Annotated in this window: 48 protein-coding genes and 2 pseudogenes (2 of these 50 cut by a window edge); 21 read left to right on the top strand and 29 right to left on the bottom strand. The window is 74.1% G+C overall.

Annotated elements, in window-relative coordinates; genetic code table 11:
• Positions 1-225 carry the 3' end of a polyprenol monophosphomannose synthase gene (locus DXZ73_RS09735; RefSeq protein ID WP_116210607.1) on the top strand. 537 nt of this gene lie to the left of the window's left edge, so 225 of the gene's 762 nt are visible here — the last part of the coding sequence; its start codon lies beyond the left edge, outside the window; it ends in the stop codon at positions 223-225.
• 44 nt (positions 226-269) lie between these two features.
• Positions 270-830: an FxsA family membrane protein gene (fxsA, locus tag DXZ73_RS09730; RefSeq protein ID WP_116210606.1), complete on the top strand. Its 561-nt coding sequence runs from the start codon at positions 270-272 to the stop codon at positions 828-830.
• A 115-nt stretch (positions 831-945) separates the two neighbouring features.
• Here fxsA and DXZ73_RS09725 read toward each other — a convergent pair whose 3' ends face one another.
• Together DXZ73_RS09725 and DXZ73_RS09720 are read right to left on the bottom strand one after the other, a co-directional pair.
• The gene (locus tag DXZ73_RS09725) at positions 946-1,320 is read right to left on the bottom strand and encodes an RNA polymerase-binding protein RbpA (RefSeq protein WP_087929069.1); all 375 of its coding nucleotides are present in this window, start codon (positions 1,318-1,320) and stop codon (positions 946-948) included.
• 256 nt (positions 1,321-1,576) lie between these two features.
• Complete coding sequence (locus DXZ73_RS09720) at positions 1,577-2,236, bottom strand: YczE/YyaS/YitT family protein (RefSeq protein WP_240351713.1); 660 nt, start codon at positions 2,234-2,236, stop codon at positions 1,577-1,579.
• A gap of 171 nt (positions 2,237-2,407) precedes the next feature.
• Between DXZ73_RS09720 and DXZ73_RS09715 the strand changes: the two genes are divergently transcribed.
• Complete coding sequence (locus DXZ73_RS09715) at positions 2,408-3,922, top strand: PLP-dependent aminotransferase family protein (RefSeq protein WP_116210605.1); 1,515 nt, start codon at positions 2,408-2,410, stop codon at positions 3,920-3,922.
• On the opposite strand, the gene DXZ73_RS09710 is transcribed toward DXZ73_RS09715, so the two are convergent.
• Positions 3,910-5,595, bottom strand: coding sequence for a hypothetical protein (locus DXZ73_RS09710; RefSeq protein WP_116210604.1), 1,686 nt, complete (start codon positions 5,593-5,595; stop codon positions 3,910-3,912). The genes DXZ73_RS09715 and DXZ73_RS09710 overlap by 13 nt on opposite strands.
• Before the next feature lie 26 nt (positions 5,596-5,621).
• A complete protein-coding gene (locus DXZ73_RS09705; RefSeq protein ID WP_116215519.1) occupies positions 5,622-5,816 on the bottom strand; it encodes a hypothetical protein in 195 nt (64 codons plus the stop codon).
• 415 nt (positions 5,817-6,231) lie between these two features.
• Here DXZ73_RS09705 and DXZ73_RS09700 point away from each other — a divergent pair, with 415 nt between their 5' ends.
• Both DXZ73_RS09700 and DXZ73_RS09695 read left to right on the top strand, forming a co-directional pair.
• Positions 6,232-6,645, top strand: coding sequence for an ankyrin repeat domain-containing protein (locus DXZ73_RS09700; protein WP_116210603.1), 414 nt, complete (start codon positions 6,232-6,234; stop codon positions 6,643-6,645).
• 216 nt (positions 6,646-6,861) lie between these two features.
• Positions 6,862-7,908 carry an NAD-dependent epimerase/dehydratase family protein gene (locus DXZ73_RS09695; RefSeq protein WP_205519144.1) on the top strand — a complete coding sequence of 349 codons (1,047 nt, stop codon included), beginning with the start codon at positions 6,862-6,864 and terminating at the stop codon, positions 7,906-7,908.
• A 22-nt stretch (positions 7,909-7,930) separates the two neighbouring features.
• Here DXZ73_RS09695 and DXZ73_RS09690 read toward each other — a convergent pair whose 3' ends face one another.
• Positions 7,931-8,776, bottom strand: coding sequence for a hypothetical protein (locus DXZ73_RS09690; protein WP_116210602.1), 846 nt, complete (start codon positions 8,774-8,776; stop codon positions 7,931-7,933).
• A gap of 273 nt (positions 8,777-9,049) precedes the next feature.
• Here DXZ73_RS09690 and DXZ73_RS09685 point away from each other — a divergent pair, with 273 nt between their 5' ends.
• Entirely contained in the window at positions 9,050-11,053 is a 2,004-nt protein-coding gene (locus tag DXZ73_RS09685) for a glycoside hydrolase (protein ID WP_116210601.1), read from the top strand.
• Between the two features lie 39 nt (positions 11,054-11,092).
• Here DXZ73_RS09685 and panD read toward each other — a convergent pair whose 3' ends face one another.
• The 8 genes from panD to DXZ73_RS09645 form a co-directional block, all read right to left on the bottom strand.
• On the bottom strand, positions 11,093-11,515 hold the full coding sequence (panD, locus tag DXZ73_RS09680) for an aspartate 1-decarboxylase (protein WP_116210600.1): 423 nt from the start codon (positions 11,513-11,515) through the stop codon (positions 11,093-11,095).
• A gap of 101 nt (positions 11,516-11,616) precedes the next feature.
• Positions 11,617-13,164: an ATP-dependent DNA ligase gene (locus tag DXZ73_RS09675; protein ID WP_116210599.1), complete on the bottom strand. Its 1,548-nt coding sequence runs from the start codon at positions 13,162-13,164 to the stop codon at positions 11,617-11,619.
• A gap of 45 nt (positions 13,165-13,209) precedes the next feature.
• Positions 13,210-14,799, bottom strand: a complete 1,590-nt coding sequence (locus DXZ73_RS09670; RefSeq protein WP_240351284.1) for a carboxylesterase/lipase family protein — start codon at positions 14,797-14,799, stop codon at positions 13,210-13,212.
• Between the two features lie 177 nt (positions 14,800-14,976).
• A complete protein-coding gene (locus DXZ73_RS09665) occupies positions 14,977-15,192 on the bottom strand; it encodes a ferredoxin (protein WP_116210598.1) in 216 nt (71 codons plus the stop codon).
• Positions 15,193-15,195: 3 nt separating this feature from the next.
• Positions 15,196-16,386: a cytochrome P450 gene (locus tag DXZ73_RS09660; RefSeq protein WP_116210597.1), complete on the bottom strand. Its 1,191-nt coding sequence runs from the start codon at positions 16,384-16,386 to the stop codon at positions 15,196-15,198.
• Positions 16,387-16,513: 127 nt separating this feature from the next.
• The gene (locus DXZ73_RS09655) at positions 16,514-17,830 is read right to left on the bottom strand and encodes an FtsW/RodA/SpoVE family cell cycle protein (protein ID WP_116215516.1); all 1,317 of its coding nucleotides are present in this window, start codon (positions 17,828-17,830) and stop codon (positions 16,514-16,516) included.
• A gap of 165 nt (positions 17,831-17,995) precedes the next feature.
• Entirely contained in the window at positions 17,996-19,399 is a 1,404-nt protein-coding gene (locus DXZ73_RS09650; RefSeq protein ID WP_240351283.1) for a sensor histidine kinase, read from the bottom strand.
• Positions 19,392-20,069, bottom strand: a complete 678-nt coding sequence (locus tag DXZ73_RS09645; RefSeq protein WP_116210596.1) for a response regulator transcription factor — start codon at positions 20,067-20,069, stop codon at positions 19,392-19,394. The genes DXZ73_RS09650 and DXZ73_RS09645 overlap by 8 nt, the downstream gene beginning before the upstream one ends.
• 161 nt (positions 20,070-20,230) lie before the next feature.
• Between DXZ73_RS09645 and DXZ73_RS09640 the strand changes: the two genes are divergently transcribed.
• Positions 20,231-20,518, top strand: coding sequence for a hypothetical protein (locus tag DXZ73_RS09640; RefSeq protein WP_116210595.1), 288 nt, complete (start codon positions 20,231-20,233; stop codon positions 20,516-20,518).
• A gap of 62 nt (positions 20,519-20,580) precedes the next feature.
• Here the strand turns inward: DXZ73_RS09640 and DXZ73_RS09635 are convergent, their stop codons facing one another.
• The 5 genes from DXZ73_RS09635 to DXZ73_RS09615 form a co-directional block, all read right to left on the bottom strand.
• The gene (locus DXZ73_RS09635; protein WP_116210594.1) at positions 20,581-20,868 is read right to left on the bottom strand and encodes a hypothetical protein; all 288 of its coding nucleotides are present in this window, start codon (positions 20,866-20,868) and stop codon (positions 20,581-20,583) included.
• On the bottom strand, positions 20,868-22,646 hold the full coding sequence (locus DXZ73_RS09630; protein WP_116210593.1) for a peroxidase family protein: 1,779 nt from the start codon (positions 22,644-22,646) through the stop codon (positions 20,868-20,870). The genes DXZ73_RS09635 and DXZ73_RS09630 overlap by 1 nt, the downstream gene beginning before the upstream one ends.
• Positions 22,647-22,700: 54 nt before the next feature.
• Positions 22,701-24,137 (bottom strand): hypothetical protein, encoded by a 1,437-nt coding sequence (locus DXZ73_RS09625; RefSeq protein WP_205519142.1) that lies wholly within the window; start codon positions 24,135-24,137, stop codon positions 22,701-22,703.
• Positions 24,134-25,558 (bottom strand): cytochrome P450, encoded by a 1,425-nt coding sequence (locus tag DXZ73_RS09620; RefSeq protein WP_116210592.1) that lies wholly within the window; start codon positions 25,556-25,558, stop codon positions 24,134-24,136. Before DXZ73_RS09620 ends, DXZ73_RS09625 begins: the two co-directional genes overlap by 4 nt.
• Positions 25,559-26,015: 457 nt before the next feature.
• Positions 26,016-26,471 (bottom strand): SPW repeat protein, encoded by a 456-nt coding sequence (locus DXZ73_RS09615; RefSeq protein WP_116210591.1) that lies wholly within the window; start codon positions 26,469-26,471, stop codon positions 26,016-26,018.
• A 225-nt stretch (positions 26,472-26,696) separates the two neighbouring features.
• Here DXZ73_RS09615 and DXZ73_RS38030 point away from each other — a divergent pair, with 225 nt between their 5' ends.
• Positions 26,697-26,852 (top strand): hypothetical protein, encoded by a 156-nt coding sequence (locus DXZ73_RS38030; RefSeq protein WP_162890128.1) that lies wholly within the window; start codon positions 26,697-26,699, stop codon positions 26,850-26,852.
• A gap of 51 nt (positions 26,853-26,903) precedes the next feature.
• Here DXZ73_RS38030 and DXZ73_RS09610 read toward each other — a convergent pair whose 3' ends face one another.
• The 4 genes from DXZ73_RS09610 to DXZ73_RS09595 are packed head-to-tail and all read right to left on the bottom strand — an operon-like array spanning position 26,904 to position 29,828.
• Positions 26,904-27,770 carry a biotin-dependent carboxyltransferase family protein gene (locus DXZ73_RS09610; protein ID WP_116210590.1) on the bottom strand — a complete coding sequence of 289 codons (867 nt, stop codon included), beginning with the start codon at positions 27,768-27,770 and terminating at the stop codon, positions 26,904-26,906.
• The gene (gene pxpB, locus DXZ73_RS09605) at positions 27,767-28,402 is read right to left on the bottom strand and encodes a 5-oxoprolinase subunit PxpB (RefSeq protein ID WP_240351282.1); all 636 of its coding nucleotides are present in this window, start codon (positions 28,400-28,402) and stop codon (positions 27,767-27,769) included. Before pxpB ends, DXZ73_RS09610 begins: the two co-directional genes overlap by 4 nt.
• Positions 28,399-29,187: a LamB/YcsF family protein gene (locus DXZ73_RS09600; RefSeq protein ID WP_116210589.1), complete on the bottom strand. Its 789-nt coding sequence runs from the start codon at positions 29,185-29,187 to the stop codon at positions 28,399-28,401. Before DXZ73_RS09600 ends, pxpB begins: the two co-directional genes overlap by 4 nt.
• Positions 29,184-29,828: a GntR family transcriptional regulator gene (locus DXZ73_RS09595; RefSeq protein WP_116210588.1), complete on the bottom strand. Its 645-nt coding sequence runs from the start codon at positions 29,826-29,828 to the stop codon at positions 29,184-29,186. The genes DXZ73_RS09600 and DXZ73_RS09595 overlap by 4 nt, the downstream gene beginning before the upstream one ends.
• 172 nt (positions 29,829-30,000) lie before the next feature.
• Here DXZ73_RS09595 and DXZ73_RS09590 point away from each other — a divergent pair, with 172 nt between their 5' ends.
• The 6 genes from DXZ73_RS09590 (at position 30,001) to DXZ73_RS09565 (ending at position 39,730) form a co-directional block, all read left to right on the top strand.
• Complete coding sequence (locus DXZ73_RS09590; protein ID WP_116210587.1) at positions 30,001-30,702, top strand: DUF969 domain-containing protein; 702 nt, start codon at positions 30,001-30,003, stop codon at positions 30,700-30,702.
• Positions 30,699-31,667, top strand: a complete 969-nt coding sequence (locus tag DXZ73_RS09585) for a DUF979 domain-containing protein (protein ID WP_116210586.1) — start codon at positions 30,699-30,701, stop codon at positions 31,665-31,667. The genes DXZ73_RS09590 and DXZ73_RS09585 overlap by 4 nt, the downstream gene beginning before the upstream one ends.
• 47 nt (positions 31,668-31,714) lie before the next feature.
• On the top strand, positions 31,715-32,359 hold the full coding sequence (gene pcp, locus DXZ73_RS09580) for a pyroglutamyl-peptidase I (RefSeq protein WP_116210585.1): 645 nt from the start codon (positions 31,715-31,717) through the stop codon (positions 32,357-32,359).
• A 66-nt stretch (positions 32,360-32,425) separates the two neighbouring features.
• Positions 32,426-33,949, top strand: coding sequence for a hypothetical protein (locus DXZ73_RS09575; RefSeq protein WP_116210584.1), 1,524 nt, complete (start codon positions 32,426-32,428; stop codon positions 33,947-33,949).
• 53 nt (positions 33,950-34,002) lie between these two features.
• Positions 34,003-34,914, top strand: coding sequence for a hypothetical protein (locus tag DXZ73_RS09570; protein WP_116210583.1), 912 nt, complete (start codon positions 34,003-34,005; stop codon positions 34,912-34,914).
• Between the two features lie 49 nt (positions 34,915-34,963).
• Positions 34,964-39,730 carry a hypothetical protein gene (locus DXZ73_RS09565; protein ID WP_116210582.1) on the top strand — a complete coding sequence of 1,589 codons (4,767 nt, stop codon included), beginning with the start codon at positions 34,964-34,966 and terminating at the stop codon, positions 39,728-39,730.
• 159 nt (positions 39,731-39,889) lie between these two features.
• Here the strand turns inward: DXZ73_RS09565 and DXZ73_RS09560 are convergent.
• Positions 39,890-40,189: pseudogene (locus DXZ73_RS09560) on the bottom strand (hypothetical protein); the annotation flags it as partial.
• 397 nt (positions 40,190-40,586) lie between these two features.
• Between DXZ73_RS09560 and DXZ73_RS09555 the strand changes: the two are divergent.
• From DXZ73_RS09555 to DXZ73_RS09540, 4 genes are all read left to right on the top strand, one after another.
• Positions 40,587-43,013, top strand: coding sequence for a sensor histidine kinase (locus DXZ73_RS09555; RefSeq protein ID WP_116210580.1), 2,427 nt, complete (start codon positions 40,587-40,589; stop codon positions 43,011-43,013).
• Positions 43,010-43,486 (top strand): roadblock/LC7 domain-containing protein, encoded by a 477-nt coding sequence (locus tag DXZ73_RS09550; RefSeq protein WP_116210579.1) that lies wholly within the window; start codon positions 43,010-43,012, stop codon positions 43,484-43,486. Before DXZ73_RS09555 ends, DXZ73_RS09550 begins: the two co-directional genes overlap by 4 nt.
• 8 nt (positions 43,487-43,494) lie before the next feature.
• On the top strand, positions 43,495-43,926 hold the full coding sequence (locus tag DXZ73_RS09545; protein WP_116215513.1) for a DUF742 domain-containing protein: 432 nt from the start codon (positions 43,495-43,497) through the stop codon (positions 43,924-43,926).
• 106 nt (positions 43,927-44,032) lie between these two features.
• On the top strand, positions 44,033-44,632 hold the full coding sequence (locus DXZ73_RS09540) for a GTP-binding protein (RefSeq protein ID WP_116210578.1): 600 nt from the start codon (positions 44,033-44,035) through the stop codon (positions 44,630-44,632).
• Here DXZ73_RS09540 and glpK read toward each other — a convergent pair.
• The 3 genes from glpK to DXZ73_RS09525 all read right to left on the bottom strand — a co-directional run bounded on the left by glpK (position 44,629) and on the right by DXZ73_RS09525 (position 49,529).
• Positions 44,629-46,140: a glycerol kinase GlpK gene (gene glpK / locus DXZ73_RS09535; RefSeq protein ID WP_116210577.1), complete on the bottom strand. Its 1,512-nt coding sequence runs from the start codon at positions 46,138-46,140 to the stop codon at positions 44,629-44,631. The two genes, DXZ73_RS09540 and glpK, sit on opposite strands and share 4 nt — an antisense overlap.
• 84 nt (positions 46,141-46,224) lie before the next feature.
• Positions 46,225-47,010, bottom strand: a complete 786-nt coding sequence (locus DXZ73_RS09530; RefSeq protein WP_116210576.1) for a M15 family metallopeptidase — start codon at positions 47,008-47,010, stop codon at positions 46,225-46,227.
• 128 nt (positions 47,011-47,138) lie between these two features.
• A complete protein-coding gene (locus tag DXZ73_RS09525) occupies positions 47,139-49,529 on the bottom strand; it encodes a glycoside hydrolase family 31 protein (RefSeq protein WP_116210575.1) in 2,391 nt (796 codons plus the stop codon).
• 219 nt (positions 49,530-49,748) lie between these two features.
• Between DXZ73_RS09525 and DXZ73_RS09520 the strand changes: the two genes are divergently transcribed.
• Entirely contained in the window at positions 49,749-51,755 is a 2,007-nt protein-coding gene (locus DXZ73_RS09520) for an acetoacetate--CoA ligase (protein WP_116210574.1), read from the top strand.
• A 39-nt stretch (positions 51,756-51,794) separates the two neighbouring features.
• Here DXZ73_RS09520 and DXZ73_RS09515 read toward each other — a convergent pair whose 3' ends face one another.
• Complete coding sequence (locus DXZ73_RS09515) at positions 51,795-52,064, bottom strand: hypothetical protein (RefSeq protein WP_338059115.1); 270 nt, start codon at positions 52,062-52,064, stop codon at positions 51,795-51,797.
• Between the two features lie 170 nt (positions 52,065-52,234).
• Between DXZ73_RS09515 and DXZ73_RS09510 the strand changes: the two genes are divergently transcribed.
• Positions 52,235-53,515, top strand: a complete 1,281-nt coding sequence (locus DXZ73_RS09510) for an RNA-guided endonuclease InsQ/TnpB family protein (protein WP_240351712.1) — start codon at positions 52,235-52,237, stop codon at positions 53,513-53,515.
• A 420-nt stretch (positions 53,516-53,935) separates the two neighbouring features.
• On the opposite strand, the pseudogene DXZ73_RS40560 reads toward DXZ73_RS09510, so the two are convergent.
• Positions 53,936-54,058, bottom strand: a pseudogene (locus DXZ73_RS40560) (TetR/AcrR family transcriptional regulator); the annotation flags it as partial.
• A gap of 395 nt (positions 54,059-54,453) precedes the next feature.
• Here DXZ73_RS40560 and DXZ73_RS09500 point away from each other — a divergent pair.
• Positions 54,454-55,368 (top strand): hypothetical protein, encoded by a 915-nt coding sequence (locus tag DXZ73_RS09500; protein ID WP_205519141.1) that lies wholly within the window; start codon positions 54,454-54,456, stop codon positions 55,366-55,368.
• Between the two features lie 71 nt (positions 55,369-55,439).
• Here the strand turns inward: DXZ73_RS09500 and ptsP are convergent, their stop codons facing one another.
• Positions 55,440-56,940, bottom strand: the 3' portion of a protein-coding gene (gene ptsP, locus DXZ73_RS09495; protein WP_116210571.1) for a phosphoenolpyruvate--protein phosphotransferase. Its footprint extends 170 nt past the window's final position; 1,501 of the gene's 1,671 nt are visible here — the last part of the coding sequence; the start codon falls outside the window, past its right edge; its stop codon occupies positions 55,440-55,442.

The following is a 56,940-nucleotide window of genomic DNA, read 5'->3' as shown; positions in this document are numbered from 1 at the left end:
GGCCTGGGCATGGAGGAGGTCGCCTCGCAGGGCTACTGCTTCCAGGTCGACCTGGCCTGGCGCGCGGTCAAGGCCGGGTTCCATGTGGTGGAGGTCCCCATCACCTTCGTCGAGCGGGAGCTCGGGGACAGCAAGATGAGCCGCGACATCGTCGCGGAGGCCCTGTGGCGGGTCACCTCGTGGGGCGTCGGCTCCCGGGTCGGCAAGGTCCTCGGCCGGGGCTGACCCCGGGCCGCGGCGTACGGCGGGCGTCCAGGCACACTTGAGGCATGACGTTCGGAGCACAGCAGACCCCTGAAGGCCGACCGCCGAAGAAGAGCCGCGCCCGCAAGCTCGTCCCCCTGGGGGTGGCGGTGTGGGTGGTGCTGGAGATCTGGCTGCTGACACTGGTGGCCGGGGCCGCCGGGGGCCTCACGGTCTTCGCCCTGCTGGCCGGTGGCGTGGTCGTCGGCTCATATGTGATCAAGCGGGCCGGGCGCCGGGCCTGGCAGCGGCTGACGGTGACGCTCCAGCCCGGGGGAGCGGTGGCCGGGCCGGCGCCGGAGGGCGGGGGCAACGGCCTCACGATGCTCGGCGGGCTGCTGATCATCCTGCCCGGCCTGCTGTCCGACGTGGCGGGCCTGCTGTGCCTCTTCCCGCCCACCCGCAGCCTGCTCCGCAAGGGGTTCGAGCGGCGGCTGGGGCGGCCCGCGGCCTCCGGGACGTTCGGGGACGCCTTCCAGCAGGCGCGCATGCGGATGCCCGACGGCAAGGTCGTCCAGGGCGAGGTCATCCGGGAGGACGAGCCGGCGCGCGCTCCGCGCGAGGACGGGCCCCAGCTGCCGCGTTGAGCGGTACGGGGCTCCGGCCGGGGGCCGGAGCCCCGTACAAGCGCACACCTAAGGGCCGGGCCACTGCCTGAATGCAGTGGCCCGGCCCTTGGGTGTGTCGCCCGCCGCTACGCGGTCAGGCGGACTTGCGGTTGTCCCGCGGATGCACGGCGATGTTCATGGCACCCGAGCGAAGGACGGCCAGCCGCTCGGCCAGCACCTCCTCCAGCTCCTCACGGGTCCGGCGCTCCATGAGCATGTCCCAGTGCGTACGCGCAGGCTTGCCCTTCTTCTCCTCAGGACCGTCGCCGTCCACCAGGAGTGCAACGGCGCCGCACGCCTTGCACTCCCACTCCGGCGGAATCTCCGCCTCTACCGAAAACGGCATCTCAAATCGATGCCCGTTCGGGCATGCGTACTCCACCGCCTGGCGCGGGGCCAGATCGATGCCGCGGTCGGTCTCGTAGCTGGTAACCACAAGTCGCGTGCCGCGGAGAGCTCGCTCACTCATGAATCGTGCCTCCCGGGCTTGGTCGCCCACAGGACAGGTGTCGCTGTCGTCGTCATCCGGTCAACGTCCGGTCGGCGGTGAAGATTCCCGTTGAGGGACATGCGTCGCCCGTCGTGCCGCCCCTTGTTGTACCCACCAGCGCCCGTTTTGTCACATCTGGCAACGGATGTCACCCTGCGTTTCTGTCGCTTTAGCGCGCAGTAACGGTCCGTCCGGTGGGTCGAAGGCGTACACTACCGGCCCACCTCCCCCCGGCCTAAACCAGGTCCGGAAGTTCGCGCGCCGCCGCCGGCTCCGGCGCCGTTCCGGGGGCCGGGGTGCCGTGCGCGGCCCCGCTCGCGACCACCGCCGAGGGCGCCGCCTGGGGCAGGGCGAAGAAGCGCAGGAAGAACTGCGACAGCGGCCCGATGGCCAGCGCGTAGAGCACCGTGCCCGCGCCCACCGACCCGCCGAGCAGGAAGCCCGTCGCCAGCACGACGATCTCGATGCAGGTCCGTACGAGCCGCACCGAGCGTCCCGTGCGCCGGTGCAGACCGGTCATCAGCCCGTCGCGCGGGCCGGGGCCGAACCGCGCGGAGATGTAGAGCCCGGTCGCCACCGAGCAGAGCACCACGGAGAAGGCCAGCAGCGGGATCCGTGCCCACAGCGACGCGGGCGCGGGGGCGAGGGTCAGCGTCGCGTCCAGCGCGAGGCCGATCACCAGCACGTTGGAGATCGTGCCGAGCCCCGGCCGCTGCCGGAGCGGGATCCACAGCAGCAGCACCAGCGCGCCGATGGCTATCGAGGCGGCGCCGATCGAGATGCCCGCGTGCCGGGCGACCCCCTGGTTCAGCACGTCCCACGGGGCGAGCCCGAGCCCCGCCCGCAGCTGCAGTCCCGCGCTCACGCCGTACAGCACGAGCCCGCCGTAGAGCATGAGCAGCCGGCGGGCCAGAAGCAGTCCCCCTGATGCGGACAAAGGATCCTCCCAAGTGTTCGGCGCGACGAATCGGCAGGGATGGTGGTGCAAGTGGCCTGCCGCATGACAGTCTGTGGACTGGACAGGGCAATGATCCATGGCCAATCCCGGAAAGGTGGACCGGTCGGTATGAGTCAGTGGACCTCTTCGGTGGGGGCGCAGAAGCTCGCGCACCTCCTCGGCTCGCAGCACGAGCGCGACGGGCAGGGCGTCGTGACCCTGATCGGCGGCCGCCGCGCACCCGCCTACCGCTCCCTCGCGGACGGCATCCGGCTGCTCGTCCTGGAGGGGCGGGTCCCGGTGGCCGCACGGCTGCCCGCCGAGCGCGAGCTCGCGGCGGCCCTCTCCGTCAGCCGCACCACCGTCGCCGCCGCCTACGAGGCGCTGCGCGGCGAGGGGTTCCTGGAGTCCCGGCGCGGCGCCGGGAGCTGGACGTCCGTGCCCGCCGGGAACCCGCTGCCCACCCGCGGCCTCGACCCGCTGCCGCCGGAGGCCGCGGGCTCCGTCATCGACCTCGGCTGCGCGGCCCTGCCCGCCCCCGAGCCCTGGCTGACCCGCGCCTTCCAGGGCGCGCTCGAGGAACTGCCGCCCTACGCGCACACCCACGGCGACTACCCCGCGGGCCTGCCCGCGCTGCGGCAGGCCATCGCCGACCGCTACACCGCGCGGGGCATTCCCACCATGCCCGAGCAGATCATGGTCACCACCGGTGCCATGGGCGCCGTCGCCGCGATCTGCCGGCTCATGGCCGGGCGCGGCGAGCGGGTCGCCGTCGAATCGCCCTCCTACGCCAACGTCCTGCAGCTGATGCGCGAGGCCGGGGCCCGGCTGGTGCCCGTGGCCATGGCCGACGGGCTCGCGGGCTGGGACCTCCCCGCCTGGCGCCAGGTGCTGCGCGACGCCGCGCCCCGCATGGCCTACGTCATCGCCGACTTCCACAACCCCACCGGCGCCCTGGCCCCAGACGAGCAGCGCCGGGAGCTCGTCGAGGCGGCCCGCGCCGCGGGCACCGTGCTCATCGCGGACGAGACCATGTCCGACCTCGCCCTGGAGCCGGACCTCGAACTGCCCCGGCCCGTCTGCGCCTTCGATCCGGCGGGCAGCGCCGTGATCACCGTCGGCTCGGCCAGCAAGTCGTTCTGGGCGGGCCTGCGGATCGGCTGGGTCAGGGCCGCCCCGGACGTGATCCGCAGCCTCGTCGCCGCCCGCGCCTACGCCGACCTCGGCACGCCCGTGCTGGAACAGCTCGCCGTCGCGTGGCTGTTGAACACCGACGGCTGGGACGCCGCCGTCGCCATACGGCGGGCCACCACGCGGGAGAACCGCGACTCCGTCGTCGCCGCGCTCGGACGGCACCTGCCGGACTGGGAGTTCACCGTCCCGCGCGGCGGGCTCACGCTGTGGGTGCGCACCGGCGGGCTGTCCGGCTCGCGGATCGCGGAGGCGGGGGAGCGGCTGGGCGTGCGGGTGCCGTCGGGGCCGCGGTTCGGCATCGACGGGGCCTTCGAGGGGTTCGTACGGGTGCCGTTCACGGTCACCGGCGCGGTCGCCGAGGAGGCCGCGAGCCGGCTGGCGGAGGCCGCCCGCCTGGTGGCGAGCGGCGCGACGGCGGCCGTCGAGGCCCCGCGTACCTACGTGGCCTGAACCGGCAGCGGCTCCCCGCCGCCGAGGTGGTGCCCGAAGCCCTCGACGGGCGCGGCCTCTTCGGGCGCGTGCCGCCCAGTGCCGTACGGGTCCCGCGCCGGTGTCGTTCCCGCGTCGTCCGGCACCGCCACGTCCGGCTCCGGTGCCGCCTCCACCCCCGCGCCGTACAGCGGGCCGGCCGCCCGGGGCAGCAGCTTGAGCACCGCCTGCCGCTCGGCCTCGGCCGCCTCGTCGTCGAGCGGATCCGGGGTGGCCGGCACCTGCACCCGGTGGACGGGCCCCGAGCCCAGCCGCGCGTAACCACGGCCGGGCGGCACGTCCGGCGTGGGGGTGGTGTGCGGCGGGGCGCCGAGCGCGGCCCGCACCTGCTCGGGGGTGGCGGGGCCGAGGATCACCCGGGCGCCGGTGTGGGCGCGCACCGCCTCGCCGAGCAGGTGGGCGTTCTCCAGGTGGTCGGCCACGGCGACCGTGACATTGGCGGCCCGGCCGTGCCGCAGCGGCACCTCCAGCAGCTCCTGGGGGTCGGGCCGCCCCTCGCCCGCCGCGAGGTGGCTCAGCGCCGTGGGCCGGTCGACGACGATCCACAGGGGGCGGCGGATGTCCTCGGGGAGCGGCCGCCCCTGCTGCCGGGCGTGGTTGGCGGCCGTCAGCCGCCGCTCGGTCTCGTGGGAGGCCCACTCCAGCGAGGCGAGCGCGCCCGCGGGGGAGCACTCCAGGGCCAGCACCCCCTCCCGGCCGGGGAAGCAGGTGTAACCCCCGGCGCCGCCGCCGTCGATCAGCAGCACGTCGCCGTGGTCGAGGGCCTGGAGCACGATCGAGCGCAAGAGGGTGGTCGTCCCGCCGGAGGGCCTGCCGAGGGCCAGCAGGTGGGGCTCGGTGGAGCGGCGGCCCGTGCGCCAGACGACGGGCGGCTCGTCGCGGATCCCCTCGTCGTCGAGCACCGGCAGCGTCCGCTGCACGGAGGACGCGTCGGTGAAGCCGAGCACGGTCTCCCCGGGCGTGGTGACGAACCGCTGGGCGAGGATGTCGGTCGGCAGCGCGGGCAGGACGGTCAGGGTGAGCCGGTTGGCCTCCTCGTCCCAGTCGAACCGGTACTCGCGGCCGCGTCCGGCCTTGATCTGCAGCAGCTGCTCGACCCTGGCCCGGGCCGTGGCCTCGCCGTCGGCGAAGTAGGCGGGGTAGCGCAGCTGGAGGGAGACCAGCCGCCCGTCCTCGAAGGCGTGGGTGAGGAACGCCTCCTCCGGGTCGCCGCCGTGGGCGTAGAGCGGGTCGGGGTCCTCCGGCATCGAGAGGTAGGGCACCAAGGACTCGTACAGCAGCTGGAGCCGCTCGTTCTCCTCGCTGTCGGGATCCGCGTCCCCGGCCGCGCGCTCGCGCCCCGCCCAGCCCGCCGCCACCATCACGGCGATCACGGTGACCGCCGGCCCGTACGGCACGAGCGCCACGATGACGGTGCACGAGCACGCCAGCAGCAGCGCGGGCGCGCGCCGGTCCGCGGGCATCCCCGCCAAGCGGCGCAGCCCGCCCCGGGCCAGCACGCCCAGTCCCCGTGCGACGCTGATCAGCGGGTGGAGGACGTCGGCGGCGTGGTAGGCGGCCGACCGCGCGAACTCCCGCCCGCGGGCGAGGCCGATGCCGCCGGTCAGGCTGCCGGAGAGCGGTCGCCGGGCCATGTCGTCATCCCCGTACGGGGGGCCGGTCAGAATCTGAGGCCGCCCAGCAGCCCGGCGAGGCTCGCGCTGCCCGCCTTGATGCTCGGGGCGATGGCCGTGCCGGCGAGGTAGAAGCCGAACAGGGCGCAGACGATGCCGTGGGAGGGCTTGAGGCCGTCCTTGCGGAAGAACAGGAAGACGACGACGCCGAACAGCACGACGCCGGAGATGGACAGGATCATGGCGTTCTCCTGGTTGATGGGGACGGTCACCACGAGTTCCTCAAGACTCACAGAAAGTGCTAACAAGGCAAAAGCGGATGAATCGCAATTCGATCTTCGGTGGCCCCGTCCGGAGCAAGGGGCGCACGGCCCGGTGGGTGGGGCGAACCGCTTGAACACGGCTCGGAACCCGGCCGGTGGCGATCAGCGCCGACTTGTGGGCCGGTCCGGACGGGGTTTCCCGGGATTCACCCGTTCGGACGCGTCCGAACCCGGTCCGGACCGGGTTCGGACCCCGGCGGCGTCCTGATGGCGATTCAGGGGCCGCCGCGACGCGCGACGGCCGGAGCCCATGGTTCCGCGGCCCGGCCGTACATAGGGTGGGCAGCACCGACCTCACCAGGCCGCCAGCAGCCCAACCCGGAGGACCGCAGACATGACCGAGCAGACCCCCGAGACCGAGCCCGCGCACGACCCCGAGGTGCTCCAGCTCGCGTCCAAGGTCTTCGACCTGGCGCGACACGGTGACACCGACACCCTCGCCGCCTATGTGGACGCGGGCGTGCCGGTCAACCTCACCAACGACCGGGGCGACTCGCTCATCATGCTGGCCGCCTACCACGGCCACCTCGACGCCGTCACCGCCCTGCTCCGGCGCGAGGCCGACCCGAACCGGCCCAACGACCGCGGCCAGACCCCGCTCGCCGGAGCCGTGTTCAAGGGCGAGGACGAGATCGTCCGCACGCTGCTCGCCCACGGCGCCGACCCGTCCGCCGGATCGCCCTCCGCGGTCGAGGCGGCGGCGGTCTTCGGCCGCCAGGACCTGGTGGAGCTCTTCCGCAGCGCGTGACCCGGGCGGCGCCCTCGATCGCCGGACCGGCTGAATTCGCGCACTCGCATCGGCCACATCGAGCCTGTCCGGCGATCGAGGGCACCGCCGCGCAGCGGTGGTGCGGAACGGGACGGCCGCAGGACAGCGCGGAAGACCGGCCGGACACGGCCGAGTGGCTCGAACGGCACCTCCCGTTCGCGCGGGGTCTTCCCTTCCCGGCGCGGCCCTGAGCGAATGAGGGCCGGACCGCCCGTGCCCGCGGTCCGCCACCGCCTCGCCCCGGAGGTCATCAGCCATGCGCATCGCCTGTCACCGCTCGGGAAGCGCACCGTCGGCGCCCGCCGCCGGGAGGCCGTGATGCGGGCCGTCGTGACCGGCGCGGCCGGTTTCATAGGCTCCCATTTGTGCGCGCACCTGCTGGCGGCCGGTGACACTGTCGTCGCGATCGACGCGCTGACCGACAGCTACGACGTGGCGCTCAAGAGACGCAACCTGCGGGACCTGACCCGCCGCCCGGCCTTCTCCTTCCACCACGCGGACCTGCTGGACACCGGCCTCGGCCCGCTGCTCGACGGCGCCCACGCCGTCTACCACCTCGCGGGGGAGCCCGGGGCGCGGTCCTCCTGGGGGCCCGATTTCGAGCTCTGCGCCCGCCGCAACATCCTCGCCACCCAGGCGCTGCTCGAAGCCGTGCGCGACCGCGCGTCCGGCGCCTTCGTCCACGCCTCCAGCTCGTCCGTCTACGGCGACGCGCGGACGTCCTCCACCGCGGAGACCGCCTGCCCCCGCCCGGTCTCCCCCTACGGCGTCACCAAACTGGCCGCCGAGCACCTCTGCGAGCTCTACCGCACGGCCTACGGGGTGCCCACGCTGTCCCTGCGGCTGTTCTCCGTCTACGGACCCCGCCAGCGGCCCGACATGGCCTTCGCCCGCCTGTTCGCCGCCGCCGCGGGCGGCCGGCCGTTCCCGCTGTACGGCGACGGCGAGCAGACCCGCGACTTCCTGTACGTACGGGACGCCGTCACCGCCATGCGGGACGCGGCCTGCTCCGGCTTCACGGGGGTGGCCGACCTCGGCAGCGGCTCCCCGGTGTCCATGAAGCAGGCGATCGCCGCCGTGGAGAGCCTGGCGGGCCCGGTGGAGGTCCTCCCGAGCCCCGCGGGGCTCGGGGACGCGCGGCACACGGCCGCGGACGTCACCGTCGCTTCCCGGGCGTTCGGCTTCCGCCCGCGCACGGCGCTGCACGAAGGGCTGGCGGCGATGGCCGCGGAGGGTGCCTGACCCGGGAACCCCCGGCGGACGGCTACGCCGTCAAGCGGTCGATCCGGGCCAGCAGCCGGCCGCCGCCCGCCGCCGTGCCCAGCTCGGCGCGCAGCCGTCCGTACCGCTCCTCCATCGCCGGTTCGGCCGCCGGTCCGGCCCCCAGCAGCCGCTCGTACAGCAGCACGCAGCGGGCCAGCCCCACCGCCCGGTGGCACGCGCCGTCCTCCTCGGCCGCCGGGAACGGCTCACGCGCCGCCACCGCGGCGGCACAGCGGCTGCGCGTGCCCTCGTACACCAGCGTCTCGGCCAGCCTGACCGAGGCGGGCAGCCCGGCCGGCGTCGGGGAGAGGACACGACGGCCGATCAGGACGGCGCCCCGCACCGCGGCGTCGATGTGGCCGTCGACCGCCGCGCCGTCGAGCAGGGCCACCTGGGCGACCGTCGCCCGCAGTTCACCGAGCATGCGCGGCCACACCGCGTCCAGCAGCCGGACCGCCGACGCGAAGACGGCCCGGTCGGCGGGCCGCCAGCGGCCGAGTGCGGCGGTCGGCGGGAGTTCGGCCGAGCGGGCCACCGCGCGCCGCAGATGGGGCAGTCCGTCCGGGTCCGCCTGTTCCACCGGCCACTCCACCGGGCCGGTGGCGGCCTCCGGCGGGAGCGCGGCGGACGCCTCGCCCAACTGCCGGGCCAGCTCCGCCGCGCGCTCCGGGGCGAGCGGGTGCTCGCGGCCCGCCAGTCGGGCGGCCTCGACCGCGGCGGGGTGGAGCGGCAGGGACAGCTCGGGCGGCGGGCCGGGCAGCCCCGCCTTCTCCACCGCGCTCAGCAGCAGGCGCCGCAGGGCCTCCTGGTCGCCGCGCGCCGAGGAGTGGTCGGGGTCCAGGTCCAATTCCGTTCCTTCGCTCAGGTCTTCCCGCGCGGCGGCACCGGTCGCGCGGCCGCCCGCCGCGGGCGCGATCGCCGCGTTCCGCCGTGAACGATATGACGAGGCCCGAGGCTTCGGAAAATCCGCCGGCCGGAAGTCGCCGACCGGCGAACAGCGCCGATCAGCGGGGTGCGACGGGCAGGTGTCGGCCAACTTCCGCGCCATGACGGCCACTCCCGCACCGCCGCCGACGGCGGTTGTCAGAAACCTCTTAGATCCGGTCACTATCAACTCTTCATGCGCACCTTCACTTCCTGCCGCACCGTCCGAGCCGCCGCAGTGGCTCTGGCGGTCACCCTCCCGTGTGTCACCCTCGCCACCGACGCCCAGGCCGCCCAGTGGCCGTCCGCCGCGTCCGGCGTCCGGGCGCACGGCCACCTCGTGGACCTCGCCGTCCGGGGCGGCACCGCCATCCTCGACACCACCTCGCTCCGCGTGACCGCCCGCACGGACCAGGGCGCGGCCGTGGAGCTGTCCGCCGCCGCGGCCGAGGCGCCCGGCACGCCCGGCCCCGTGACCGTCAGTGGCGACGGCGCCCGCTGGACGTACCCCGGCACCGGGCTGACCGTCACCGCCCGCTCCGACCAGGGCCGGCTCGTCGTCACCGCCACCTGCTCCGGCAGCGGAGACCGCACCCTCGCCTGGCCCGTCACCGGCACCGACGCCAAGGCGTCCGCCCTGCAACTCCCGCGGGGCGAAGGGCTGTCCATCCCCGTCGCCGACCCCTTCTGGAACTCCTCCGACGCCCGGCTCACCGACAGCGACATCGCCATGGACTCCGGGCTCTCCATGCCGCTGTGGGGCTACACCCTCGGCGCCCGGGGCGTCAGCTACCTCGTGCCCACCGACATCGGCACCTCGCTGCGCACGACCTCCGACCACGGACGGCTGCGCGCCACCGCCACCCACCGCTTCTCCCGCGCCGAGGGCACCACGGACTACACCGTCACCTTCGCCCTCACCGACGGCTCGCCCGTCGCCCCCGCCGTCGACTACCGCGCCTGGCTCCAGCAGCACGGGCAACTCGGCAGTCTGCGCCGCAAGATCGACGCCAACCCGGCCACCAAGAAGCTCCTCGGCGCCTTCCACGCCTACCTGTGGGGCGACGCCCGCACCGCCGACGGCGTGCGCGAGTTGCGCGGCCTCGGCGTGGACCGGATGTGGCTCGGCTACGACGCCGACGACAAGCCCATGGACGCCGCCGCCGTCACCGCCGCCAAGCAGGCGGGCTACCTCGTCGGCCCGTACGACTCCTTCGCCAACGGCCAGGACCCCAGGACCTCCGACGCGCCCACCTCCGCCTGGCCCGACAAGGTCTACCCCGACTTCTGCGTCCAGGACGCCGACGGCAAGCCCGTGCCCGGCTTCCACGACCGGGGCTGCTACCTCAGCTCCGAGGCGTTCGAGAAGGCCGAGCCGAGCCGCCACTACCTCGCCGACCGCACCCGCGAGATGACCGCCAACGGCGCCGACAGCTACTTCCTCGACGTCGACGCGGCCGGGGAGCTCTTCGACGACCACGCCGCCGCCCACCCCATGGACAAGGCCCGCGACCGTGCCAACCGCCTCGCCCGGATGAAGCGCCTCACCGACGCCGAGCTCGTCCTCGGCTCCGAGTCCGCCGGCTCCTGGTCCAACCAGGTGCTCGCCTTCGACCACGGCTCGGGCACGCCGGTCGCCGACGGGCTCTGGGACGCGCAGAAGGACAAGGCGAAGTGGGGCGGTTACGCGCCCGCCGGAGCCCCCGGCATCTTCTTCAAGCCCGCCGAGCTGCCCGCCCCCGTGGCCAAGGCGATGTACGACCCCACGTACCGCGTCCCCCTCTTCGAGACCGCGCTGCACGACTCCCTTGTCAACACCGAGCGCTGGGAGCTCTCCTACGACAAGCTGCCGCAGCAGAAGACGGCGCGGGCACTGCTGGCGATGCTCTACAACACCCCGCTCAACTTCGTCCTCGACGGGGCCTCGCTCAAGCAGCGCGGCGGTGAACTCGCCGCGCTGCAGAAGTACTTCGCGCCGCTCCACGAGGCGGCGGGCACGCAGCCGATGACGGACTTCCGGACGCTGACCGCCGACCGGAACGTGCAGCGGACGGTCTTCGGGGACGGCACGCTCACGGTGACGGCGAACTTCGGCACGTCGGCGTACGAGGGGCTGCCGGGCGGGTGCGTCGACGCGAAGGTGAAGGGCGACAAGGCGCCGCGGCGGCTGTGCCCCGGGGAGGTGAACGTCAACCGCTGAGACGGGGGTCCGGGGCCTTTCGCCCCGGACCCGAATCCCTCAGCTGCCGGACGGGCCGACCGCGTGCGGGCTGCGCAGGGTGCCCGGGGTCGGGGCCGAGGGGTCCGTGCCCAGGGTCGCGATGCGGTTGTCCGCGTCGACGTGCACGACGCGGGGGACGAGGGCGCGGGCCTCCGCGTCCTCGACCTGGGCGTAGCTGATGAGGATGACGAGGTCACCGGGGTGCACGAGGTGCGCGGCGGCGCCGTTCACCCCGATCACGCCCGAGCCGCGCTCGCCCTCGATGACATAGGTCTCCAGGCGGGCGCCGTTGTCGATGTCGACGATGTGCACGAGCTCGCCGGGCAGCAGGTCGGCGGCGTCCATCAGATCGGCGTCGATGGTCACCGACCCCACGTAGTGCAGGTCGGCGTGGGTGACCGTGGCCCGGTGGATCTTGGACTTGAACATGGTGCGCAGCACGCGGATTCTCCTGGCGAATAGGGTCGCGCCCCCGTGGGGTACGCGCCGTCGCAAGCCAGGGTAGCGGCAGCGCGGCGGGCGCCCCGTGCCAGGTGCGGGGGCTACGCCTGCGGGCCCGCAGGTGCCGACCGCACCGTTTCCACCGTGTCCGCCTCCGACGCCCGCTTGTCCTCGCGGTACCGCACGACCCGGGCGAACCGCAGCGTCACCCCCGCCGGGTAGCGGGAGGACCGCTGGACGCCGTCGTACGCGATCTCCACCACCAGCTCCGGCCGGACCCGCACGACGAAGCCGTCGTCGCTCACCGCCAGCTCGCGCAGGCGCTCCGTCTGCCAGGACAGCAGTGCGTCCGTCAGCCCCTTGAAGGTCTTGCCGAGCATCGCGAACGAGCCGTCCGCCCGGCGCGCCCCCAGGTGCAGGTTGGAGAGCCTGCCGGTGCGCCGGCCGTGGCCCCACTCGGCCGCCAGCACCACCAGGTCCAGCGTGTGGACGGGCTTCACCTTCAGCCAGGAGGCACCGCGCCGGCCCGCGCTGTACGGGGCGTCGAGCGCCTTGACCACCACGCCCTCGTGGCCGCGCCGCAGGACCGCCTCCGCGAACTCGCGGGCCGCCGCCCGCGCGCCGTCGTCCGCCGGGTCCGCGACCACCAGCCGCCGTACGCGCGAGGGCTCCGGCACCACCTGCGCCAGCTCCGCGTGGCGCTCGGAAGCCGGCAGGGCCAGCAGGTCACGGCCGTCCACCGCCAGCATGTCGAAGAGCACGAGCGACAGCGGGACGGCGACCGCCGCCCCCGCCACGTCCAGCCGGGAACCCACCCGGCCCGCGGTCTCCTGGAAGGGCCGCGGCCGTCCCGACGCGTCCAGGGCGATCACCTCGCCGTCGAGCACGGCCCGCTCGACCGGCAGTCCCCGCGCCACCCGGGCCGGCTCCGGCAGCCGCTCGGTGATCTCCTCCAGGGCGCGGGTCCAGATCCGTACGCGGTCGCCTTCCCGGTGCACCTGCACCCGGATGCCGTCCAGCTTCTCCTCCACCGCGCACGGCCCGAGCCGGTCCAGCGCCTCGTCGACGTCCTTGGCGGTCTGCGCCAGCATCGGCAGCACCGGGCGCCCCACCTCCAGCCGGAAGTCCGCCAGCGCCGCCGGGCCGCGGGCCAGCAGCTCCCGCGCCACCGCCGCCGGTGAACCCCCGAGCATCACCGCCCGCCGCACATTCTCGGGCGGCGCGCCCGCGGCCGCCGCGAGGCCCTCGACGGCGAGCGCGTCCAGCGCGCCCTGACGCAGCTCACCGCCGAGCAGCCCGCGCAGGAACCGCTGCTCCTCCGCCGTGGCGGCCCCCATCAGCGCGTCGACCAGCCGCCTGCGCTCGGCCTGCGCGCCCTTGCCCGCCACGGCGGCGAACGCGTCGACCGCCCGGTCCACGTCCCCCACGGTCAGGGAGGGCGCGGCCGCGGGCGGCGGGACGTCGCGCAGCACGCTCCAGCCGATCCCCACCCTGCCCTGCGGCAGCCGCCCCGCCAGATAGGTGATGGCGACCGGGACCTCGTCGGGCCCGGCCGCCCGGAAGAGACCGGCCAGCAGGCCGGTCTTCTCCGACCGCGAGCCCGTCGCGGCCACGGCCGCGGACACACGGGCGATCTCGGCCAGGAGCATGCCCTCATCGTGCAACGGCGCCGCGCGCCGCGCAGTGCGGGCCTTTCAGACCCGGTGCGCGTCCCAGAACGCGCAGTGGTGCTCGGCGCCCAGGTCCACCAGCCGGATGCCGTCGGTACCCGGAGCGAGGCTCAGCGCCAGCGGCGCGTCGTTCCGGAAGGCCGGCCACCGCGGTGCGCCCGGCAGGTCCGGGCGGGACGTGTGCGCGAACCGGCTCCAGTAGCCGGTCATCCGCTCCGACAGCTCCCGCTGTCCGGCCGTGAAGGCCGGTTCGACCGGGATGTCGAAGAGATAGGGCAGCTCGAAGGCGTGCGCGGCGCCGTACGGGAAGTCCTTCACCCGCGGGAACCCCGGGATCACCGGCGGGTTCGGGTCGCTGAACTCATAGCCGTACGTCGGCACGTGCGCGGCCAGCGCCCGGTCGGCCCGCAGGGTCGTGCACGTCCACGAGCGGTCGGTGAGCGCGGTGGACCAGGCGATCGCGGGCGTCGGGAACTTCGCCACGGGATAGAGCTCCTCGACGGCACCGGCGGCGCCGCCGAAGGAGCCCTTCATCCGGGCCTGGTAGGCGGCGGCGTCCGCGATGGGGTGGTCGGCCAGCGCCAGGCCGACGAAGAGCCGCATCTCGTCGTGGTTGCTGCCCTGGAGCACCGGCACCCGATGGAAGCGGCCGCCCTCCAGCGCCCGTTCGGGCCGCTCGGGCAGCAGCGCGTTGCCGTAGGAGACGAGCGAGAACTTCTGCGTCAGCTCCGGTGTCACCAGTTTCGTCACCGGCAGCTTGCGCAGACAGGGCAGTGCCTCGGTGCCCGGAAGCGCGCAGCCCAGGGCGCGGGCGGCCGCGGCGCCCGCGTCCCGCACCCGGCTCTGCGGTGCCCACGGGCTGTACGCGGGGCCGCCGGGGTCGGTGGCGCCGGCGGGCATCTCGGTCATGCACGAGCCGCTCTGGATCACGGCCTTGTGGAAGAGGCCCGCCGACTTGGGGGAGACCAGGTGCGCGCAGGTGCTCAGCGCGCCCGCCGACTCCCCGAACAGGGTCACGTCGCGCGGGTCGCCGCCGAAGCGGGCCGCGTTGGCGTGCACCCAGCGCAGGGCCGCCTGCTGGTCGGCGAGGCCGAAGTCGGGCGCGCCGCCCAGCCCCGGGTGGCCGAAGAAACCGAACACGCTCAGCCGGTAGTTGACCGTGACCACGACGGCGTCGCCCCGTACCGCGGGCCGCTGCGCGGGGTAGTCGCTGCCGCCGCCCGACGTGAAGCCGCCGCCGTGCACCCAGACCATCACGGGCCGGCCCCGGCCCGTCGCGCGGGCCGTCGGCGCGGTGACGTTCAGATAGAGGCAGTCCTCCGAGCCGAGCACCTTGCCGGGCTCGTCCGGCGAGACCTGCGCACAGCGCGAGCGCGGCGCGCCCGCGTCCCGCACGCCCTTCCACTTCGCCGCGTCGGCGGGCAGCTGCCAACGCAGCGCGCCGGTGGGGGGAGCGGCGAACGGGATGCCGTCGAAGGTGTTGTACGCGCCGTGCGCCATGCCGCGCACCCGGCCGTGGTCGGTGGTGACGACGGGTCTGTCCGGCGCCTTGGCCTCTGTGGGCGCGGTCATGACGAGGGCGGCGAGCAGGGCCAGAAGTACGGTGCCGAGCACGGTGCTTCGGAGTCGGTGGAGGGGGGCTTCCCGCATGAAGGGTGGCCTTTCGCTGGGGCCGGGCGCAGGGGGTTGGCCCGGGCGCCCGGAATGTACCCAGCAGTCCCCATGTACACCTGTTCTGCTTGTCCCCCTGCCCCGCCCCCGCCGCCGAAGGCCCCCGGCCGCCCGCTCCCCCTAAGGGCGCGGGCCCAGGATCCGCGTCCCGTCCGTCACCGAAATCGCCTGCGCGGGGCAGGAGTCCGCCGCGTCCAGGAGCGTCTCGTCGGGCGCGGCCTCATCGCCGCGCACCCGTGACCGCTCCTCGGTCAGCTCGAACAACTCCGGTGCCAGCGCCGCACAGATGCCCGACCCCAGGCACAGCTCCCGGTCCACCGAGACCCGCCACACCATCGCTCACCACCTCACCGGCATCGTGCGCGGACCGCGGACCAGCATCTCCGTCTTCCACTCGACGTCACCCGCCGCCCGGATGCCGGGCAGCCGCGACACCAGCGCCCGCAGCGCCTCCTGGAGCTCCAGCCGGGCCAGCGGGGCGCCCAGGCAGTGGTGCACGCCGTGCCCGAAGCCCAGGTGCTGGTTGCCCGCGCGGCCGAGATCCAGGGAGTCCGGCGCGGCGAAGCGCAGCGCGTCGCGGTTGGCGGCGCCGACGGCCACCAGCAGGGGCTCACCGGCCCGTACGGGCGTGCCGCCCACCTCGATGTCCTCCGTGGCGTAACGGGCGAACGACGCGCCCACGCCGAGCGGCACGAAGCGCAGCAGCTCCTCGACCGCGGCGGGGACGAGGTCCGGCTCGGCGCGGAGCCGGTCGAACTGCCCGGGGTGATCCAGCAGCGTCCAGAGGAAGTTGGGGATCTGGCTCGCGGTCGTCTCGTGACCGGCGATGAGCAGACCGTCGCACAGGTCGATCAGTTCGAGCTCGGAGAGCCGGTCGTCCACGTCACGCGCCTCGATCAGCGCGGTCATCAGATCGTCGGCGGGCCGCGCCCGGTGCGCCTCGATCAGCCCCGCCATATAGGCGCGGAACTCGTCTCTGCTCGCCGCGATCTCCTCCGTGCTCAGCGGGCTGGTCGACAGCGCGGCGTCGCTCCAGACGCGGAAGCGCCCCTGGTCCTCGGCGGGCACGCCGAGCAGCCGGCAGATCACCCCGACGGGCAGGGGCAGCGCGAAGTGCTCCACCAGGTCGGCGGGCGGTCCCGCCGCCACCATCCGGTCCAGCAGGCTCTCGGCCAGCGCGCGGATGTCCGGGCGCAGCTTCTCGACCCGGTGCACGGTGAACGCCTTCGACACCAGGGTCCGCAGCCGGGTGTGGTCCGGCGGGTCCATGCCGAGGATCCCGGCCTCGCGCCGCCCCGGCGTCCGGCGGGGCTCGTCGTGGTCGGCGGCCGCGGCACGGCTGAACCGGCGGTCGCCGAGGACGAGGCGGGCGTCGGCGTAGCGGGTCACGAGCCAGGCGGGCTCGCCGTGCTCCATCCGGACGCGCAACAGCCCTTCGCCGCGGCGCGCGTGCTCGTAGAGCTCGGACAGGGCGAGGCCGGAGGCGTCGTTGAACGGATAGGTGGCGGGCTCGACATGTGCGGTGGTCATGCGTACCCCTTCCCTTGCGGGATGTGCGCGGTTCGCCTGTCTCTTGCCCACCTCACGGTAAGTGCCTTTGCGTGCAGAGGCCACGGGGCGTCGGGCACTGCGGACGGGCTCGTTCCCCCGCGCCGGCTCAGCCGCGGGCCCTCGGCAGCGGCGCCGCCTCCTGGCGCGCCCGGCCGCCCGAGTCGCTGATTCTGATGAGGGTTGCCACCAGCAGCCAGTTCGCCACCAGGGACGAGCCGCCCTTGGCGAGGAACGGCAGGGCCTTGCCGGTCAGGGGGATGAGGCCCATGACGCCACCGGCCACCACGAAGACCTGCAGGGCCAGCGCCGCCGAGAGCCCCACCGCGAGCAGCTTGCCGAACGGGTCGCGCGAGGCCAGCGCCGCGCTCAGCCCGCGCTGCACCAGCAGCGCGTACAGCATCAGCACCGCCATCGTGCCGGCCAGCCCCAGCTCCTCCCCGACGGTGGTGAGGATGAAGTCGCTGCGGCCCGCGAAGCCGATCAGCTCGGGGTGGCCCTGCCCGAGGCCGGTGCCCGTGACCCCGCCGCTGCCGAAGCCGAACAGCGCGTCCGCGAGCTGACTGGAGATCAGCCCCTTGGGCCGCCGGTCCTCCGGCAGGAAGATGTCGAAGGGGTGCAGCCAGGCGACGATGCGGCCCTTGACGTGCGGCTCGGTCGAACCGACCACGGTGGCCCCCACCACGGCCATCGCCAGCCCGAACAGCACCCAACTGGTGCGCTCGGTCGCCGTGTACAGCATCACCACGAAGAGCCCGAAGAAGATCAGCGAGGTGCCGAGGTCCCGCTCGAAGACCAGCACCAGCAGGCTCAGCACCCACACGGCCAGGATCGGCCCGAGCTGCCGCCCCGGCGGCAGCCGTACGCCCAGCACCTTGCGCCCGGTGAGCGCCAGCGCGTCCCGGTGGGCGACCAGATAGCCCGCGAAGAACACCGCGATCATCGTCTTGACGAACTCGCCGGGCTGGAAGGACAGCGGCCCGATGAAGATCCACCGCTTGGCGCCGTAGGTGTCGCCCGGGAAGAACGCGGGCGCCATCAGCAGCACCAGCGCGATCGCCATCAGCACATAGATGTAGCGCTGGAGCCGCCGGTGGTCCTTCAGCAGCAGGATCACGCCGACGCACACGGCGACCCCGATCACCGTCCACAGCAACTGGCCCGACGCGGTGGGCTCGGCGGTCTTGTAACGGGCGCTGTAGGCGAAGTCCAGCCGGAAGAGCAGCACCAGCCCGAACCCCGACAGCAGGATGGACAGCGGCAGGATCAGCGGATCGGCGTACGGCGCCCAGCGGCGCACCGCCAGGTGCGGCACGAGCGCCAGGCACACCATGCTCGCCGCGAAGCCCGGGAACCCGCGCGGGAAGCTGCCGTTGACCGACAGACCGGCGTAGGCGTAACCGAAGCAGCTGATCAGGACGGCCATTCCGAGCAGCAGCGCCTCACGGTTGCGCCGCCGCCGGGACGCCGGCGGGCGCTCCGTCGTCGCCGGGCTCTCGTCACGGCCCTCGAGTTGCACGGATTCCACGGTCACACTGATCAATGTTGGACCGCACGCGCTGAAGGAAACCTGAAGGCTTCGAGCAAACCTTCAGGAATCGGTGGTCAGGGGGAAGCGGGCCACCAGCCGCGCGCCGCCGCCCGCCCGCTCCCCGGCCGTGAGCGTCCCGCCGTGCGCGTGCGCGATCTCGCGGGCGATGGCCAGCCCGAGCCCGCTGCCGCCGCTCTCCCGGTCGCGCGCCGCGTCCAGCCGCACGAAGCGCTCGAAGACCCGCTCCCGCCGGTCCTCGGGGATGCCCGGCCCGTCGTCGGCGACCTCCAGCACCGCCGCCGCCCCGCCCTCCGCGAGAGACGCGCTCACGGTGACCCGGCCCGCCGCGTGCCGCAGCGCGTTGTCGACGAGATTGGCCAGCAGCCGCTCCAGTTGACTCTCCCGGCCGCGCATCGGCACGGGGGCGTCCGCCCGCACGGCCACGGGCACCCGGGCCCCCGGCCGCCGGGCGGCCTCCTCGGCGGCCAGCAGCGCCAGGTCCACCGGCTCCCCGGCGACGCGCACCCGCGCGTCGAGCCGCGCCAGGAGCAGCAGGTCCGCGGCGACCCGCTGGAGCCGCACGGTCTCCGCCAGCGCGGCCCGTACGGACGCCTCCGTCGGACCGCCGGGGGACGCCAGCGCCACCTCCAGCTGGGAACGGACCGCCGCGACCGGGTTGCGCAGCTCGTGGGAGGCGTCGGCCACGAACTGCCGCTGCCGGCCCACCGCCTGCTCCAGCCGGTCCAGGGTGGCGTTGACCGTGCGGGCCAGCAGCGCCACCTCGTCACCGCCCGCGGGCTCCGGCACCCGCCGGTCGAGACCGCTCGGGGTGACGGCCGCCAGCTCCGTACGGATCGTGGTCACCGGACGCAGCGCGAGCCCGGTCACCGCCCAGGCGATGACGGCGGCCAGGGCTATGAGCGGCGGGGAGCCCGCGAGCAGGCCGAGGGCGATGGCGTGCGTGGCGCCGTCCACGTCGTTGAGCACGGTCAGCGCGTAGACGTAGCGCTCCTGGCCGCCGGCCGACGCCCGGACCACCACCACGTCGCCGCGCTCCCCGCCCACCGCTCCAGAACCGGGCAGGATGCGCGACGCCACGTCCTGCCCCGGCGGCGGGCGCAGCGCCCGGAACTCCGCCGCCAGCGGCCCGGCGGAGGGGCGGGTCGTGGCGACGACCTTGCCGCCGCCGTCCAGGACCAGGACGACGTCGACGCCCGCCCGGGGGGCGGCCAGCAGCGCGGGCAGCCCGCCGGCGTCCGCCTGGGCGGCCACCTCGCGGGCGGCGAGTTCGGTGCGCCCGTTGGTGGTGTCCAGCAGATTGGTACGCAGCACGGCGTAGAGCCAGGTGCCGCCGACCCCGAGGACCAGCGCCATCGCCAGTGCGGCCGCGGCGGCGGCACGGCCGCGGACCGTACGGGGCAGCAGCCGTGACCGCGTGCGGCGGTGGTCGCGGCCGTCAGCCACCGTCGGGCGCGATCCGGTAGCCCGCGCCGTGCACGGTGACGATGGCCCGGCGGCCGAACGGCGCGTCGATCTTCCTGCGGAGCGAGGAGACGTAGACCTCGACGATGTTCGGGTCGGTGTCGGCGGGGGAGTCCCAGACCTCGTCGAGGATGTCCCGCTTGGCCACCACCTGTCCGGCGCCCGCCATCAGGCAGCGCAGCACGGACAGCTCGCGCGCGGTCAGTTCGATCTCCCTGCCGTCGCGCCGGCAGGCCCGCGCCGCCGTGTCCAGGACGAGGTCGCCGGCCTGGAGCGGACGCAGAGCCTCCGCGCCCCCGCGGCGGCCGAGCGCGCGCAGCCGGGCGCTCAGCACCACGAAGGAGAACGGCTTGGACAGATAGTCGTCCGCCCCCGCGTCGAGCCCTTCCGCCTCGTCGTACTCGCCGTCCTTGGCGGTGAGCATCAGCACCGGCGTCCACTGGCCCAGCCTGCGCAGGCGGCCGCAGATCTCGTAGCCGCTCAGTCCGGGCAGCATCACGTCGAGCACGATCACGTCGTACTCACCGGTGAGCGCCGCCTCCAGGCCGCGCGGCCCGTCGTGGACGGCGTCCACGCGGTGCCCCTCGGCGGCCAGCCCCCGGCGGAGCGAGTCGGCGAGCCCCACCTCGTCCTCGACAATCAGTATGCGCACGCCCCAAGCGTCACATATCCGACTCCCGGCCCCCGGGGGTGGTCGGCCCGCTCGCGGTGCGTGATGTCTCGCACACCCGGTGGAACGGCCGTAACCGCCCGCCGCCGTGCCGAGTTGTCGAACGGAGACGATCCGCTACGGGACGGAGCAGTGGTACATCCATGAGCAAGCGCCAGAAAGGCCGTCGGCATCGCAAGGTCAACCGCACCCCGCGGCCTCGCGCCATGGCGGCGCCGCAGCGGCCGGCGGTGGTGGCCCCCGGCCTCGGCAGGCACACCGCCCGCACGTGGCAGGGCCTGCGGGAGTACGGCGCCGCGGGGGCGTCCGTCGAGGAACTGGCCGAGGCGGTGGGCTATCAGGCGCGCACCATCCTCAAACACGTGACCGGTTTCGCCGACCAGGGGCTGGCGGAGTCGCGCGGTGACCGCTGGTTCGTGCGCGCCGGATGACGCGGCGGACGGGCCGGGAGACCCGGCCCGTCCGGGCAGGTGAGGGCCGCGCCCGGCGGGCATCAGTCGATCTGCGTGGCCCCGCCGCTCTCGCGGCGCCCGCGCGCCAGCGCGGCGAGCACCCTCTCGTGGCCGGCCAGCGCGTCCGCCGCCCGCTCCAGGGACCGCGCCGCGGACTCCGCGCGCTCCGCGTGGCCGAGGATCTGCTTCCGCAGGGCCGCGCCCTCCGGGTCGGGGAGCGTCACCGTCATCGCGCCCGCGCGCAGCCGCCGGGCCTGTTCCAGCAGCTGGGTGGCCTCCGTGCGGACGGGCCGCGACCAGGGTCCGGCGCCCGTCTCGTTCCGCTCCATCAGTTGATTCCTCCGGGTCGCAGCATCCGCCAGGGTGAGAACGCGTTCCGCACCCCGTGCAAGGGGCGCGCCAGCTCCGGGTGATGGCGCAGCAGGACGTCGACCATCCCGGTGCGCTCGATCCACTCCAGGCCCTCGGGGGTGTAGACCTCCGGCCGGTAGTCGGTGGTGAAGAAGCGGTCGCTCTTCAGCCGCCGGGACGCCATCAGCACGAAGACCCGGAACGCGGTGTCGCTGAACGCGAAGCCGCGCGGCCGGGGCTCGGCGTACATCCCGACCATGGTGTCGACGCGGTCCAGCCGCCCGTCGTACACCTCGCGCAGCTCCGCCGCCAGCCCCACGTCCCCGCCGGTCAGTTCCTCGAAGTCGGTCACCGGCGGCCGGTGCAGGGCGGCGCGGAAGGCGGTGTAGCGGGGGATGCCGCGCTCCCGGTCGCGCAGCACGTCCACCGTGCCCAGGTCGACCCGCTCCCCGGAGACCCGGGTGAGATCGCGCAGACAGTCGGGGTGGTTGTGCAGGGTGATGTCACCGGGGTTCATGACGCCGAAGGAGTACAGCAGGTCCGACCAGCCCCAGCGGTCCACTGCCTTCCGGGTCGCGAGCGCCTGGAGCTGCTCGAAGTCCGTGCGCTCGATCAGCGCCCCGGTGCGGTGCGAGTGGATGGCGTACTCGTCCCGGATCAGCGGGTGCAGCCGGTAGGAGGTCACGAACTCCTCGGTCATGGAGAACGGGGCCGTGTGGTGGTCGGTCGGCGAACCCAGGATCCCGGAGAGCATCTCGCCCCTGCCGAGCCGCCCGACCCTGCCGCGCACCCGGGCCGGCAGCAGGCCGTACCAGTTGATGTGCATCGCCGCCCGGGTCACCGGCCGGTCGACCACCGCCGGGGTCCACTCCACGGTGTGGATCTTCGCCATGACCGCCGCGTTGACCAGCCGGGCCGTCTGGAAGAGGCGCTCGTCGCCCCACGTGGGGTGCGCGGCCGCGATCCGGTCGCAGATCGCGTTGTGCTCCTTGGCGAAGAGCGTGTGCAGCAGGGAGAGCCCGACCCAGTAGTTGTCGTTGAAACCGGTGAGGTCGATGCCGGACAGGCCCGGCGCGCGCTCGTCGGGCAGCCGCCCGCCCTCCACGGCGAGCCTGCCGCGCTCGCCCGTCCGCAGGGCCCGGCACCGCTCCTCGTCCGATCCGTAGATCTGCGAGCCGTCCCACCAGTGGGTGACGGTGTTCTCGTACGTCGGCGGGCGCATGGGGTCGCAGTGCGGCACCGGGTCGGGGCGGGAGCGGCGGACGAGCATCGGGCAGGCCGGCCAGTCGTCGTCCGCCGCGAGCGGGACGTCCAGCGGCTCGTCGGTCCTGTTGTCGCCGTGGCTGAACCAGCCGTGGTTCTGGAACTGGATCCACGCCGCGGCCAGCATGTTGAGGGAGGGCGCGGGCCGGAAGCCCGAACGGCGGGCCAGCAGCTGCCTGCTGACCTCGCGCGGGCTCGGGTCGAACAGCCCCTTGCCCTCGGCCTCCGGGAAGGTCTCCGGCAGCGTGCAGTTGCGGTCGAAGCGGGTGCCCGCCCGGCCCATGTCGACGTCGTCCGGGTCATAGCCCGAACCGTCGTAACTGCGGTACGGCAGCAGCTTCGGGCTCGGCCTGCGGGGCCGTTCGCCGCCCGCGCCGTAGGTGTCGTGCAGATTGTGCGCGCGCAGCAGCTCCCGCTGTCTCTTGATCTCCAGGAGCGCGAGCGGGAACGGCAGGGAGTGCCACTCGCGGCGGGGGCGCGGCAGGGGCGTCATCGACAGCTCTCCAACAAGGGGAATCGGGGCGGGAATCCGGGCGGGGCGGCGGGGTCAGCGGTCGTGGAGCCGGAGGACGACGGTCTCCTCCACCCGGCCGCGGTACGGCGCGAGCAGGTCGTCCACCTGGTCCCGCGCCTCCGGGACCACCTTGTCGAGGCCCTGCGCGTAGACGTCGACGTTGTGGCACTGAGGGAAGTCGTGCGTGGGATCCGCCCAGGTGATCTCCAGCCAGTCGGCGGGCAGCGGGAAGACCGACACCGGGCTGCGGCCCTCCAGGCTGGGCACCACGTCGTGCTCGTTGACGATGCTGACGACCCGGGTGCGGGGGTCGCGCGGGCGCTTGAAGTCGATCGGCGCGCCGACGGCGACGACGTGCGTCAGCCGCCAGCGCTCGGTGACCTGGGGGAGCTCGGCCAGGCTCATGGCCGTGACCCCGCCCTGGCTGTGCCCGACCAGCGCGATCTCCGCGCCGTCCGGGACGGTCAGCGCGAGGGCCTTGCGGACGGCGCGGGTGTACGGCGAGTCGTTGCGGCCCACGGCGGTGACGGCCCCCACCAGGTCCTGCGGGGTGGGGTTGCGCGGCAGGCCGAGGGCCATGCCCGGCAGCAGCACCAGATAGCGGGTGATGCCGTCCGGGCCGCCGACGCGCTGGACGAGGGCCCGGCCGTCGTTGCCGAGCGCGGCCAGGTTCCGCAGGTGGCCGGTGATGCCGCCGTCGTTGTCGAGACCTGCCAGGAACTCCGGGTCCGGCGGCTGTGCCACGGCCCGGCCCGCGCCCCGGTCCCAGCGGGCCCAGGCCCCGATGCGGATGCCGAGCAGCGGATCGCCGTCCGCCCGGGTGCCCGTGACGATGCACCAGGCCGCCTCGTCGTTGAACGGGTTCTCGTCCACGAGCGCGTTCCACGCCATCACCTCGGCGAGGGCGGGCGCGAGCGCGGCCAGGGCCCGCTGGGCGCCCTGCGCCCGGACGTTCTGCCGGAGGATGCGCAGCGCCAGGAGCTGCCGGTCGGCGTCGATGGCGATCAGCAGCCGCCGCACCGGGCCCTCTTCGACGAACTCAGGGTGCCGCACCGCGCACAGCCGGATCCGGAGCTTGAGCGCGGCCACCGCCACGTCCAGCGCCAGGCTCCGCCTGCTGGTGAGCACCGCGCCCAGCCGGGCCGCCCGGCCCACGCGCCCGCCGTCGGGCGCGAACCCGAGTCCGGCGGGGTCGACGAGCGTACGGGCCAGGGCGCGCACCGCGCGGGTGCCGCTGCGCGGCGAGCGGCCGACCGACCTGAGCAGCGCGGGATCGGTGGTCACGGCGGTCAGGGTCCGCCCGGCCTCCCGTACGGCCCCGGCGACCTCGCTGAGCGTCCGGGCGAGGGCGGCGAGCGACGCGGTGTCGAGCGGGGCGGGTTCCTCCGGCGAGGGCGCGTCCGGTGCGCCGGGGACGGCCTGCGGTACGGCCTCCGGCTCCTGGTCCGGGATGTCGTTCTCGGTCGTCATGCGCCGTCCACCTCCTCGGCCGGGCGGGTCGTGGCACGGACGCCGACGCGCAGGCGCGTCGCGTCGAAGGTGTACGGCAGGGGGCCGGACGGGCTCAGGCGGACGCCGGAGACGGCGAGTTCGCCGCCGCGCAGCAACTCAGCGACGAAGCCGGTGGCCAGCTGGAGTGCCAGCTCCGTGCCGCTGCACTGGGCCTCGCCCCGGCTGAACGGGCTGATCGCCCAGTCGCCCTCGGCCGTGCCGTCGAGCCACAGCTCCGGCGCGAACCGGTGGGCGTATTCGATCCGTTCGCCGTCGCGCGCGTGGAAGCCCGCGGGCACCAGGACGTTGACCCCGCCCGGTGCCACCGCGTCCCGCCAGCGCGTCTCCGCGGTCGTCCGGCGCATCAGTGCGGTCACGGACGGCCACAGCCGCGCCGCGTCCTGGACACAGGCCCGTACGTACGGCATGTCGCAGAAGCCGGCCACCGTGCGGGCGCCGTGCCTGCGGTCCGCGGCCCCGACCTCCGCCAGGGCCCGCTCGTGGTGCCGCGGGTGCGTGGCGAGCAGGGCGAGCGCCTGCACGGTGGCCGCCTGCACCGACGCCAGCGCCATGAACCAGTGCGAGAGCTGGGCCTCCGGCGCCGTCTCCGGTCCCCTGGGCGCGGCGGCGAACAGCCCGGTCAGGCTGCGGGGGTCGGCCTCGGCCAGATAGCGGGCCTGGCGCTGCATCATGCGCCGTCTGACCCGGCGGACGTGCGCCAGGCGCCAGCGCCGGGCGCCCATCCAGTTGGCCTCGGTGAGCAGTTCGCCCAGCAGCCGGGAGAACTCCACGTCGTCCGCGGCGGCCTCGCCCAGGAAGCAGCGCCGCCCCACGCGCTCGAACCGCTCCCGGAACGCGTCCGCGTCCAGCCCGGCCACCGCGCGCGGGCCGAGCAGGGCCGCGGCCTCCTCGCCGACGACCCGCAGGAAGTGGTCCGCGAGCCGGTGCACGGGGCAGCCGGCGTCCAGGACGGAGTCGTTGAACGCCCGGCGGACGGCCCGCTGCCCGCCGTGCGAGGCGACCAGCGCGTCGGGCTGCACCCCCGCGAAACCGGTCACCTTCTCCCAGGTGTCGACCGCGTAGACCTCCACCGGCCCGGCCAGCACCTGCCGCGCGTCGTCGGCGTCCAGGACGAGCAGCGCCGGCCCGGAGGTGCCGCGCACCATGACCGGGCCGCGGCCGTGCCTGCGGCGCATCCGCCGCATGGTGTCCGCGCCGTGCCGGGCGGCGTCCAGCCGGGCGACGAGCGCCGCGACCCGGGGGCGGCCCCGGAAGGCGCCCTTGAGGTAATTGGGCAGGAGATAGGTGAAGGCGAGCCGCAGGTTCTCGCCCGCGGTCGCCGTGGGCAGCGCGGTGTCGTGCTCCGTGCGGACCTCGGTGGTGCCGGAGAGGTGGATCATGCGGCCGCGGCCTCCGCCTCGTCGGGCTCGATGTCGAAATCGTCCGTCGGCAGCGACAGGAACACCGGCCCCCGGGGAGCGGTTTCGGCCACGCCGCCGAAGACGGTGGTCACTCCGGGGCCCGCAACAGCTCGAACACGGCGGCTCGTACGGTCGTCATGGCGCGCACCTCGTGGGATAGGAGTGATCAGGGAGAGGGGAGCATTGCCCGTTCCCGTCCGGCGGAGTCATCAATTCCGAAGATCGGCCGGGTTTTCATTCCCAGGGGTGAACGGCCGTTTCGCGGCGACCGGGAGGCTGGTGTAAAGGGCTCCGGCGCGGGGCGCACGGGAAGGCCCCGCCACCCGGAACGCGGGTGACGGGGCCTGCGGGCGACGGAGATCGGCCCGGTCCTGCCCGGACACCGAGAGCGGAGGCGGAGCGGGCGGGCGGTCACCCGGCGCTTCCGCCCCGCTGCTCAGCGTTGCCGAAGTCCCGGCCGTGCCGTGGCCGAGCGGGACATCCCCAGTCCGGCCAGGGCCAGCGCGGCGAGGCAGGCCACCGCTCCGACGATGACGTTGCTGACGACGGCGCGCGTGGCGAACGCGTGCCCGGCGACGACCCAGGGCGAGACGATCGTCCAGGCCGCGATGCAGAGCCCGGCCCAACTCATGGAGTGCGTACGCTCGTAGGCGTGGCCGAAGCCCCCGGCCAGGCAGGCGAACGCGATGCCGGTGATGAGGTTGTTGACGGCGAGGGTCGTCGCGCCGCTGAAGCCGGCGATCCAGGGGGAGGCGGCCAGATAGACACCGCACAGCAGGGAGAGGGCCTCGACGCCCTGCGCGACGGGGGTGCTGGTGGTCTCCTCGGAGTGGGCGCGCAGCGCCAGGATGTCCGGGTGGTGTTCGATCCGGGGTGAGGTAGGGGCGGTCACGTCAGCCACCTTCTTCTTTCAGTGTCAGTTCGGACCTGCCTGCATTTTATCGTCAATGACCCCTTTTGCCACCTGGCGGGAGGTAGTTCATATCTGGCTATATCCGATGTGGTGGCTTCTGTTTCGACAGGTCACGCTGGGGAAACCCGGGCATCGCATTCCGGACGCGTGAGCCGGCGGCGCCATCGGGTGGACCAGGGGAACAGCGTGCGAAAGGAAGCCGTCGTGGAACAGCTGAAGAGGCAGGGCGACCGCATGCCGGGCCGGGCGGAGGGCCTGGACGAGACCGCGGGGGCCCGTCGCACCGCGCCGCGGGAGACACCCGAGACCACCGCCGAGGAGACCGACGCGGAATCGCACATCATCCGCGGCGTCGACTGACGGCGGTCACCGACGGCGACCGGGCCGCCGCCCCCGGCCCTCCGGTGCGGTTCACTTCCGCACGGGCACGAAACGCACCGGGGTGCCGGGCGCGGCCTGCGCCGCGGCGGCCAGCGACGGCTCGGGGACGACACCGATGACGGGATAGCCGCCGGTCGTCGGGTGGTCGGCCAGGAAGACCACAGGGCGTCCGTCCGGGGGGACCTGGACGGCGCCGAGGACCATGCCCTCGCTGGGGAGTTCACCCTCCCGGGCCCGGGCCAGCGCGGGCCCCTCCGTCCGCAGGCCGATGCGGTTGCTCGCCGGGGACACCCGGTGACCGCCGCCGGAGAGCACGCGCAGCGCCTCCGCCGTGAACCAGTCGTCGCGCGGCCCGAGCACCACCGGCAGGACCAGCCCACGGGCCGGCGGCCCGGCCCAGGGCACCACGTCCGCGCCCCCGGACGGCCCGCAGGGCGCGCCGAGAGGCAGCTTCGCCCCGTCGGTCAGGGGTTCCGGCCCGAGGCCCGACAGCAGGTCCCGGGAGCGGCTGCCGAGCACGGGCGGCACGGCCACCCCGCCGCCGAGGGCCACGTACGCGCGCACCCCGCCGACGGCGGCGCCGACATCCAGGACGGCGCCCGCGGGCACCCGCACGGCCGCGCCCCAGGCCACCGGGCGGCCGTCCACCCGCACCGCGCAGGGCGTCCCCGTGACCGCCGCGGTCACCGCCCGGTCCGGGCGCACCGCGCAGCCGTTGACGGTGGTCTCCAGCGTGGCGCACGGGGCCGGATTGCCGACGAGGCGGTTGGCCAGCCGGTGCGCGGGCCGGTCGAGCGCGCCGGAGAGCCCCACCCCCAGATGCGCGTGACCGGGTCTGCCGAGATCCTGGACGGTCGTCAGCGCCCCGGCACGGACGACGGTGAGGGTGCCGCTCACGCGACCACCTCGAAGCGCACGCGCGTGCCGGGCGAGAGCAGCGCCGCCGGCTCGCGCCCGGCGTCCCACAGCACCGCGTCCGTACGGCCGACGAGCTGCCAGCCGCCGGGGGAGGAGCGCGGGTAGACGCCGGTGTACGGGCCGGCCAGGCCGACCGATCCGGCGGGTACGGCCGTGCGCGGTGTGGCCCGGCGGGGCACGTGCAGCCGCTCCGGAAGCCCGGTCAGATAGCCGAAACCGGGGGCGAACCCGCAGAACGCCACCCGGAATTCGAGTCCGGAGTGGATCCGCGCCACCTCCTCCTCCGAGACGCCCCACAGCGCCGCGACCTCGGCGAGGTCCGCGCCGTCGTAGCGGACCGGCAGGACCACCGGGGCGCCCTCGGTGGCCGTGAGCGGCGGCACGCTCCAGCGCGCGAGGTCGGCGGCGAGGGCGCGCGGCTCGGCCAGGCCGTCCAGCAGGACGGTGCGCGCCGCCGGGACGATCTCCCGCACGGGCGGGAGGGTGCCCGCGGCGCGGCGGCGCAGCAGTTCGGCGTGGAGGGCCTGGGCGTCGTCGCCGGTGGCGGCCTCCACGAGCAGCGCGTGCCGCCCGACGGGCAGGGCGCGCAGCCTTGGTGCGGGCGCGCTCACGCGAACGCCTCCACCCGCACGTTCGCGTCCTCCAGGGCGGCCCGCACCCGGCGGGCGAGGCCGGCGGCGCCGGGGGTGTCGCCGTGCAGACACAGCGAGCGGGCCCGTACGGCCACGTCCTCGCCGGTGAGGGCGGTGACGGTGGCCGAGCGGGCCAGCCGGACGGAACGGGCGACGACGGCCTCGGGGTCGAGCACCACCGCGCCGGGCTCGCGGCGGGAGACGAGCGTCCCGGCGGCGGTGTACGCGCGGTCCGCGAACGCCTCGGCGACCACCGGCAGTCCGGCCTCCGCCGCCGCCTCGTGCAGCCGCGAGCCGGGCAGCCCGAGCACGGGCAGCGCGCCGCCCGCGCGCAGCACGCCCGCGACGACGGCCCGCGCCTGCTCGGCGTCGGCGACCGTGCGGTTGTAGAGCGCGCCGTGCGGCTTCACATAGGTGACGTCCGAACCGGCGGCCCGCGCGAAGGCGCGCAGCGCGCCGATCTGATAGGTGATCTCGTCGGCGAGTTCGTCCGGGGGCACGTCCATGGCGCGCCGCCCGAAGCCGGCGAGGTCGCGGTAGGAGACCTGGGCGCCGATGCGGACGCCGCGCTCGGCGGCGCGCTCGCAGACCCGGCGCATGGTGGAGGGGTCGCCGGCGTGGAAGCCGCAGGCGACGTTGGCGCTGGTGACGACCGACAGCAGGGCCTCGTCGTCGGTCAGGTGCCAGCGCCCGAAGCCCTCGCCGAGATCGGCGTTGAGGTCGAGGACGGGGCGGGCGTCGGTGTCGTGCTCCGGTCCGGTCATGAGGCGGCCTCCCGCATCGTGTCGAGGATGAGCTGCCGCGCGTCATCCAGATAGGTGGTCAACTCGGCCTCCGCGCGGCCGTACTCGCCGTTCTCCAGCAGCGTCGCGAGCGCACGGTTGCGCGTCAGGAACGGCTCGTGGAAGCGGCGGGGCGAGGGCATCGTGTGGAAGGCCAGGCGCAGTTCGGCCAGCAGCCGGTCCATCGCGGAGTCGATGCGGGCACTGCCGCCGAGGCCGGCGAGCGCCCGGTGGAAGCGGAGGTCGGCCGAGCCCACCTCCTGCCAGTCGCCGTCGGCGGCGGCGCGTTCGGCGCGGGTGACGGCCTCGGTGACCGCGGCGCGCGCGGCCGGTCCCGCGCCGTCGGCGGCCCGGACGCCCGCGGTCTCCAGGGCCGCCCGCACACGGTAGATGTCCGTGACGTCGGCGGGTTCCAGCACCCGGACGAAGACGCCGCGGTTGAGCCGGTGCACGACCAGGCTCTCGTGGACGAGCAGCCGGAACGCCTCGCGCAGGGTGTTGCGCGAGACCCCGAGCTCCCGGCCGAGCGCCTCCTCCGACAGCTGGGTGCCGGGCGGCAGCCCGCCGCCCTCGATGCGGTCGCGGAGCGTGTCGGCCACGCGCTGGGCGGTGGACAGGGCCATGGCGTCCCCCCATGGTTTCGACGGGTGTGACGAGCGGTGACGATCAGGGGCGGTCGAGGGCGATACGGAATCGTGAGTCAACCCTCTTGAGGATTGTTGAACAATATCTTAGCCTCCTCGCCAGTCACCTCACCGGAACGAGTGAGGTCCGGGCACCCGGAAGGCAGGGCGCATGATCGTTCTCCTGGGCGTCCTCGTGGTCGTCATCGGCTTCGCCACGAGACGCAATCCCCTGCTGGTGGTCGGCGGCGCCGGCATCGCCACCGGCCTCCTCGGCGGCCTGTCGCCCCAGCGCGTCCTCGCCGCCTTCGGCGAGGGCTTCGCCTCCAGCCGCTCGGTGACGATCTTCGTGATCACCCTCCCGGTCATCGGCCTCCTGGAGCGGTACGGCCTCCAGGAACAGGCCCGCCGGCTGATATCCCGGTTCGGCGCGCTCACCACCGGCCGCTTCCTCGCCCTCTACCTCCTGCTGCGCCAGCTCACCGCGGCCCTCGGCCTCAACAGCGTCTTCGGCCACGCCCAGACCGTCCGCCCGCTCGCCGCCCCCATGGCGGAGGGCGCGGCCGAGCGCCGGCACGGGCCGCTGCCCGACAAGGTCCGCGAGAAGGTGCGGTCCTTCGCCGCCAGCGCCGACAACGTCGGGCTCTTCTTCGGCGAGGACGTCTTCCTGGCCGTCGGCTCGATCCTGCTGATCACCGGCTTCGTCAACACCACCTACCACACCCACCTCGAACCGCTCGACCTCGCGCTGTGGGCCGTCCCCACCGCCCTGTGCGCCCTCGCCGTGCACGGCTGGCGGCTGCTGCGCCTGGACTGCACGCTGGCGCGCGCAGTGGCTCGCACGGCCGACAAGCCCGTGGGAGCCGCCAAGTGATCAAGGCCGAGTGGTTCTACTGGCTGGTCGGCGCCATCTTCCTGCTGATGGCCGCCCAGATGCTCACCGACCGCACCAACCCCAGGCGCCATGGCACCGCCGCCTTCTGGGGCCTGCTCGGTCTCGGCTTCGTCTACGGCACCTGGGTCGCCGACAAGTCGGCACCCGCCGAACCGCTGGGCGCCGCCGTCCTCGTCATGGCCGGCCTCGCCGGATTCGGCTTCACCGGCCGCGGCACGGCCCGTACGACCACACCGCGGCAGCGGGCGGCGAGCGCGCGGCGCCTCGGCAGCAAGCTCTTCGTCCCCGCGCTCACCATCCCCGTCGTCGCCCTGATCTGCGCCGTCGGCGTCAAGAAGCTCTCCTTCGGCGGACAGCCGGTCCTGCAGAAGGGCAGCGAGACCATCCTCGGCCTCGGGATCGGCTCCGTCGTCGCCCTCGCCGTCGCCATGGCGCTGCTGCGCGAGAAGAAGCTCTCCACCCCCGTGCACGCCGGGCGCTCCATGCTGGAGTCGATGGGCTGGGCCATGCTGCTGCCCCAGCTGCTCGCCACCCTCGGCACGATCTTCTCCGTCGCCGGTGTCGGCGACCAGGTCCGCAGGATCACCACGGCGGTGCTCCCCGACCACTCCCTCCACCTCGCGGTCGTCGTCTACTGCGTCGGGATGTTCCTCTTCACCATCGTCATGGGCAACGGCTTCGCCGCCTTCCCGGTGATGACCGCCGCGGTCGGTTGGCCGGTCCTGGTGGTGCAGGAGCACGGCAGCGCGCCGGCGGTCCTCGCCATCGGCATGCTGGCCGGATTCTGCGGCACCCTGGTCACCCCCATGGCCGCCAACTACAACGTCGTGCCCGCCGCCCTGCTGGAGCTCAAGGACCAGTACGGGCCCATCAAGGCCCAACTGCCCACCGCCGTCGCCCTGCTCGGCTGCAACATAGTGATCATGTCCCTGTTCGCCTTCTGATTTCGCCTTCTGATGACGTCCCCAGGAACCCGAGCGGAGGAGCGGCCATGACCCGGGTGCTGCTGACCGGATTCGAACCCTTCGGCGGAGAGACGGTCAACCCGTCCTGGCAGGCCGTGCGGGCCGCCGCCGAGCGGCCGCCCGAGGGGATCGAGCTGACCGTCGCCCAACTGCCCTGCGCCTTCGGCACCGCCCTCGACGCCCTGCGCGCCGCCGTCACGGACACCGGCCCCGACATCGTGCTCTGCGTCGGCCAGGCGGGCGGCCGCCCCGACATCACCGTCGAACGCGTTGCCGTCAACCTGGACGACGCCCGCATCCCCGACAACGCCGGCGCGCGGCCCCTCGACGAGCCGGTCGTCCCCGGCGGCCCCGCCGCCTACTTCGCCACCCTCCCCGCCAAGGCGTGCGTCGCCGCCGTACGCGAGGCGGGCCTGCCCGCCTCCCTCTCCCACACCGCCGGAACCTTCGTCTGCAACCACGTCTTCTACGGCCTGATGCACCTCGCCGCGACCGAACGCCCCGGCCTGCGGGGCGGGTTCGTGCACGTGCCGTACGCGCCGGAACAGGTCACCGACCGGGCGCTGCCGTCACTCCCCGTGGCCGCCGCGGCCGAGGCACTGTGTGTGATCGCGATCACCGCGGCCGGGCGCACGGCGGACATCCGCGCGGTCGGCGGCGCCACACACTAGGACGGGACGGGCATTTCGCCCGTGCCGTTTCGTCCGTTGTCGGTGCGACCGCCTACTCTGTGCGACGTGACTTCTCCAGCCCCGGCGGCCGTTCCGCCCCAGCTCAACGGGCCCTCGCGCCCCGCCCCGGGCCCGGCCGCCGACGAGGGCCTGGCCCGGAGGCTGCGCGCGCTCGCCTGCACGGCACCCCTGCACGACCTCGACGCGCGCAAGGCCAACCTCGCGGGGGAGTACGGCGGCTACGCCATGGCGGAGGTGGCGCTCGCCGCCATCGACCTCGTCACGCTCAACATGGACTTCGACACCGGCGCCGACCACGAGCAGATAGTGTCCCGGCTGCTGCCGCGCGTCGGCGCACAGGCGCCCGGCCGCCCCGCGGCCGAGCACGAGCGCGTCGCGCGGTGGGTCCTGGAGAACCTCATCAACGTCGGCAGCGTCGACCGGGGCTTCCGCGCCGTCTACGGCACCTTCGGCGCCGACGGCGCCTACGTCCGGCGCGACTACGACTTCAAGCTCATCGAAGAGGTCCCCGGCCACGGCGGCACGGTCTTCCTGCGCACCACCGACGAAGCGGTCAACGTCCTCGTCGGCGCTCTCGACACCGACGTCACCAGCGCCCAGATCGCCGCCGAGGTGAAGCTGGAGGTCCTCATCAGCCGGGGCCGCCTCGCCGACGCCCAGCTCGCCGCCGAACAGGCCCGCTACCGCACCGTGCAGTACGCGGAGACCCTCCGCAAGACCCTCGACGCCACCCGGCGCAACGTCCGCGCCGTCGACTGGCTGCGCACCGTCCCCGACATGATCGCCGAAGCGCTCGACCACGTCGCCGACCGCTACCGCCACGAGAACGCGATCCTCACCAACATCCGCAAGGCGCGCGACGAGGCGGAGGATCCGGAGCACAAGCGGCGCGCCGCCGAGCTCGTCGACATCGTCAAGGACTGCATCCGCCGCCACACCCAGCTCCAGTCCAGACTGCTGGAGGCCGGCCCCCTCTTCCGCGCCGAACAGGACCGGCAGGCCTTCGCGCCCTCCACCGCCGGCTCCGGACTCGACCTCTACGGCCAGCTCCTCGCCCCCCTGCTGCCGCTCCCCGTCGAGCGGGCCGGGCGGGTCACCGACGCCTTCTTCGCGGGCGGCACGGGCCTGCGCACCCCGGCCTCCGTGCGCGTCGGCGACCTGGTCGAGATGCTGCTCACCCCGCCCGCGGAGCGGGAGCACCTCGGCGCGGAGATGCCCGAGCCGGACCTCATCACCACCCCCGACGACAGCCGCTTCAGCGAGGCGCAGCTGGCGAGCGCCATGGAGCTCCTCGACCTGCCGGCCGACGCCCCCCGCCGGCTGTCCGGGCTCCTCGCCGAGGCGCGCCGCCGCGACCCCGAACTCCCCTACCTCGTCGCCCTCCTGTCCGTCCACGCCGCGAGCCCGCCGGTCGGCACCGCCTACCGCCAGGGCGAACCGACCCTCCTCTTCGCCGTCGACGACGGCACGGAGCTCGACGACCCGGAGTTCGGCGGCGCCGACCTCATCGTCGGCACGGCCCTCCTGGACGCGGCGGGCATGGCGGCGGACCGCGAGGCGGCGTCATGAGCGGGTTCACGACGCCGCACGGGCCCATGGAAATCTCGACAGGAGCAGCAACCGTGACCGAGTACGACGCCGACGACGCGGCACAGCCGGACCCCGCGGTCAGCGGCGAGGCGCAGACTCCGGCCCCCAGCGGCAACGTCACCCCGGCCGACGCCGCGGATGCGGCCCGGCTCATCGCGTTCGGGCTCCAGCCCAAGCTCCAGCCCGCCCGCGACGCGGAGTACGCGGAGCTGCTGCGCCGCCACCGCGACGACCCCGCCTTCGCGCGCCTCGCCGACGCCGTCGCCGCCGGGCTCGGGCTCATCGTGCTGGAGGTCTCCACCCGCGCCGGGATGGCCGTCACCGCCGCCGAGGACTCCGTCTTCGCCGTACGGATGGGCGACTACGCCCGCCGCGCCACCGTCGACTCCGCCGACCGCTTCCTGCACGGCCTCGCCCACCTCGCGGTCGCCGCCATGGCCTTCCCCCGCCCCGAGGACCTCGCCGACGACGGCTACATCGGCCGCGTCACCGTCAACGGCATCGACGCCTTCGTGCGCCAGGCCTGCCGCAGGCTGGAGGAGCGGGCCGCCGAGCAGGGCGAGAACACCGACCCCACCAGCGACGCCCCCGGGCTGGAGGCCGCCTGGCGGGTCTACGCCCGGCGCAGCGCGACCGGCGCCACCAAGGACGCCCGCCGCCTCGCGGGCTCCACCACCGGCATCATCGCCAAGGCCGTCGCCTTCCTCGTCGACTCCGGCTTCCTCCAGCGCACCGGCGACGACGCGGGCGGCGCGTACCGCACCACGGCCCGCTACCAGCTCCAGGTCCGCGACATGGCGGGCACCGCCGCCATGTCCGAGCTGCTGGAGCTCGGCGTCGTGCCGGTCGGCGACGGCAGCGCGACCCTGCTGCCGCCGGACGACGCCGACGCCCTCGACCTGGTCGCCGACGCCGGCCTGCCGTTCTTCGAGCGCAACTCCTGACCGCACCGCCCGTCACGACCACCGCCCGTCACGACAACGAGAGTCCGCCATGTACGAGCTGTCCCGGGTCCGCCTCTACTCCATCGGGCCTGCCGGTGCGCGCTACGCCGACACCGTGCTGGACCTGCGGGGGGTCGGCGCCCCGGTGCCCGACCCCGCGCCCGCGCAGGCGGAGTTCTTCGAGGACGAGCCCACCGGCCCGCCCCGCCGCCCCGCGCCCGCGGGCGTGCTCTTCCTGGAGAACGGCGGCGGCAAGTCCGTCCTCCTCAAGCTGATCTTCTCGGTCATGCTGCCCGGCCACCGCAACACCCTGGGCGGCGCCAGCTCCGGCGTGCTGCGCAAGTTCCTCCTCGCCGAGGACTGCGGGCACGTCGCCCTGGAGTGGCAGCACGTCCTCACCGGCGAGTCCGTCGTCGTCGGCAAGGTCAGCGAGTGGCGCGGCCGCCAGGTCTCCAACGACCCGCGGAAGTTCGCCGAGGCGTGGTACTCGTTCCGCCCCGGCCCCGGGCTCAGCCTCGATTCGCTGCCCGTCGCCGAGTCCACCGCCCTGCGCGCCGCCGACGGCTCCTCCGGTGCCCGCGGCCGCCGCCGCACGATGAAGGGCTTCCGCGACGCCCTCACCGAGGCCGGCAAGGCCTACCCGAACCTGGACGTGGTCTGGGAGGAGATCCACGAGCGCTGGAACGAACACCTCGGCGAGCTGGGCCTCGACCCCGAACTCTTCCGCTACCAGCGCGAGATGAACGCCGACGAGGGCGAGGCCGCCGGCCTCTTCGCCGTGAAGAACGACTCCGACTTCACCGACCTCCTCCTGCGCGCCGTCACCGACACCCGGGACACCGACGGCCTCGCCGACCTCGTGCACGGCTTCGCCCACAAGCTGGGCCGCCGGGCCGAGCTGACCGCCGAGCGCGACTTCACCGCGGGCTCCCTCGACCTGCTCTCCCGCATCGCCGACTCCGCCGTCAAGCGCGACCAGGCGCGCGGCGTGCACGCGGGCGCCGAGCGCCGCACCCGCGCCCTCGCCCGCACGCTGTCCGCGCGCGGCGCCGAGGAGCGCGGCCGCACCGCCGAACTGGCCGAGCAGGTCGCCGCCGCCGCGCACGCCGTCACCGACGCCGAGACCGAGCGCGGCCGCCGCTCCCTGGTCGCCGCCGAAATCGCCTACCGGCACGCCTCCTTGGCGCTCGCCGCGGCCGAGAAGGCCGCCGCCGCCCAGCGCCGCGAGCTCAACGACGCCCGTACGCTGCACTCCGCGTGGCAGGCCGCCGAGACCGTACTGCGCCACCGCGCCGCCTCCGACCGCTCCGCGCGCGTGGCCGCCGCCATCCGCGAGGCCGAGCGCGACGCCGCCCCCGCCCTGGCCGCCCGCGCCCAGGCCGCCACCGAGCTCGTGCGCGCCCTCAACAGCGCCGCAGAGGAGGGCGAGCGCGTCGCCAACGAGGAGGAGGAGCGCTCCGCGGCCCTCCAGGAGGCCGGCGAGGCCGCCCACCGCGACGCCACCGCCGCCGCCACCGAGGCGCAGCGCGCCCGCAGCGAGACCGGCCACCTGCGCCAGCGGCTCGCGGAGGTCGAGCAGGAGACCGCCGAGGCCGTCCGCGCCGGCTGGCTCGACGACAGCGCCCCCGACGCCGACCCCGCCCGCGCCGCGCTCGCCGCCAGCGACGCCGAGAAACCGGCCGTCGCCGCGTACGAGGCCGCCCGGGAGACCGCCCGCCGGTCCGCCGAGCAGGCCAAGGAGGCGGCCGCCGCCCTGGCCCGTACGGAGCTGTCCGCGGCCCGCGCCGCCGACGCCGCCACCGCCGCGGGATCGGCGTACGACGCCGAGCGGCGCGCCGCCGAATCGCTCGGCGCCGAGCGACGGTTGATCGAACTGCTGGGCCTGCCCGAGCCGATGGCCTCCGGCCAGGTGCCGGGCCAGCGCGGCACCGCCCCCGGACAGGAGGGCGGGAGCGCCGCGGGCACGGGCGAGCGCCCGCCCGCCCCGCGCCGCTCCGCCGAGGGCACCGGCCCCGACGGCGGGACGGCCGCGGCGTCCGCCGCCGCGTACGACGGCGCCCGCCGCCAGGCGACCGGCCCCCTCACCGCCGAGGAGGTCGACCGCAACGCCGACGCGCTGCGCGAACTGCTCGACGAGAGCGTCGCCAACTCCGAGCGGCAGATGTTCGACCTGCGGACCGCCGCCGCCGACGACGCGCGGATCCTCGGCGCGCTCGGCGACGGCGGCCTGCTGCCCCCCAGCCCCGACGTGCTGGCCACCGTGGAGTACCTGGGCGAGCACGGCATCCCCGCCCTGCCCGGCTGGCGCTACCTCGCCCAGGCCGTCGACCCGGCCGCCCACGCGGCCGTGCTCGCGGCCCGCCCCGAGCTCGTCGACGGCGTCGTCATCACCGACGCCGACTCCCACGCCCGCGCCCGCGAAGTCCTCGGCGCCGCCTCGCTGTTGCCGCGCTCCGCCGTCGCCGTCGGCACCGCCGCCGCACTGCTCGCCCCGCCGCCCGCACAGGACGCCCAGGACTCCGGCGCCTTCGGCGTCTTCCTCGTGCCGCCGAACCCCGCCATGCACGACGAGCGCGCCGCCGACGACGAGCGCCACGCGCTGCGCGCCCGCGCCACGGCCCGCGACGAGGAGATCCGCGCCATAGCGGCACGCCTCACCGGGGACCGCACGCTCGCCGCCCGGCTGACGTCGTGGCGCGCGGGCTGCCCGGCCGGCCGCCTCGCCGAGCTGGCCGCCGAGGCCGAGCGGGCCCGCACGGCCGCCGACACCGCCCAGGAGGAGCTGGCCGAGCTGCGCACGGCCCGCGCCGAGGCCGAGGAGAGTGCCGCCGAGGCGGCCCGGGTGCGCGACGAGCGCCAGGAGGTCGCCGCCCGCGCCCGGCGCGTCGCCGACGCCCTGGCCGGGCTCGCCTACCGGCTCCGCGAGCGCGCCTCCTGGCAGACCCGCCTGCGCGAACTGGCCGAGGAGGCCGCCGAGTCCGAGGAGCGCGCCGCCGCGTACGTGGACCGGGCCCGCGCCGCCGACGAGGACCGCCGCGCCGCCCAGCGCGCGGCCGACGACGCGCGCCGCACCGCCCGGGCGCTGCGCGCCGAGCGCGCGGAGATCGCGGGCGCCCCCGACGACGTCTCGGCGACCACGGAGCCGCCCACCGCCTCCCTGCCCGCCCTGCGCGAGGCCTACCGCGCCGCCTCGCAGCTCTACGAGAAGGTCGGCGTCGGCGCCGACCTGCGTGCCGAACAGGCCCGCGCCGAGAGCGACGAGAGCGCCGCCCTCGCCGAGCTCGACCGCCTCACCAACAAGGTTCGCACCCGCGCCGCCCAGCTCCTCGAGGGCACCGACGGCGCCGACGGCCCCTCCCGCCAGGCCGCGGCGGCCCGCGCCGAACAGCTCGTCCAGATGCTGGAGACCCGCGCCTCCACCGCCAGCGAGCAGCTCGGCCGCCTCCGCGGCGAGGCCGAGCGGCTGGCCCCCGCCGACGGCGACGCGCACACCGAACTCCCCGAGGAGCTGGTGCCCACCGACGCCGACCGGGCCAAGGAACTGCTGCGCACCGCCACCGCCGAACTGACCGCCCGCACCGACGCCCTGGAGAGCGCCCGCAGGGCGCACGGCGACCTGCTGCGCGCCCACCGCGCCGCCGAGGACGCCGCCTCCGGCTTCGACGACACCGCGGCCCTCCTGCGCGACCTGCTGCGCGACAACACCCCCGAGGAGGACGCCGAGGAGCCCGAGCCGTACGCGGGCTCCCTGGAGGAGGCCCGGCAGGCCGCCGGAGAGGCCCGCCGCTCCCTGCGCGGCTGCGCCGGGGAGCTCTCGGCCGCCGAGGCGGCGGTCCGCGAGGCGAGCGACATCCTCGTGCGCCACGCCAACTCCACCCGCTACGAGCAGGTGCGCACCCCCGCCCGCCAGCAGATCCGCGAGCTGCCCGCCGCCGCCCTGCCGGAGCACGCGTCCGCGTGGGCCGAGGCGTTCGCGCCCCGGCTGCGGGTGCTGACCGACGAGCTGGAGCAGCTGGAGCGCAACCGCGACAGCATCGTCGACCGGCTGCGCGGGCTCGTCGAGTCCTCGCTCACCACCCTGCGCTCCGCCCAGCGGCTCTCCCGGCTGCCCGAGGGGCTGGGGGAGTGGTCCGGCCAGGAGTTCCTGCGCATCCGCTTCGACGACCCCGACCAGTCCACGCTCACCGAACGCCTCGGCGAGGTCATCGACGAGGCGACCCGCTCCGCGGTCAGGAAGAACTCCGACCTCCGGCGCGACGGAATGTCCCTGCTGCTGCGGGGCGTCGCGGCGGCGCTGCAACCGCGCGGCGTCGCCGTCGAGATCCTCAAGCCGGACGCCGTGCTGCGCGCCGAGCGGGTGTCGGTGGGGCAGATGGGCGACGTGTTCTCCGGCGGGCAGCTGCTGACCGCGGCCATCGCGCTGTACTGCACCATGGCGGCGCTGCGCAGCAACGACCGCGGCCGCGACAAGCAGCGGCACGCGGGCACGCTGTTCCTGGACAACCCGATCGGCCGCGCCAACGCCACCTATCTGCTGGAGCTCCAGCGGGCGGTCGCCGACGCCCTCGGCGTCCAGCTGCTCTACACCACCGGCCTGTTCGACACGACGGCCCTGGCGGAGTTCCCCCTGGTCATCCGCCTGCGCAACGACGCCGACCTGCGGGCGGGCCTGAAGTACATCAGCGTGGAGGAGCACCTGCGCCCCGGCCTGCCGCAGCAGCAGGACCCGGACGAGGAGAAGGTCCACGGGCAGATCACGGCAACTCGCATGTACCGCCGCCCGGCGGAGGAGGAACCGGTGCCCGCGGGGGCGTGAGGGGGCTCGGTCACGGGGAGGGGCGCGACGGGGGAAGGAAGCGCGCCCCCTCCTCGTACCGCTCCCGCGGCAGCGCCCCGACGCGTACGCGCAACCGCCGCACCCGGTCCGACCGGCCGCCCTCGCCCACCCGGCAGTTGACGATCAGGGGAAGCGTGGGCGGCGCGCCCTGCGTATCGGACGGGCCGAACTGCTGGGCACGGAGACCACCCCGTGGCGCTGCCGCCACACCTGCCGCGTCACCCACACATCCAGCACCGCCCAGGTCGCCGCCACCACGCTCGCCAGGACGCACAGCAGCGCGGGCAGCGCGAGCCATGAACCGGCCAGCGCGAACAGCGTCGCGACCATCGCCTCCACCAGCGTCACCGCGATGACGAGGACCGCGCGCACCGCCGCCGTACGGACCGGATCCGGCATCCGCGGCCGACGCGCCGGCTCCTCGACCCACAGCGGGCGGCTCCGGTGCGACGGGATGTCGCGATTCCGGTCCATGACCGCTCACCTCCCCCAGTGGCCGCCCCCGTGGGGCCGCTGCCAAAAGACGCTCACAACAGGCACCAAACAGGAGCAAAAGGAGGGGTGTCGGGCATCGCGCCGCCCTGCCCGTCCCCCGTCCCGTCATCGGTTCCCTGGATGAAGAGCGAATGACGTTGCCCAAAGGTTCCCATGGGGGAGAGGAATCCAGCCAGACCGAAAAGTCCTGGAATCACCGGACAACAGGTGCCCACGGCCGACACGGCCGGAGTCCGGCCACCGTACTGGTCTTCGAGTCCCGTACCACGCAGTAGTAGGCTCACGCCGCATTGTTGTCGGAACACCACCCCGGGGCGCCGGGGTTGACGTTGGGGAGGCCATGCGCTTTCGCGGGAAGTCGATCCGCCGGAAGATCGTGGCGCTGCTGCTCGTGCCACTGGTGTCGCTGACCGCCCTGTGGGTCTTCGCCACCGTGATCACCGGCAGTGAGGCCGCCCAGCTGCTCACCGTCGCCGACGTCATGCGCAAGGTCGGCTACCCCGCCGAGGACCTGGTCCACGCCCTGCAGAAGGAGCGCCGCCAGACCCTCGTCTACCTCGCCGACCCCCGCCGCTCCGACGCCCTCGCCGACCTGCGCGAACGGCAGCGCACCACCGACAAGGCCGTCGCGGTCCTCCGCTCCGGCGCCGACGGCGACCTCCGCGACGGCATGAGCTCCCAGGCCGCGGCCCGCTTCGCCGCCATCGAGAAGAGCCTCGGCGACCTCGACGGCCTGCGCCACAAGGCCGAGGACGCCACCATCAGCCGCCACGGCGCGTTCCAGGCGTACAACGAACTCGTCGAGCCCTACTACGTCTTCCTCGGCACCCTCAGCGCCCTCCAGGACGCGGAGATGGACAAGCAGGGCCGTGCCCTCGTCGGCATCGCCCGCGCCCGCGAGGCGCTCTCCCGCGAGGACGCCCTGCTCGCCTCCGCGCTCACCGCCGGCACCATGAGCCGCCAGGACCTGCGAGCCTTCTCCGACCGCGTCGCCGAACGCCGGGTCCTCTACGGCGCCAGCCTCCCGGTCCTGCCCGCCGGGGACCAGAAGACCTACGAGGACTACTGGCGCGGCAGCACCGCCGAGACCCTGCGCTCCACCGAGGACGCCGTCGTCCTCGCGGGCGCGGACCGCGCCCCGCACACCGTCGACCCCCAGCGCTGGAACGCGACCGCCGGAACGGTCCTCGACGAGCTCGGCCGGATGGGCACCGAGGCCATCGACCGCTACGCGGGCCGCGTCGAGCCCGTCGCCATCGGCGTCCTCATCAAGGCCGCGGCCGCCGGCATCCTCGGCCTCGCCGCCCTCGTCTGCTCGCTCGTCATCTCCCTCAAGGTCGGCCGCGGCCTGATCCGGGACCTGCGCGACCTGCGCAAGGAGGCCCACGAGGCCTCGGGCGTACGGCTGCCCGGTGTGATGCGCCGCCTCGCCGCGGGCGAACACGTCGACGTGGAGGCCGAGGCGCCCCGCCGCGACTTCGGCACCGACGAACTCGGCCAGGTCGGCCAGGCCCTGAACACCCTCCAGCGCGCCGCCGTCGAAGCCGCCGTCAAACAGGCCGACATGCGCCGCGGCGTCTCCGAGGTCTTCGTCAACCTCGCCCGCCGCAGCCAGGTGCTCCTGCACCGCCAGCTGACCCTCCTCGACGCCATGGAGCGCCGCACGGAGGACACCGACGAACTCGCCGACCTCTTCCGCCTCGACCACCTCACCACCCGCATGCGCCGCCACGCCGAGGGCCTCGTCATCCTCTCCGGCGCCGCCCCCGCCCGGCAGTGGCGCAGACCGGTGCCCCTGATGGACGTCGTGCGGGCCGCGGTCGCCGAGGTCGAGGCGTACGAACGCATCGAGGTGCGCCGCCTGCCGCGACTGGCCGTGCACGGGCCCGCCGTCGGCGACCTCACCCACCTCCTCGCCGAACTCCTGGAGAACGCCACCGTCTTCTCCCCGCCGCACACCGGGGTCCAGGTCCTGGGCGAGCGGGTCTCCAACGGCTTCACCGTCGAGATCCACGACCGCGGGCTCGGCATGCCCCCGGACCTCATGCTCGAAGCCAATCTCCGGCTCGCAGAGACCCCCGAGTTCGAGCTGTCCGACACCGACCGCCTCGGCCTGTTCGTCGTCAGCAGGCTCGCCCGCCGCCACGGTGTGAAGGTCTCGCTCCAGCCCTCCCCGTACGGCGGCACCACCGCGGTCGTCCTCGTCCCCCTCGCGCTGCTCACCGCCGTCGGCAAGGGCGCCGCGGCACCTGACGCGGACACCGGGGGACAGGAAATACCTCAGGACCGGCCGACGACGCCCCTGTCACCGCTCTCGGCGCTCGCCGCGCCCGGCCGCGCACCGCTGCGCGGCAGCGGAGCCGAACCGGAGCTTCCGCTCTGCCCGTTCGACACCGGGACGGACGACGGGGACGCACAGCACCACCAGGCGGACGACGGGCCGCAGCCGCTGCCCCGCCGCAGACCCCCCGTCCCGGTCCACGACCACGGCCGCCCGGCCGACGACGAGGAGCGCACCCCGACCGGCGGGCTGCCCCGGCGCGTACGCCAGGCCAGCCTCGCCCCACAGCTGCGGAACGACCCCGTCCGCCGCGCGCCGGACGCCCCCACGGACGCCACCGCTGCGGAACACGAGCGCGACGCCGAGGAGGTACGGGCCCGCATGGCGGCCCTCCAGCGCGGCTGGCAGCGCGGACGGGAGGATCATGGAACCGGCACGACGAGAACCACAGCACCAGGAACCACACACGAGGGGGACGGTCCATGACCGCACCGAAGGCCGCGACACGCACCACCGGGACCCGCGGCGCACAGGCCGCCGCCGAAGAGCGGCAGCCGGGGACCACCGGCGACCTGAACTGGCTGCTCGACGACCTGGTCGAGCGCGTCGGCACCGTACGCAAGGCACTGGTGCTCTCCGGCGACGGACTGGCGACCGGTAAGTCCAAGGGGCTCTCCCGCGAGGACGGCGAGCACCTCGCCGCCGTCTCCTCCGGCTTCCACAGCCTCGCCAAGGGCGTGGGCCGCCACTTCGACGCGGGCAAGGTCCGCCAGACCATGGTCGAACTGGACGACGCGTTCCTGTTCGTCACCGCGGCGGGCGACGGCAGCTGCCTCGCCGTGCTCGCCGACGCCGACTCCGACATCGGCCTGGTCGCCTACGAGATGACGCTGCTCGTCAAGCGCGTGGGCGCGCACCTGGCCACCGCTCCGCGGACCGGCGTGGCCGCCGACGGGTGAAGGCCGGCATGACCGGAGACGACGGCCACCGCACCGCGGATCGGGACGGGGCGGCGCGGTGGTACGACGACGCCGCGGGCCCGGTGGTGCGCCCGTACGCCATGACCCGCGGCCGGACCCGCAGCGCCGACGGCAGCGAGCTCGACCTGATCGCGGTGGTCATCGCCGACGAGGCCCTGGCCGGGCCGTCCGGCGCGCACGTCCTCGCGGACCGGACGCTCTCGCCCGAGCACCTCGACATCGTCGAAGTCTCGCGCACGCGGCCGCAGTCCGTCGCGGAGCTGGCCGCGGGGCTCGACCTGCCGGTCGGCGTGGTGCGGGTGCTCGTCGGCGACCTGGTCGACGCGGGATTCGTCCGGGTGACCCGCCCGGTGCCACCGGCGGAGCTCCCCGACGAGACCGTGCTCCGGGACGTCATCGACGCCCTCCGGGCGCTCTAGCCCCCGGCCTCCCCCGCTGCGTCCCCCGGGCGAGAGGGACGACAGGGGAAACACTTGTCGTGACCACGTCCCGTACGAAACGATCACCCCGAAGGAGGCCGCCCCCATGACGCCCACCCGCACCGACCCCGTCCCGCTCGCCCTCAAACTGCTCGTGGCCGGCGGCTTCGGCGTGGGCAAGACCACCCTGGTCGGCGCGGTCAGCGAGATCAGGCCCCTCCGCACGGAGGAGACGCTCACGGAAGCCGGGCGCCCCGTCGACGACCTCGCGGGAGTGGAGGCCAAGCGCACCACCACCGTCGCCATGGACTTCGGCCGGATCACCCTCCGCGACGACCTGGTCCTCTACCTCTTCGGCACGCCCGGCCAGGACCGCTTCTGGTTCCTGTGGGACGAGCTCGCCCAGGGAGCCCTGGGCGCCGTCGTCCTCGCCGACACCCGCCGCCTCGCCGACTGCTTCGCCGCCGTCGACTACTTCGAACGGCGCGGCATCGCCTTCACGCTCGCCGTCAACTGCTTCGACGGCGCCGACCGCTACCCCGAGAGCGACGTCCGCGACGCACTCGACCTCGACCCCGGCGTGCCGGTCGTCATGTGCGACGCCCGCGAGCGCGAGTCCGTGAAGCACGTCCTGGTCTCCGTCGTCGAACACGCCATCGCCACCGGCGTCGTAGGACACCGCGACACCCCGCAGACCCTCGCCTAGGAGGAGCCCTCCTCCAGCCACCCGAAGCTGCGCTCCACGGCCCTGAGCCAGCGCCCGTACTCGCGCTCCCGCTCCTCCGCGCCCATCCGGGGCGCCCACTCGGCGTCCTGCCGCCAGTGCGTCCTCAGCTCGTCGAGCCCACCCCACACGCCGGTGGCCAGACCGGCGGCGTACGCGGCACCCAGGCACGTCGTCTCGGAGACCACCGGCCGGATCACCGGCACCCCCAGCACATCGGCCTGGTGCTGCATCAGCAGGCCGTTGGCCGTCATCCCGCCGTCCACCTTGAGCGAGGTGATCCGCACCCCGGAGTCCTGGAACATCGCGTCCACGACCTCACGGGTCTGCCAGCTCGTCGCCTCCAGCACCGCCCGCGCCAGGTGCGCCTTGGTGACGTAGCGGGTCAGCCCGGCGATGACGCCACGGGCGTCGGAGCGCCAGTACGGGGCGTACAGCCCGGAGAAGGCCGGCACGACATACGCGCCGCCGTTGTCACGGACGCTCGCCGCCAGCGGCTCGATCTCGTCGGCGGAGCGGATCAGGCCCAGCTGATCGCGGAACCACTGCACCAGCGCACCGGTGACCGCGATCGACCCCTCCAGGCAGTACACGGGAGCTTCCCCGCCCAACCGGTAACCGACCGTCGTCAGCAGTCCGTTCTTGGACGGCACGGGCCGGTCACCCGTGTTGAGCAGCAGGAAACTCCCCGTGCCGTACGTGTTCTTGGCCTCGCCCACCCCGTAGCAGGTCTGCCCGAACACCGCCGCCTGCTGATCACCCAGCGCCGCCGCGACCGGCACCCCGGCCAGTGGACCCACCGCCGTCCCGTACACCTCGGCGGAGGACCGGATCTCCGGCAGCACCGCCTCCGGTATGCCCATCTCGGCCAGGATCGACGGATCCCACTGGAGGGTGCCGAGGTTCATCAGCAGCGTGCGCCCCGCGTTGGTCACGTCGGTGACGTGCACCCCGCCGTCCGTGCCGCCCGTCAGATTCCAGATCAGCCAGGAGTCGACGGTCCCGAACGCGATCTCACCGTTCTCCGCCCGCCGCCGCAGCCCCGGCACGTGCTCCAGCAGCCACGCCACCTTGGGCCCGGAGAAATAGCTGGCGAGCGGCAGCCCGGTCGCCTCCCGGAACCGGTCCTGCCCGTCCGCGCCGCCCAGGTCGCGACAGAGCGCGGCCGTCCGCGTGTCCTGCCAGACGACGGCGTTGTGCACCGGTTTGCCCGTGGAGCGGTCCCAAAGGACCGTCGTCTCCCGCTGGTTGGTGATGCCCAGCGCGCTCAGCTCGTCCGCCCGCAGCCCCGCCGCGGCGAGCGCGCCCGCGACCACGGCGCGCACCTTCGCCCAGATCTCGGCGGCGTCGTGCTCCACCCAGCCAGGGCGGGGAAAGATCTGCCGGTGCTCACGCCGGTCCACGGCCACGACCGTGCCGTCCCGGTCGAAGACGATGCAGCGGCTGGAGGTGGTGCCCTGGTCGATCGCGGCGACGTACGAGCCCGTCATGGCGTCTCCTCGGAGGACTGCGCTGGCCCACACTGCTCGAACGGGCAGTGTTCACCTGCCGTACGGGAGCGTCAAGCGCCGTCGTCACCGGACGGGGAAGTCGAAGTAGGTGTCGGGAAACGGCTCCCCACGGAGTGTGTAGTGCCACCACTCCTCCGCCAGGTTGACGAAACCGGACCGCTCCATCGTGGACTTCAGCAACAGCCGGTGATCCCGCTGCGCACCCCGGATCCTCGGGTCCAGCGTGTGCGCGAGGGTGTCGAAACAGTCGAAGCCGGTGCCCATGTCGACGGAGTTGTCGGGGAACCTCCACTCCCGCGGCGCGAAACAGGGAACCAGGCGCTCCCCGGGGCGGTACGGGCGCGTCGGCCGGGCCGGGAGCCGCACCAGCGTCAGATCCATGGTGCTGCCCCTGCTGTGCCCGGACTTCGCGGCGATGTAACCGTCGTCGAAAAGCCGCGACTTGTCGACGCGGGGGTAGAACTCCGCCTTCATCCGCTCGTCCGCGAGATCCTTCGCCCACGTCACGAAGTCGTCGACCGCCCGCTGCGGCCGGTAGCAGTCGTACACCTTGAGGCTGTAACCCCGCGGCAGCAGGGCACGCTGCGCCCTGTGCAGCGCCTCGGCGGCCGGGCGGGTGAGGAGGCACACGGGGCGGCGGTAGCCGTCGACACGGTGGCCCGTGAAGTTGTGCGCGGTGACGTACCGCATCTCCTGGAGGATCGACGGATCGACGTCCGAGAGCGCCACGAACCCGGCGGGCGGTCTCGGCTCCGGTGCCCGGGCGTGCGCGACGGGAACGCAGGACAGGGCGATGAGGGCGGCGACAGGAAGGGCGAGGGCGCGCAGCGCCGAGGAGAGTCGCGACATGCTGTCCCGGATAGCAGAGGACGGGTGCGTACGGAAGAGCGACGGGCAACCTGTCGGGCGTTCGAGGACCGGGGTCCGGGGCGGGGCCCCGGTTCGGGAAGGGGCGGGCAGAGGGAAAACCAGCCGCCCTAATCGCCCGCACCCGGCTTCGTACCCGCGCTCGTCCCCGCCCCGCGCAAGCGCACCGGATACCCCACTTCCTCCGCCCCCTCCCGCTCCACCACGACCGCACCGTCCCGCAGCCGCGTGGTGAAGCGCACGACCGACGGCGGCGCCCACCCCTCGCCCGTGTCCGGCACGAGCACCCCACCGCCCGTACGCCCGGCGGCCGGCGGCCACACCTCCAGCTCCACCTGACCGTCCGCCCCGGCCACCGGCACGACCGAACCCGCCCGCGCCAGCACCGGGATGCGCGACAGGGGAGCGTCCAACAGCACCTGCCCCGGCCCTTCGTGGGCCTGTCCCGTCGCCGTGTCGTACCACCGCCCGCGCGGCAGCCGCACCGCCCGCCGGTCCGTGCCCTGCTCCAGCACCGGCGCCACGAGCAGGGAATCGCCCAGCAGGAACGCGTCCTCGCAGTCGCGCAGCGCGCGGTCCTCCGGTGAACGCCACCACACCGGCCGCACATACGGCGCGCCCGTGCGCTGGGCCAGGTGCGCGAGCGTCACGAAGTACGGGAGCAGCCTCGTCCGCTCCCGCAGCGCCGCCCCCGTGTGCTCCAGCACCTCGGCCCCGAACTCCCACGGCTCCCGGCGGCCCGCGTCGTGCGCGGCGTGCGTACGGAACAACGGCAGGTACGCGCCGAGCTGGAACCAGCGCAGGAACAGCTCCGGCGACGGGTGGCCCGTGAAACCGCCGACGTCCGGTCCCGAATAGGGCACCCCGCACAGCCCCAGGCCCAGGACCAGCGCCAGTGACGCCCGCAGCCCCGGCCACCCCGTCGCCACATCACCGGACCAGGTGCCGCCGTAGCGCTGCATGCCCGCCCAGCCCGACCGGGAGAACAGGAACGGCCGCTCCTCCGGCCGCAGTTCGCGCAGCCCCTCGTAACCGGCGCGCGCCATGGCCAGCCCGTACACATTGTGCGCCGCCCGGTGGTCACCGCCGCGGCCCTCCAGCGAGTGCCGGGCGGAGCGCGGCAGCGAGGGGTCGCCGAACGCCGCGAACGACACCGGTTCGTTCATGTCGTGCCACACCCCGGAGAAGCCCTGCGCCAGCCGCTCCGCGTACAGCCCGCCCCACCACTTGCGCACCCCCGGATCGGTGAAGTCGGGAAAGACGCACTCGCCGGGCCACACCTCGCCGCGCACCTCCCGCCCGCGCGCGTCCCGCACGAACGCGCCGGCCGCCACGCCGCTGTCGTACTCCGCGACCCCCGGCCGGGCCTTCACGGCCGGATCCACGATGGACACCAGCCGCACCCCCTGTCCCCGCAACTCGGCCGCCAGCCCCGGCAGATCGGGGAACCGCTCACGGTCCACCGTGAAGACGCGATGCCCCTGGTAGTGGTCGATGTCCAGATGCACAGCCGACAGCGGCAGCCCGCGCTCCCGGTACCCCGTCACCACCCGGCGCACCTCCCGCTCGCTGCCGAACCCCCAGCGCGCGTGCTGCGGGCCGAGCGCCCAGGCGGGCGGCAGCGCCGGGGTACCGGTCAAGGTGGCCCAGGTGTGCAGCACGCGCGCGGGAGTGCCCACCATCACCCAGGAGCGCAGCGGGCCGCCGTCCATCCGCACCTCGCAGCTGCCCGGCCGGTCGTGCCCCGACCCCGCGCCCTCCTCGCCCTCGCGCAACGTCACCCGGCCGTCCCAGGTGTTGTCGTGAAAGGCCAGGTGCGTGCCCGCGTCCGCCACCACCAGCTGCACGGGCATCGTGATGTACAGCGGATCGTCACCCGGCTCGAAGGCGCCGCCCGGGTCGGTGTTCCACAGCCGGTACGCACCGTCCCGCAGCCGCGGCCCCACCGCCCTGCCGCCCAGGCCGAAGAACCGCGCGTCCGCCGCCACTTCCGACCGCTGCGTCCACCGCGCCTCCACCGCCTCCCGGGCGGCCGGATCCACCGGCTCCCACCATCGCGGCGGCAGGTCACGCCGCAGCACCACCCCGCCCGGCGTCCGCACCTCGACCGTGCCGTGGCGGCCCACCACCACCAGCACCCTTTCGGACACCACGCGCCAGCCGCCGTCCGTGTCGGGCTCCAGCACCGCGCGCTCGTCCGCCTCCGGCACCGGCCCCGCCAGGGCGTACGACGGCTCCGGCTCCGCGCCGTCCCAGCCGCAGAACACCGCGCCGCCCGCCGCCACCCGCACCCGCAGCGACGACCGGGCGAACCGCACCACCCCGCCGCCCGGCAGCGGCTCGGCCCCCCGCACCGCCCCCGGCACCCGCGCCCGCTCCGCGCCCCGCCGCGGCAGCCCCGCCGCGTCCGCCCGCCGCCTGCGCCACGCCCACCGCACGGACCGCAGGCCCCGTGCCGTCCCGACCGCATTCGCTAACCGCCGCAGATCACGTGCATCCATGCTGCTCAGCCTGCCATCGACACCATCGGGCCGGTGCTGCGTTCAACAGCCGTTCACCCCCTGGGGATCCACCGGACCCCGGCGGGCCCGCCCGCGGGTTATCCACAGGGCTGGTGCCCGAGTCGATCACATGGCATCGTCCTGCTCAGCCGCGTCACGCACAGCACCCCGACGGCGTGCGCGGCGACGCCCACGAAGCGCACAGCCGGGAGCAGCCAGATGACCACCGCACCGCAGCCCGCCGACCGACCGGAGCCCCTCTGGAGCCCCGGTGAGGACCGCGTCGCCCGCGCACAGGTCACCCGCTTCCACGCCTGGGCGGCCGAGCACCACGGCGCGCCCGCCCCCGTCCCCGGCGCCCCCGCCGCGAGCTACGCCGCCCTGCACCGCTGGTCCGTGGCGGAGCTCGAGCGCTTCTGGCAGGCGGTCACCGAGTGGTGCGACGTGCGCTTCTCCAGTCCGTACGAGAGGGTGCTCGCCGACCCCGCCATGCCCGGCGCCGTATGGTTCCCCGGCGCGACGCTCAACTACGCCGAGCACGCCCTGCGCACCGCCGAGGACCCCGCCCGCGCCCACGAGCCCGCCCTGCTGCACGTCGACGAGACCCATGAGCCACGCCCCGTGACCTGGGCCGGGCTGCGGGCCCAGGTGGGTTCCCTGGCAGCCGAGCTCCGCCGGCTCGGAGTGCGCCCCGGCGACCGCGTCAGCGCCTATGTCCCCAACATCCCGCAGGCGGTCGTCGCCCTGCTCGCCACCGCCGCCGTCGGCGGTGTCTGGACCTCCTGCGCCCCCGACTTCGGGGCCCGCAGCGTCCTCGACCGCTTCCAGCAGGTCGAACCCGTCGTGCTGTTCACCGTCGACGGCTATCACTACGGCGGCAAGCGCCACGACCGGACCGACGCGGTCACCGAGCTGCGCGCGGGGCTGCCCACGCTGCGCGCCGTGGTGCACATCCCGCTGCTGGGCACCCCGGCCCCCGACGGGGCGCTGGAGTGGGAGGCGCTCACCTCCGCCACCGTGGAGCCCGTCTTCGAGCAGGTCCCCTTCGACCACCCGCTGTGGGTGCTCTATTCGTCGGGCACCACCGGCCTGCCCAAGGCCATCGTGCAGTCCCAGGGCGGCATCCTCGTCGAGCACGTCAAGCAGCTCGCCCTGCACTGCGACCTGGGCCCCGGCGACCGCTTCTTCTGGTACACCTCCACCGGCTGGATGATGTGGAACTTCCTCGTCTCCGGCCTCCTGGTGGGCTCCACCGTCGTGCTCTACGACGGCAGCCCCGGGTATCCCGACACCGCGGCCCAGTGGCGGGTCGCCGAGCGCACCGGGGCCACGCTCTTCGGCACCTCCGCCGCCTATGTGATGGCCTGCCGCAAGGCCGATGTCCACCCCGGCCGCGACTTCGACCTCTCCCGCGTCAAGTGCGTGGCCACCACGGGCTCACCGCTGCCCCCCGACGGCTTCCGCTGGCTCCACGACGAGGTGGCGGCCGACATGTGGATCGCCTCCGTCAGCGGCGGCACGGATGTGTGCAGCTGCTTCGCTGGCGCCGTCCCCACCCTCCCGGTGCACATCGGCGAGCTCCAGGCCGCCTGCCTGGGCACGGACCTCCAGGCGTGGGACGCGCACGGCGAGCCCGTCGTCGACGAGGTCGGCGAGCTGATCGTCGCGGCCCCCATGCCGTCCATGCCGATCCGGTTCTGGAACGACCCGGACGGCACCCGCTACCGCGACAGCTACTTCGAGATGTTCCCCGGCGTCTGGCGGCACGGCGACTGGATCACCCTCACCTCGCGGGGCAGCGTCGTCATCCACGGCCGCTCCGACTCCACCCTCAACCGCCAGGGCGTCCGGATGGGCTCCTCGGACATCTACGAGGCCGTCGAGCGGCTCCCCGAGATCCGGGAGTCCCTCGTCATCGGCGTCGAACAGCCCGACGGCGGCTATTGGATGCCGCTCTTCGTCCACCTCGCACCCGGCGCCACGCTGGACGAGGAACTCCTCGCCCGTATCAAGCACACCATCCGAGAGCAGCTCTCACCGCGGCACGTCCCCGATGAGGTCATCGAGGTCACGGGCATCCCGCACACGCTGACCGGCAAGCGGATAGAGGTCCCCGTGAAGCGCCTTCTCCAGGGCACGCCCCTGGAGAAGGCGGTCAACCCGGGCTCCGTCGACAACGTCGACCTGCTGCACTTCTACGAGAAGCTGGGCCGCGAGCGGGCGTGAAGCGAGCGGGTGGGGGAGACCCCCACCCGCCCCTCACCGTCACCCTCCGTATGTCGCCTGCCGTTCCCCCAGCGCCTCCGAGAAGTCCGCCGCGAGCCGCTCCGCCTCGGAGGGCAACAGCTCCGCCACCGTGATCCGTACGCCCGCTGCCGACGCCAACCGGAAGCGCGCCCCCGCGGCCACCCACCACCCCGACGACCGCAGCCCGTTCACCACCGCCGCTTCGTCCCGCACCGGCACCCAGACGTTCGGTCCGCTCGCCCCGTGCGCCGCGATGCCGTCGCACTTCTCGCATTGCATCTTGCTCACGTTGGGCGGTTGTGTGGATCGCTTTCGTACACGGCAAGTGGGCGTAAAACGAACACGTTACGACAGTAATTCGTCGCCAAGCGTGCAGAAATAAGGAAACGGTGCCTGCTGTGCGGTTTTGGCTATGCGACCACAAGGTCAGCACTATATTACGCGGCGTGAAGGCGGACATGGGGCGCAGGTTTCGGCTATACCCCACCCGGGCTCAGGAGCGGAGTCTGACTGGGTGGGGCCATGCCACACGCGCTTTGTGGAATGTGGCTCTCGCTCAGCGGGTGCACGTATATGAGCAGCGGGGTCGGACGCTTCGGGCTGTTGAGCAGTGCAAGTACCTGACGGCCGCACGTGCGGATCCCGACCTGGCGTGGCTGGCTGAGCTGCCCGCGCAGGCTGGTCAGCAGGTGCTGCGGCACCTGGACCGGGCATATGACAACTTCTTCAATCCCCAGCATCCGGCAGTCTTTCCGACGTTCAAGAAGCGTGGGCACCGCTTAGCAGTGCCTTTGCCGGGACAAGCGGTTGAGGTGCGCAAATTGAACCGACACTGGGCGGAGGTAAGGCTACCCAAGATCGGCTGGGTGCGTTTCCGACTCTCGCGCGCTTTGGGTGGCGCCATCCGCAACGTCACAGTATCCAGAGACGGAGTTGGTTGGCACATCTCCTTCGGTGTTGCAACTGGCATCAAGCCTGCCACCCCCAACGGCAAACCGGGCTGTGGAGTCGACTTCGGCGTCGCCTCATCCGCCTATGTGTCCACTGAGAACACGCCGCGGATCAAGCCGGCGGGGCTTGCCGGGCGCGAGCGGGACCGGCTGCTGTGCCTTCGGCAGCGGATGGGGCGTCAGATCACCTACGCCAAGAAGTTCAGCGGAGGAAGGTACAGCAACCGGCTGCGCCGCACGATCACAGCCCTTGCGAAACTAAAGGCCCGGGAGGCCAATCGCCGGGCGGACTTCACGCACAAGCTCACCACCGATCTCGCCAAAAACCACGGTTTCGTCGGTATTGAGGATCTGCGCGTGACCAACATGACCGCCAGCGCGAAAGGATCCTGGGAACAGCAGGGCCGGAACGTTCGGCAGAAGACCGGGCTCAACCGGTCCGTTCTCGACAACTGCCCCGGTGAACGTCGCCGTCAGCTGGAGTACAAGTGCTGGTTGTACGGTTCCGAGCTCCGGCCAGTGCCACCGTTCCACACCTCGCAGACGTGCGGGAACCCGGCATGTGGAAGAGTTGACCCCGCGTCCCGCCAGGGGGGCGGCAGATCGTTCGCATGTGTGCACTGTGGCCACGAGGACGATGCCGATCACAATGCCTCGGTGGAGATCGAGGCCCGAGCCCGCCGGACGGGTGGCTCGGTCACCAACAGCACGCGCAGGCGCCACACGGTGCCGAGTCCCGCCCCTTGGCGGAGGCGGATGCGTGAAGCCCAACCGGTCACTCACGGGTAGCCGAAGGGAATCTCCCGGCGGCAGCCGGGAGAGCATCGTCAACAGGCCATCAACCGCACCGTCTCCAACGTCGGCTGGGCCGTCGGCGGCCTCGCGGCGGCGGGCGCGCTCACCGCGGGAACCACCACCGTGTACCGCTGGCTGCTCGTCGGCGACGCCCTCTCCTTCGTCCTCGCCGCCCTCCTCACCCTCCGGTGCGCCGAACCACCGTCGCACTCCTCCCTCGCCACGGAAACCGGAACCGGGACCGGGACCGAAGCCACGCACGACGCCGCACCGGCACCCGCGGGCACCACCAACCCCTGGCGCGACCGCCGTTACCTCGCCTACACCGCCAGCGAGGCCGTCCTCTTCCTCGACGACTCCGTCTTCAAGATCGGCCTCCCGCTGTGGACCGTGACCGCCACCAGCGCGCCGCACCAGGCCGTACCGCTCCTCCTCGTCCTCAACAACGTGCTCGTGGTCTGCTTCCAGGTGCCCTTCGCCCGCTTCGGCTCCACCCCACGCGCCGCACGCGCCACCCTCCTCCCGCTGGCCGCCGTCTTCCTCGCCGGCGGCGCCGCCCTCGCCGCCTCGACCACCGGCACACCCTGGCTCGCCACCGTCGCCCTGACCCTGGCCGCGACCGCCTTCACCGTCGCCGAGATGCTGCACGCCACCGTCTCCTGGGAACTGTCCGTGGCCCTCGCCCCGCCCACCGCCCAAGGCGCCTACCTCGGCGTCCACGGACTCGCCCAAGCCGTCCAGCGCAGCGTCGGCCCGCTGGCCGTGACCGGCGCGATCGCCGCGGGCCCGGCCGGCTGGCTCGGCCTCGGCGCCGCCCTCGCCGCGGTCTGCTGCACCCAGCGCCACCTGGTGCGCGAGCGCGACGCCCGGGCGTTGTCAGTGGCACCGGTTACTGTGAGTGAGCACTGATCGTCCGCGCTGAGGGGGAAACCATGGCGTACACCAGGAACGGCGGCAACCGAGGACCTGCGACACGGCGCGCACTGCGCCGCGAAGTGCCCAGCACGGTGGCCGTGCTGGCAGACGAGGAGGATTTCGCCGCCATGAGGCGATACGGCTCCTTCATGTTCGACGACCACGCGACATATCTGCGGCAGATGGAGGGGCTGCTGCGGTCACTCGCGTCCCAGGGCACACACACCAGCGTGGCCCTCTTCGACCCCGTCGGTTACGAGGAGTTCTGCGCGGACTCCCACCTCGACCCCGACACCCCGGCCAGCCGCACCCGCTACACGGCCGAAGTCGCGGCGACGGGCACCAGAGTCACCTACGAGGGCCAGCCGATCCGCAGACTCCTGCCCCAGCTCGTCAACGAGGCGGAACAGCAGGCGACATGGGAGTACGCCTCGTCACTGCTCACCCGCGGCGGCGACTGCGCGTCCTGCGGGGAGGACATCGGCCGCGCCTCCTTCGCCCGGGCCACCCAGGCCCTGCGGCAGCTCATCGAGGCGGTCGGGCCCGGCACGCACCACCTCGTGTGCAGCGTCCCCGCCGAAGGCGCCACCCCGCTCGTCGCCGTTCTCCACGCCGAGCACGGCGACGGCGGCGAGCTGCACCTCGGGGAGGCCGCAGCCCTCGTGTTCTGCACGGTCCTGGCGGCGGGCATCGCCACGGACCGGCCGGGCGGAGTCGTCCTGCGCACCGCCGCGCCCGGCCGCCGCGACACGGTCCGGGGCTGGAGCCTGCGCGACGGCTGGCTACGGCCCCTGAGCGAAGCGGAAGTCTTCGCCGCCTACTGCACCGACGCCCGGACCGGCGAACCCGTGCCGCCCGAGCCCGGCGTCGACTACCGCGCGGGACTGCACCTGCCCGAGCCCACGGAAGGAGACGGGCACACCACGGCCTGAAACGCGAAAGGTGCCCCGCCGACCGGCGGGGCACCCCTCACACATCAACGACGCGTCACCACGTCACCGGCTCACTCGCCGGACAGCACCGCCTGCGCGGCCACGCGGGCCTCCTCGGCGGTGTCCGTGGCACGGGCGGCGGCAGCGGCGCGCTCGCACTGCGCGAGCGTGTGCTTGGCCAGGGTCGCGCGCACATACGGGATGGACGCGGCGCCCATGGACAGGCTGGTCACGCCCAGACCCGTCAGCACACAGGCCAGCAGCGGGTCGGCCGCGGCCTCACCGCAGACACCACAGCTCTTGCCCTCGGCCTTGGCGGCCTCGGCGGAAGCCGCCACCAGGTCGAGCAGCGCCGGCTGCCACGGGTCCTGGAGCCGCGACACCGCACCGACCTGGCGGTCGGCGGCGAAGGTGTACTGCGCCAGGTCGTTGGTCCCCAGCGACAGGAACTCGACCTCCTGCAGGATCGAGCGGGCCCGCAGCGCGGCGGAGGGAATCTCCACCATCGCGCCGAACTTGGCCCGCAGCCCGGCCTCGCGGCACGCGTCGGCGAACGCCTTCGCGTCCGTGCGGTCCGCCACCATCGGGGCCATGACCTCGAGGTAGACGGGCAGCCCCTCGGCGGCCTTGGCCAGCGCGGTGAGCTGCGTGCGCAGCACCTCGGGGTGGTCCAGCAGGGTCCGCAGACCCCGCACACCCAGCGCCGGGTTCGGCTCGTCGGCCGGCGTCAGGAAGTCGAGCGGCTTGTCCGCGCCCGCGTCCAGCACCCGCACGACCACGCGGCCCTCGGGGAAGGCCTCCAGGACCTTGCGGTACGCCTCGATCTGCTTGGCCTCGGACGGCGCCTTCTCGCTGTCGTCCAGGAAGAGGAACTCGGTGCGGAACAGGCCGACGCCCTCCGCACCCGCCTCGACCGCGGCCGGCACGTCGGCCGGGCCGCCGACATTCGCCAGCAGCGGGACCTTGTGCCCGTCGGACGTCGCGCCCGGACCGGACGAAGCGGCCAGGACGGCCTTGCGCGCCTCGGCGGCCTTCGTCAGCTCCGCGCGCTTCTCGTCGCTCGGCTCGACGAAGATGTCACCCGTGCTGCCGTCCACGGCCACGACCGTGCCCTCGGCCAGCTCACCGGCGCCCGGCAGGGCGACGACCGCGGGCACACCGAGCGCCCGGGCCAGGATGGCGCTGTGGCTCGTCGGCCCGCCCTCCTCGGTCACGAAGCCGAGCACCAGGGTCGGGTCGAGCAGCGCGGTGTCGGCGGGTGCGAGGTCCCGCGCGATCAGTACGTAGGGCTCGTCGCTGTCCGGCACACCCGGCATCGGCACGCCCAGCAGGCGCGCGACGATACGGTTCCGCACGTCGTCGAGGTCGGCCACCCGGCCGGCCAGGTACTCACCCGCGTTGGCGAGCAGCGCGCGGTAGGCGGCGAAGGCGTCGTACACGGCGCGCTCGGCGGTGCTGCCGACGGTGATGCGCCGTTCGACATCCGCCATGAGCTCTGGGTCCTGCGCCATCATGGCCTGGGCCTCGAGCACGTGCTGGGCCTCGCCACCGGCCAGGTTGCCGCGCGCGATG

The organism is Streptoverticillium olivoreticuli subsp. olivoreticuli, assembly GCF_003391135.1.
Taxonomy (GTDB): Bacteria; Actinomycetota; Actinomycetes; order Streptomycetales; family Streptomycetaceae; genus Streptomyces; species Streptomyces blastmyceticus.
Note: the sequence above shows the minus strand (reverse complement) of the source record. Positions and strands in the feature narration are given on the sequence as shown.

Coding starts and splice junctions, on each gene's coding strand:
- DXZ73_RS09635 (WP_116210594.1), bottom strand. CDS start 20,868: ATGGAGCGGAACGAGACGGGCGCCGGACCCTGGTCGCGGCCCGTCCGC.
- DXZ73_RS09630 (WP_116210593.1), bottom strand. CDS start 22,646: ATGACGCCCCTGCCGCGCCCCCGCCGCGAGTGGCACTCCCTGCCGTTC.
- DXZ73_RS09725 (WP_087929069.1), bottom strand. CDS start 1,320: ATGAGTGAGCGAGCTCTCCGCGGCACGCGACTTGTGGTTACCAGCTAC.
- DXZ73_RS09550 (WP_116210579.1), top strand. CDS start 43,010: ATGACCGCACCGAAGGCCGCGACACGCACCACCGGGACCCGCGGCGCA.
- DXZ73_RS09500 (WP_205519141.1), top strand. CDS start 54,454: ATGGCGTACACCAGGAACGGCGGCAACCGAGGACCTGCGACACGGCGC.
- DXZ73_RS09530 (WP_116210576.1), bottom strand. CDS start 47,010: ATGTCGCGACTCTCCTCGGCGCTGCGCGCCCTCGCCCTTCCTGTCGCC.
- DXZ73_RS09665 (WP_116210598.1), bottom strand. CDS start 15,192: ATGGTGTGGCGGGTCTCGGTGGACCGGGAGCTGTGCCTGGGGTCGGGC.
- DXZ73_RS09565 (WP_116210582.1), top strand. CDS start 34,964: ATGTACGAGCTGTCCCGGGTCCGCCTCTACTCCATCGGGCCTGCCGGT.
- DXZ73_RS09590 (WP_116210587.1), top strand. CDS start 30,001: ATGATCGTTCTCCTGGGCGTCCTCGTGGTCGTCATCGGCTTCGCCACG.
- DXZ73_RS09700 (WP_116210603.1), top strand. CDS start 6,232: ATGACCGAGCAGACCCCCGAGACCGAGCCCGCGCACGACCCCGAGGTG.
- glpK (WP_116210577.1), bottom strand. CDS start 46,140: ATGACGGGCTCGTACGTCGCCGCGATCGACCAGGGCACCACCTCCAGC.
- DXZ73_RS09720 (WP_240351713.1), bottom strand. CDS start 2,236: ATGCTCTACGGCGGGCTCGTGCTGTACGGCGTGAGCGCGGGACTGCAG.
- DXZ73_RS09525 (WP_116210575.1), bottom strand. CDS start 49,529: ATGGATGCACGTGATCTGCGGCGGTTAGCGAATGCGGTCGGGACGGCA.
- DXZ73_RS09710 (WP_116210604.1), bottom strand. CDS start 5,595: ATGGCCCGGCGACCGCTCTCCGGCAGCCTGACCGGCGGCATCGGCCTC.
- fxsA (WP_116210606.1), top strand. CDS start 270: ATGACGTTCGGAGCACAGCAGACCCCTGAAGGCCGACCGCCGAAGAAG.
- pcp (WP_116210585.1), top strand. CDS start 31,715: ATGACCCGGGTGCTGCTGACCGGATTCGAACCCTTCGGCGGAGAGACG.
- DXZ73_RS09510 (WP_240351712.1), top strand. CDS start 52,235: ATGGGGCGCAGGTTTCGGCTATACCCCACCCGGGCTCAGGAGCGGAGT.
- DXZ73_RS09595 (WP_116210588.1), bottom strand. CDS start 29,828: ATGGCCCTGTCCACCGCCCAGCGCGTGGCCGACACGCTCCGCGACCGC.
- DXZ73_RS09520 (WP_116210574.1), top strand. CDS start 49,749: ATGACCACCGCACCGCAGCCCGCCGACCGACCGGAGCCCCTCTGGAGC.
- DXZ73_RS09705 (WP_116215519.1), bottom strand. CDS start 5,816: ATGATCCTGTCCATCTCCGGCGTCGTGCTGTTCGGCGTCGTCGTCTTC.
- DXZ73_RS09675 (WP_116210599.1), bottom strand. CDS start 13,164: ATGCTCCTGGCCGAGATCGCCCGTGTGTCCGCGGCCGTGGCCGCGACG.
- DXZ73_RS09555 (WP_116210580.1), top strand. CDS start 40,587: ATGCGCTTTCGCGGGAAGTCGATCCGCCGGAAGATCGTGGCGCTGCTG.
- DXZ73_RS09695 (WP_205519144.1), top strand. CDS start 6,862: ATGAGGGCCGGACCGCCCGTGCCCGCGGTCCGCCACCGCCTCGCCCCG.
- DXZ73_RS09685 (WP_116210601.1), top strand. CDS start 9,050: ATGCGCACCTTCACTTCCTGCCGCACCGTCCGAGCCGCCGCAGTGGCT.
- DXZ73_RS09620 (WP_116210592.1), bottom strand. CDS start 25,558: ATGATCCACCTCTCCGGCACCACCGAGGTCCGCACGGAGCACGACACC.
- DXZ73_RS09540 (WP_116210578.1), top strand. CDS start 44,033: ATGACGCCCACCCGCACCGACCCCGTCCCGCTCGCCCTCAAACTGCTC.
- DXZ73_RS09715 (WP_116210605.1), top strand. CDS start 2,408: ATGAGTCAGTGGACCTCTTCGGTGGGGGCGCAGAAGCTCGCGCACCTC.
- DXZ73_RS09545 (WP_116215513.1), top strand. CDS start 43,495: ATGACCGGAGACGACGGCCACCGCACCGCGGATCGGGACGGGGCGGCG.
- DXZ73_RS09655 (WP_116215516.1), bottom strand. CDS start 17,830: ATGGCCGTCCTGATCAGCTGCTTCGGTTACGCCTACGCCGGTCTGTCG.
- DXZ73_RS09625 (WP_205519142.1), bottom strand. CDS start 24,137: ATGACGACCGAGAACGACATCCCGGACCAGGAGCCGGAGGCCGTACCG.
- DXZ73_RS09600 (WP_116210589.1), bottom strand. CDS start 29,187: ATGACCGGACCGGAGCACGACACCGACGCCCGCCCCGTCCTCGACCTC.
- DXZ73_RS09660 (WP_116210597.1), bottom strand. CDS start 16,386: ATGACCACCGCACATGTCGAGCCCGCCACCTATCCGTTCAACGACGCC.
- DXZ73_RS09640 (WP_116210595.1), top strand. CDS start 20,231: ATGAGCAAGCGCCAGAAAGGCCGTCGGCATCGCAAGGTCAACCGCACC.